The organism is Mycobacterium sp. (assembly GCF_036273375.1).
In the GTDB taxonomy this organism is placed as follows: Bacteria; Actinomycetota; Actinomycetes; order Mycobacteriales; family Mycobacteriaceae; genus Mycobacterium.
The window spans coordinates 1-46,028 of record NZ_DASUHS010000256.1 but is presented as its reverse complement, the minus strand read 5'-3'; the positions used below and the strand labels follow the sequence as shown (position 1 = coordinate 46,028).

Sequence of the window (46,028 nt, the reverse complement as noted above, 5' to 3'; positions counted from 1 at the left end):
GTAGTGGCGGGCTCCTTGTGACATCCTGTGAGCGTGTCCGCGGCACCCACCCCGTCGGGGGTGGTGACATTTCTGTTCACCGATATCGAGGGTTCGACCCGTCGGTGGGAATCGGACGCTGACAACATGCGAAAAGCCCTGGTCGCGCACGACGAGGTGCTGCGCAGTGCCATCGCGTCGCACGACGGCTACGTGTTCAGCCACAGCGGCGACGGGGTGGCCGCCGCGTTTGCGTCGCCGACGTCCGCAGTCGAGGCCGCGATCGCCGCGCAGGGGGCGCTGGAGTTGCCGGTGCGAATGGGTATCGCCACTGGGGAGGCCGAGTTGCGCGCAGGAGACTATTTCGGGACGGTACTCAACCGCGCGGCACGGGTGATGGCCGCCGGGCATGGTGGTCAGATCCTGTTGGCCGAATCGACCGCGGGTCTAATCAATGCAGTTGATCTGCTAAATCTGGGGGCGCGCCGGCTGCGGGACGTGCCGATACCGGTTGGAGTGTTTCAGGTCCGGGCAGCGGGACTGCGTACCGAGTTTCCGCCACTGCGCGCGCTCGATACGAGTCCGGGAAATCTGCGGCCGGTGGCTACCAGCTTGATCGGACGTGAGTCCGAGGTCGCCAAGATCGAAGCGGCGGTGAAGGCGCATCGGTTGGTAACGCTGACCGGAGTAGGTGGTGTCGGCAAGACGCGCCTTGCGTTGGAGGTCGCGACGCGGTTGGCCGACGAATTCCCCGACGGCGTTTGGCTTTTCGAGCTCGCCGCAGTCACCGATCGAGCTGCGGTACCCGATGCGGTGGCAGCAGTGCTGGGCATCACTCAGCAGCCGGGCAAGAGCATGGCCGACAGTGTGGCCGCTGCGCTGGAGGGCCGGGTCCGGCTTTTGCTGTTAGACAACTGCGAGCACGTCGTGAACGCCGCCGCCGATCTAATTGAGGCTATCCTCGACGCCTCCGCGACCGTAAAAGTCTTGGCCACCAGCCGCGAAGGACTGGGCGTCCCTGATGAGCGACTCTGGCCGGTGCCCTCGCTCGAGATTGGAATCGACTCGTCGGCGGTCGCGCTGTTCGTTGAACGGGCCCAGGCCGTCGCGCCGCACTTTTCAATCACCGGTGATGGCGACGCAGTAATGGACATCTGCGCTCGCCTTGACGGGATCCCGCTGGCCATCGAACTTGCCGCTTCACGGATGAGGTCGATGACTGCCAACGAGGTGCGTGATCGCCTCGATCACCGTTTCCAACTGCTGACCGGAACACGCCGAGGACTGGAACGTCATCAAACGCTGCGCCATACAGTCGCTTGGTCTCATGATCTGCTCGATGATTCCGAAAGACATCTGCTGGCGCGATGTTCGGTGTTTGCGGGTGGATTCGACATCCAAAGTGCCTGCGCAGTAAGCGCACTCGATGGCTCCGACGATTACGTCGTATTGGATCTGCTGGATGCCCTGGTGCGCAAGTCGCTAATCATCGCCGACCCTTCAGCCGGTCAGACGCGGTATTCGATGCTGGAAACGATTCGCCAGTTCACAGAGGAACAACTTGTCGCACGCGGCGAGGCGACTGAGGCACGTGACGCCCACGCCCGCCACTTCGCCGGACGGGAAACCGACATCATGGCCCTCTGGGACAGCCCATGTCAGCGAGAGGCCTACAACTGGCTCACCGCTGAACTCGCAAATCTGCGTAGTGCGTTTCGCTGGGCTGCGGACCACGGCGACCTCGACGTCGCGGTCCCCACCGCGACGTACGCTTCGTTACTTGGCCTGATGATCGAGAATTACGAACCCATCACCTGGGCCGAAGAGATGATCGAACCCGCTCGCGCCACCGAGCACCCCCGATTGGCGTCGCTTTACGCGATGGTGTCGTGGTGCTATGTAGCGGGAAGGCTTGAGGAGGCCGTCCGGTACGGCGATGCAGGCCAGATCGTTGTCGGAAGCAGGCCCGACGGGGTGCATTCCGGTTTCGAGGCGTGGCTGGGCAGTGTGCACAACCTGGCCGGCCACCCCGAACGGACGGTCGAGTGGTGCCGCCACCTGCTCGCTCATGGTTCGGACCCGTACGCCGTGGCAAGATCGGGACTGGTCGTCGCACTGATGAGGGCCGGTGCCCACGCCGAGGCTATGGCCGTCGCGAAGGACCTTCTCGACGCCTCTTCTGGCATAACAAATCCCTGGGCGCTCTCGTACGTGTTTCTGACCTACGGCATGGCTTGCTGCGATGCCGATCCCCTTCGCGCACGCGATGCGATGCGCCGGGGTGTAATGATCGCTCAGAACAGCGGTAACCGCTGGACAGAAACTCACCTGGCGAACATCCTCGGCCGACTCGAAGCCCAACACGGCGACAAGCTGGCCGCGTTCGATCACCTCGCCCTGGCCATCCGCAACTACCACGACTCGGGCAACACCATCGTCATGCGCGTCCCACTTGCTGCCCTGGCTGCCCTTCTGGACAGGCTCGGACGCGATGAACCGGCGGCCACCATCGCCGGCTTCGCGTTCAATCCTGTTACCCGAGCGTGGCTTCCCGAGCTCACGACCGCGATCGCCCGCCTCCGCGATGTCCTTGGGGACCAGACGTACGAATCTCTCGCGCGGGAGGGAGAAGGCATGACCACCGCCGAAATGGCAACCTACGCCTACGACCAAATCGACCAGGCGCGAGCAGAACTCAACGCCGTCTCGAAATTAACCGCCAACGAGCCGTCCGGCTAGTCAGCCCTGGGCCAGCTCCGCGACGGGCTGCCATTCCTCCCAATTGCGCAGTCGGCTCTCGTAGTCGGCCTTGGCCGTCTCCAGCGGGGAAGCACCGAAAAAGACTCGCAGCGGGGGCTTTTCGGCGTCGACCACCTTGAGCAGGGCGGCCGCCGACGCCGACGGGTCACCCGGGCTGGCCCACCGGCGGCTGCGCTCCGCTTGGACGGCGGCGCGAACGTCGTCGTAGGCCGGCAGCGGATCGGCATGCCTGGACGAGTCGCCGGCCCAGTCGGTGTCGAAGCCGCCCGGCTCGACCAGTGTCACGTGCACACCGAACGGAGCGACCTCCTGCGCCAGCGCCTGCGAGAAGCCCTCCAGCGCCCACTTCGACGCGTGGTAGATGCCGACCAAGGGAAACGCGGTAATACCCCCGATCGAGGAAACCTGGATGATGTGGCCACTGCTCTGCTCGCGCAGATACGGCAGCGCGGCCTGCGTGATCCACAGTGCCCCAAAGACATTGGTCTCGATCTGATCGCGTGCGTCTTGCTCGGAAAGCTCCTCGAGGAACCCGAATTGACCGTAGCCGGCATTGTTCACCACGATGTCGAGCCGGCCGAAGTGGTCGTGCGCCAGCTTGACCGCCCTGAAATCCGCCGCCCGGTCGGTCACGTCCAGACGAATCGGCAGCAGCGCGTCGCCGTACTTCTGCGCCAGGTCGTCCAGCGAGGCGGTGTTGCGCGCCGTTGCGGCGACCTTATCGCCGCGCTGTAGCGCCGCGATCGCCCACGCCCGTCCAAAACCTCGCGATGTCCCGGTGATAAACCAAACTTTTTCAGTCACGCCCTCATACAACGCCGACGGCGCCACCTCATTCCCCGACAGGTAGCGTTTCTCTGGTGAGTCGCGCGGAATTGGACAAGGATCCCCGGGATGTCGCGTCGATGTTCGACGGTGTCGCCCGCCGGTACGACCTGACCAACACCGTGCTGTCGGTGGGCCAGGACCGGTACTGGCGCAAGGCCACCCGGTCGGCGCTGGCCATCGGGCCGGGTCAGAAGGTGTTGGACCTCGCCGCGGGTACCGCGGTGTCCACCGTGGAGCTGGAGAAGTCCGGGGCGTGGTGTGTGGCCGCCGATTTTTCGGTCGGCATGCTGGCGGCGGGTGCGGCGCGCGACGTTCCGAAGGTCGCCGGTGACGCCACCAGGCTGCCGTTCGGCGACGACGTATTCGATGCCGTGACAATCAGTTTCGGGCTGCGCAACGTCGTCGACACCCAGGCCGGGCTGCGCGAGATGGCCCGCGTCACGCGCCCCGGCGGCCGACTGGTGGTGTGCGAGTTCTCCACGCCCAGCAATGCGCTGTTCGCCACGGTCTACAAGGAGTACTTGATGCGGGCGCTGCCGCGGGTGGCGCGGGCGGTGTCCAGCAATCCCGACGCGTACGTGTACCTCGCGGAATCGATCAGGGCATGGCCCGATCAGGCGGCGCTGGCGCAGCGGATAACCCAGGCCGGATGGTCCGGGGTGCGCTGGCGCAACCTGACCGGCGGCATCGTCGCTCTACACGCCGGGTACAAGCCCCTGCGCTGAGCAGTTTCTAGTGGTTGCCGGCGGCCTGGACCACGCCGGCCTGGTCCGGGCAGTAGTGGTCGACCGCTGCGCCTAAGAACTGCAACGACTGCCCCTCGGTGGTGCCGCGCGGCAGGTTGCGCTGAATGAAAGTCGCGGACTGGTGGGCATCGTGGTCCACGCCGCGGCCCAACCGGTCGCAGGTGATCTTGCCCAGCCACGCCAACTGGTCTTGCGGCTGGTAGATACCGAAGCCGTTGATGGTGTTCTTGAATGGCGCGTCGTAGTCGCTCGGGGGCGACGGCGTCCGCGGGGTCGGGTATGGCGCCGTCGGCGGCGGATCCGCCTGCGCCGGCACGGAAAGCTGCGCCGGCGCGACCAGCGCGGCGAGCACGATAGCAGCGGCGGCGCCGATAGTAGCCAGCCTCGTTCCCTTCATTAGCCGGACTATACACGCCCCGGTCCGGGTGCGCGGGCGAAAGCCAAACGCCGATTTTTTGCCCCGCAGGGGACACCAAGGTCCCCGACCAGCGGCGATGCCGAACCACTTCGGTCAGCTGAAGGGCGTTCGACGGTCCAGCAGCCGCGACAGCCGCCCACCGCCCCGCCAGGCGCGCGCCACCCAGTCCGCGTCGTCGTCGGTGACCAGATTGGCCATTACCCGTACGGCGATGGTCATCAGCGTCGTCGAGCGCATCGCGATCGGTCCGGTCGATGGCAGAAACCGCTGGAACGTCAGCAGCAGCGCCAACCTGCGTGCCACCGAGAAGCCGCGGCCGTAGTGCTGCTGCAGCAGCGACGGCCACACCCGCGACAGGTCGGGGCAATCCAGCAGCGCCGCGGCCTGGCGCCCGGTCTCGAGCCCGTAGTCGATGCCCTCGCCGTTGAGTGGGTTCACGCACGCCGCGGCGTCGCCGATCAGCATCCAGTTGGCACCGGCCACGCCCGACACCGCGCCGCCCATCGGCAGCAGCGCCGAGGCCACCGCCCGGGGCTGGCCGGTAAAGCCCCACTCGTCACGGCGTAGGTCGGTGTAGTAGTCGATCAGTGGGCGCAGGGCCAGATCGGCGGGCCGCTTGGACGTCGACAACGCTCCGACGCCGATGTTCACCTCGCCATTGCCCAGCGGGAAGATCCAGCCGTAGCCGGGCAGCACCGCGCCGTCGGGGGAGCGCAGTTCCAGATGTGACGTCAGCCAGGGGTCGGCGGCCCGCGCGGTGGTCAGATAGCCGCGGGCGGCGACGCCGTACACCGTCTCCTGATGCCAGCGCCGGCCCAGCTTGCGGCCCAGCGACGAACGGGCACCGTCAGCGACGATCAACTGGCGGCAGCTCACCTCGGTGCCGTCGGCCAATGTCACCGATGTTACTCGTCCCGATGAATCATGTTGCGCGGCAACGGCCTTGGTCCCGAGCAGCATCCGCGCCCCGGAATCTTCGGCGACTTTGCGGATCCGGTCATCCAATTCGAAGCGAGCGACCGCGCTGCCGGTCGACGGGAATGACGGCCCGGGCCAATCGACTTCCACCTCGCCGCCGAACCCGCTCATCCGCAGTCCTCGATGCCGGATGCGCGTGTCCAGCCAGTCGCGCAGCCCCAGCCGTTCCAGCTCGGCGACCGCGCGCGGGGTCAGTCCGTCGCCGCAGGCCTTGTCGCGGGGAAAGCTCGCCGAATCGATGACCAGTACGTCGTTGCCCGCGCGGGCGGCCCAGGCCGCCGCCGCCGCACCGGCAGGTCCTGCGCCCACGACCACCACTTGGGCTCGGGTCGCTCCCGTGTTCATGCACACCAGTATGTTTGGTCCCGTGAGTACTCCGGCAACGGTGGTGGCGGGCGTTGACTTCGGCAACCCCGCTTTCGCGGCGACCGTACGGGACGGTGTGGGGCGGATCGAGCAGCTCATGGACACCGAGCTGAGCAGCGCCGACGACATCATGACCGAGTCGCTGACACACCTGTTCAAGGCCGGCGGCAAGCGGTTCCGGCCGCTGTTCACCGTGCTGTCGGCGCAGATCGGGCCCAACCCGGACAGCGCGGACGTGACCATCGCCGGCGCCGTCATCGAACTGGTGCACCTGGCCACGCTGTATCACGACGACGTCATGGACGAGGCGGAGGTTCGTCGCGGCACGCCCACCGCCAACGTGCGCTGGAGCAACAACGTCGCGATCCTGGCGGGGGATTATCTGTTCGCCACGGCCTCCCGGTTGGTCTCTCGGCTGGGGCCCGAGGCGGTGCGGCTGATCGCCGAGACGTTCGCCCAGTTGGTGACGGGGCAGATGCGCGAGACGCGCGGATTCGTCGAGGGGTCCGACCCGATCGAGCACTACCTGAAAGTGGTGTACGAGAAGACCGCGTGCCTGATCGCCGCGGCCGGCCGGTTTGGTGCGATGTTCTCGGGTGCGGACACCGATCAGGTGGAGCGGCTGAGCCGCCTCGGCGGCATCGTGGGCACCGCGTTCCAGATCTCCGACGACATCATCGACATCGACAGTGATTCCCACGAGTCCGGCAAACTGCCCGGCACCGACGTGCGCGAAGGCGTGCACACCTTGCCGATGGTTTACGCGCTGCGCGAACCCGGGCCCGAGGCGGCACGGCTGCGTGAGCTGCTGGTCGGGCCCATCGAGGAGGACGACGCGGTGGCCGAGGCGCTGGCGCTGTTGCGGGCCTCGCCGGGCATGACCAAGGCCAAGCACTCGCTGCACGAGTACGCCGAGCAGGCCCGCCAGGAGCTGGCCCTGTTGCCGGACGTCCCCGGCCGCGACGCGTTGCAGACGCTGGTCGACTACACCATCAGCCGGCACGGCTAGCGTCGCCTTAAGACGGCTCTGCGGAACCAACGAGGCCATCTCGGCGTTCAATGAGCTGTAACCGGCAGTAACGCGCGCTCCCGAGTGTTCCGAGGAGGACACCGATGACCTGGCATCCGCATCACAACACGTTCAAGACGTTCGCGTTGTTGGTTGGCATGTCCGCGTTGATCGTGTTCGTCGGCTCGCTTTTCGGCAAGACCGCGATGTTCCTCGCGGTGCTGTTCGCCATCGGCATGAACGTCTACACGTATTTCAACAGCGACAAGCTGGCGCTGCGTGCGATGCACGCGCAGCCGGTCTCGGAGGTGCAGGCGCCGGCGATGTACCGGATCGTGCGAGAGCTGGCCACCACCGCGCACCAGCCGATGCCCCGGCTGTACATCAGCGACACCAACGCGCCCAATGCGTTCGCAACCGGGCGCAACCCCCGCAACGCGGCGGTCTGCTGTACCAGCGGCATTCTGGACATCCTCACCGAGCGCGAGTTGCGCGCCGTGCTGGGACACGAGCTTTCGCACGTGTACAACCGCGACATCCTGATCTCGTGCATCGCCGGCGCGCTGGCGTCGGTGATCACCGCGCTGGCCAACATGGCCATGTTCGCCGGCATGTTCGGCGGTAACGACCGCGACGGCGAGAATCCCTTTGCGCTGCTGCTGGTTTCGCTGCTGGGCCCGATCGCCGCTATGGTGGTGCGGTTGGCGGTGTCGCGGTCACGCGAATACCAGGCGGACGAATCGGGCGCGGTGTTGACTGGCGACCCGCTGGCGCTGGCGTCGGCCCTGCGCAAGATTTCCGGCGGGGTCCAGGCGGCGCCGCTGCCGCCGGAGCCCCAGCTGGCCAGCCAGGCGCACCTGATGATCGCCAACCCGTTCCGGGCGGGCGAGCGGATCGGGTCGCTGTTTTCGACGCACCCGCCTATCGAGGACCGTATCCGGCGGCTGGAGGAAATGGCGGGGCGGTAGGCCGAGTCCGCACGTACCATTGGACATGGATGGTGATGGCGATGACTGAACCGAATTCGATGGATATTCACGAAGCCGGGCTGGCGCTGGACCTGCCCGACTTGATCTTCGAAACACGTGCCGGCGCCGGTATGAACCAGGCCCAACTGGCCGAGGCGCTGGGCACCACCCACGAAGCCGTCGCGGCGTGGGAGGACGGGACCGAAGTGCCCCGTGTCGACGTGCTGCAACGGCTGGCGCAGGTATGCGGCAAGCGGTTGCATATCCGCATCGACGTCGACTGACCGACCCTTGTAGAGCGCTCCTTGTGGGTAATGAGTGACTTCGGCGCACACGGTATGCTCTCAGAGCCGCCGCCGTAATGTCCTCCGGCTCGGGCAGTGGCGAACCAATTATGCTGCGGCCTCGGATCTTTCGGCCTCGACCAGCGATTGGTCCGTGTCACGCTGACCCGTCTCGATCACGCCCTGGATCTGAACTGTCCCGCCCGTCGCCTCATGCTGTTGCTGCCAGTCGGTAATGGTCTGGTGGGCAGCGTGATCGAGGTAGTGGACCGCGATGGCCACGGTCACGGTCGCGCCCTGCGGAACCGACGCCAGCATTCGCGTCAGCCTCGGCAGCGCCAGGAAGGTGCATGCCGCGCCCTCGATGCTCACCCGCCATTCGTCGTCCACCGGAGTGGCTTCGATCTTGGCCCGGATCACCCGCCATCCGGTCAGCGCGATGGCCAGCGCGAGTCCGATCATGACACCGTGCAGCAGGTTGAGGAAGATGACGCTGACGGCCGTCACGACGTATACCGCGAGATCGCCGTGCTTCATTGCGGTTTCGATGTGAGCCGGCTTCAGCAGCTGAAGCCCGATCACGATGAGGAGCCCGGCAAGGGCGGCAGTGGGGATCTCCTCGACCAAACCGGCGAACGGGATGGTGAACAACAGGATCCAGACTCCGTGCATGATCGCCGACGCGCGAGATTTGGCCCCCGCGTTGACATTTGTCGAGCTGCGGACGATCACCCCGGTCACCGGCAGCCCGCCGACGGTGCCCGACACGATGTTGGCGGCTCCCTGCCCCACCAGTTCGCGGTTGAAATCGGTGCGTGGCCCGTGGTGCATCCGGTCGACCGACACCGCCGACAGCAGGCTCTCGACGCTGGCGATGAGCGCCACCGTGATCACCCCGACCGCGATCGCGCCCCAGTTGCCGTGGGGCAGCTCGGGCAACCGCAGCGCATCCAGCGGTGACCCCTCGAGGTTGATCCGGCGCACGTGGAATCCGAAGACCACCGAAATCACCGTCACCGTCACTATGGCGACCAGGGGTCCCGGGACGCGGCGCACTTTGGCGGGAACCCATCGCCAGCCCACCAGGATGACGATCACCAGCACCCCAAGGATCACCCCGGGCCGGTGCGCGCCGATGATCTGGCCCGGTAGTCCGATGAGGTTGTGCCAGGCGGTGCTCTTGGATTTCCCGCCGAGCAACACGTGCGCCTGTTGCAGTGCGATCGTGATGCCGATGCCGGCCAGCATGGCGTGCACGACAACCGGTGAGATCGCCAGAGCGGCGCGCGCAACACGGCTGAGTCCCAGCAGAACCTGTACGACTCCCGCGGCAACCGTGATCAAGCACGTTATGCCCCAACCGAAATCGGAAACCAGGCCGGCGACAACCACCGTCAGCCCGGCCGCGGGGCCGCTGACCTGCAGCGGGGATCCACCCAACGAACCGACGATGATTCCGCCGACGATCGCGGCGATCAGGCCGGCGAGAACCGGGGCGCCCGAAGCGATTGCGATGCCCAGCGACAGGGGCAGTGCAACCAGGAAAACCACGAGTGATGACGGCAGGTCGTGCCGGATGATGCCGCGCAACCGATTGATACGCGGTTCGGTCCGGCTTTGTGCACGGGTATTGTCACCCGACTGTTCAGCGTTGTGCATCGGTCGCGTCCCTCGGTAGGTGTTAGCGGGGGATGTTCCGATATTCGCCCCATTGTGCGCTCATTACCTCTTCGTAACGCGCTGGCGTACAGACGATTACGACTGGGCCAACCCGCAGGATCGCACCCGGAAACCCCTGGCCGCCTGGATCGACGGTATTTTGCTGGCGAGGGCCGGTCAAGCCGACGGGCGCGGCCCATAGAGAACGCAAAGATTTGAATTACCTGGCGTTAAACCACCAGTTCAGAAGCCGGAGCCGTGCACCTCGTGGCCGGGCACCTCGGCGATCAGGCCCCGGTAGGCCTCCTCGACGGAGGAGCCGTGGTTGATTACCGCGTCGACTTCACGGGCGATCGGCATGGTCAGGCCGAATTCGTTGGCAAACTCCATGATCACGCTCGCAGCCTTGACGCCCTCGGCGACCTGGTTCATCGAGGCGATGATCTCGTCGATCGGCTTGCCCGCCCCCAGTTGTTCACCGACGTGTCGGTTACGGCTGCGCTGGCTGGTACAGGTGACGATCAGGTCGCCCAGGCCGGCCAGGCCCGGGAAGGTTTCGGGATTGCCACCCAGGGCGACGCCCAGCTTGGTCATCTCGCGCAGCGCGCGGGCGATCACCAGCGCGCGGGTGTTCTCCCCAATGCCAAGCGAGTAGCCCATCCCAACCGAGATGGCGTAGACGTTCTTCAGCGCGCCGGCCATCTCCACCCCGATGACGTCGTCGGTGGTGTACACGCGGAAGCGCCGCGTGCGAAACAGGCCCGACAGCCGGGTCGCCAGATGCTGGTCGGGCATCGCCAGCACCGCGGCGGCGGCATAGCCCTCACCCACCTCGCGCGCGATATTCGGCCCGGCCAAGATGCCCGCGGGATGGCCGGGCAGCGTCTCCTCGATGATCTGCGACATCCGCATGTTGGTGCCCTGCTCGAGCCCCTTGACCAGTGACACCACCGGCACCCACGGCCGCAGCTCCTTGGCCAGCTCGCTCAGCACCCCTCGAAAGCCGTGCGAGGGAACGCCCATCACGACGACGTCCGCCGAGTTCGCCGCCTCGGCGAAGTCGGTGGTGGCGTGCAGGGTGTCGCTCAGCACGACGTCGTTGCCGAGGTAACGGCTGTTGCGGTGGTTGTCGTTGATGTCGGCGGCGGTCTCCTCGGAGCGCACCCACTGCAGCGTCGGCCCGCGACGCGCGCAGATTGATGCCACGGTGGTGCCCCAGGAACCGCCACCGAGGACGACGACTTTGGGTTCGCGCTTCTCAGATGCCATGGCGATCAGCGTATTGCGGACACCTGCGATTTTGTAGCAGTTCACGAAGCGGGGGCGCCGACGACTGTGCCTGCACACCGTGCACGGCGCGGCGTGGTATCCACGGCTATCCATGCTGAATTCATATTTATCCGCGAGAACATTTGCGTTCGCTCAGCCGGCGGCGGCGATGAGTGCCGCACCGCGTTTAATGTCCATGGGAAATTCATAAAATTCTCGCGGGAAACTGTTTTCGAGGAGCAAATGGACATGGGCTCATGTCCGGGTCATAAACAATGTCCGCCGCAATCCCCGCCAAAAACCCAAGCGGCTCAAAGCCGCTGTTGAGCCTCGTGCTCAGCGGCTCGGTCCGAAAACCACGGAAAATCGGCGTGCGGGTAAAAACCAGCATGATTGTTGCCGAAAAGGCGAGCTCAGAGTCTATTTGAATAATTCTTTGACACTGCATTCCTCAAACGCTCGTTTAGCGTTTCGCGGCATCCGAACACACTATTTGCTGAAAGGGAAAACGCCATGTCTTTCGTAACTGCTCATCCAGACAAGCTGTCGTCGGCGGCGAGCAATCTCCAGTCGATCACCGCGGCGCTCAACGTCGGCAATGCGGCGGCGGCCGTCCCGACGACGGGGGTCGTACCGGCCGCCGCCGACGAGGTGTCCATATTGACGGCGACACAGTTCGCCGCCCACGCGGCGCGGTTTCAGGCGCTGGCCGCCCGGGCCCTCGCGGTGCATGAGCTGCTGGCGGCCACCCTGGCCCAAAGCGCTGCGACCTACGCGGCCACCGAGGCCGCGAACACCGCCGCGTCGGCGCTGTAGAACGGAGCCGAAAGTGGACTACGCGCTACTGCCGCCGGAGATCAACTCGGGGCGCCTGTATGCGGGCCCGGGAGCGGGTTCGTTGTTGGCCGCCGCCGCAGGCTGGGATGAGCTGGCGGCACAGCTGCACATCAGCGCGGCCTCCTTTCGGTCCGTTGTCTCCGCACTGACCAGCGGACCGTGGTTGGGTCCGTCGGCGCTGGCCCTGGCCGCGGCGACCACCCCATGTGTGACGTGGTTGCGCACCAGCGCCGGGAACGCCGAACTGGCTTCCAGCCACGCGGCGATGGCAGCGGCCGCGTACGAGACTGCGTTCACGCTGACGGTGCCCCCACCGGTGATCGCGGCCAACCGTGCGCTGCTGGCGTCGCTGATCGCGTCAAATGTTCTGGGGCAGAACACCGCCGCCATCGCGACCGTCGAGGCGGCGTACTTCGAGATGTGGGCGCAAGATGCCGCGGCGATGTACGGCTACGCGGGGTCCTCGGCGACCGCGACGCAGTTGGTCGACTTCGACGAGCCAGCGGAAGTGACCAATCCCGCCGCGTCGTCCGAGCAGGCCGCCGCGGTCGCGAAAGCCGTTGGCAATTCGGGTCAGACCGGGGCGCAAGGCGTCGCGGCGAACGCGAACGCTCAGGCTGCGGAGAACTTGCAGACTCTGGCTCAGCCCACCTTAGGCAACCTCAAGCCAATCGATGAATGGATTGCGGAGAACACGCCGTTCGACGACTTGGCCTCGATGTACTCGAAATACATTGTGCCGTACATCTCGTCGGGACAGGTCGGCGTTCAGACCGCACAGTCCTTCGGGCAGATCAGCAACGGGATCACGGCCATGAGCACATTCGGGAAGGCTCTGGCCCCCGCGGCCTCCTCGGCGGCTCAGGCGGTGGGAAACGGCGCCAAGGCGCTGGGCGCGGCCGGAGCCGGTCTGGGCAACGCCGGGTCGGTGGCAGCGGGTGTTGGGCGCGCGGTTCCGCTGGGAGCGCTGTCCGTCCCGCCCAGCTGGGCTCCGGTCACCGCCGTAACCAACCCCGGGGTCGCGGCGCTGACGAACGCGTCGGCCGCGGTGGCGCCCGCCGCGGACGGGTTGCACCCCGTGCCGATGACGCCGTTCGGGCCGATGGTCGGACAAGGGGGCTGGCGCAACGTGCCGACCTACGGATTCAAACCGTCGGTGATGGCCAGACCCCCGGCGGCGGGCTAGCCGGCCAGCGGCGCCCGGTCGTCGACCCGGCCGAACACCATCGCCTCCCCGATGCGGTCGAACCGGTAGTCGAGGGCGTCGGCCAGGTAGTTCTGCCGCACGTTCCACGGCCGCTTGGTGCCCGACTTCGGCAGCGCATGCACCGAGCGCAGCACGTAGCCGGCATTGATGTCCCACGACGGCTTCTCGGTCATCGGCTCGTTGTCCCGATGCGGGGCGGCGCGGGTGTAGCCGTGAGAGGCCATGTGTTCCATCAGCTTTGCCGTTGCCCTGGAGGTGATATCGGCGCGTAGGGTCCACGACGCGTTGGTGTAGCCCACGCACCAGAACAGGTTCGGCACGTCTTCGAGCATGTGCGCTTTGTAGACGAAACGGTCGCTGGCCTTGATCTCGTTGCCGTCCAGGCTGATCGCGGCCCCGCCCAGCGCCTGCAGCTGCAGGCCGGTGGCGGTGACGATGATGTCGGCGGCGAGGTGTCCACCGGATTTCAGCGCGATACCCGCCGCGTCGAAATGGTCGATGTGATCGGTGACCACCTCGGCGCCGCCCGCGGTGATGGCGTTGTACAGGTCGGCGTCGGGGATCAGGCACATCCGCTGGTCCCACGGGTTGTAGCGCGGCTTGAAATGGGTGTCGACGTCGTAGCCGGGGGGCAGGCTGCTGATCGCCTTGCGCCGCAGCAGCCACCGCACCAGCCCCGGCGCCTTGCGGGACAAGGCAAAGAACACCGCCTCGGTCAGAGCGCTGTACATGCGAATGACGAGATGAGCGGGCCTGCGGGGCAGCAGCTTTCGAGACAGCGCGGCGACGGCGCCGTACTTGGACGCCGAAATGAGATAGGTCGGCGAGCGCTGCAGCATGGTCACTTTGGCGGCGCGGTCCGACAATGACGGCAGGAGCGTGACCGCCGTCGCCCCGCTGCCGATCACCACGACCCGCTTTCGGGTGTAGTCCAGGTCTTCGGGCCAGTGCTGCGGGTGCACCACGGTGCCCTTGAACTGTTCGATGCCCGGGAAGTCGGGGGTGTAGCCCTCGTCGTAGTTGTAGTAGCCGCTGCCGAAGAACAGGAAGCGGCCGCGGTACAGCTTGCGTGCGCCGTCCTGCTCGACGGTGACCGTCCAGGTGTCGGTTGCGGAGTCCCAGTCCGCCGAGCGCACATAGCTGTTGAACCGGATGTGCCGGTCGATGCCGTACCTGCGCGCGGTGGCGGCCAGGTACTCGCGGATGTGCACGCCGTCGGCGACGCCCTCTTTGCGGGTCCACGGCTCGAACGGGAAGGACAGCGTGAAGATGCTGCTGTCCGAGCGCACCCCGGGATAGCGGAACAAGTCCCACGTCCCGCCGATCTGCGCGCGCCGCTCGAGGATGGTGTACGTCAGGTACGGATTGCGCTCGGTGATCCGATACGCCGCATCGATGCCGGAGATGCCGGCCCCGACGATGATCACGTCGGAGTAGACGGCCTCGCCGGCACCGCTATCGGCGGCCTCCTGGGGCACGGTCATCGTGAACCTCGCTCATTGTGTGGGACTCGTCACCAGCGTAGAGACCCACCGGTTGGTCGGGCTAGTAACTCGCGAATCCGCGCCCCAGGGCGCGAACCGCGCCGGTCAGCGGTAGTTGACGAACTGCAGCGCCACGTCCAGGTCGGCCTGCTTGAGCATCGCGATCACGCTCTGCAGATCGTCACGCTTTTTGCTGGTGACCCGGATTTCCTCGCCCTGGATCTGGGTTTTCACGTTCTTGGGGCCGTCGTCCCGGATCAGCTTGGTGATCTTTTTGGCGTTCTCGCTGCTGATGCCCTGCTTGAGGGAGCCGCTGATCTTGTAGGTCTTGCCCGAGGCCTGCGGTTCGCCGGCGTCGAAGGCCTTCATCGAGATGTCACGGCGGATCAACTTCTCTTTGAAGACGTCGACCGCCGCCTTGACGCGTTCCTCGGTGGACGACGTCAGCTCGATAGCCTCGTCGCCCTTCCAGGCGATTGTGGTGTCAGTGCCACGGAAGTCGAACCGGGTGGCCAATTCCTTGGCGGCCTGGTTGAGGGCATTGTCGACCTCTTGGCGATCCACTTTGCTGACGATGTCGAACGATGAGTCCGCCATGCATTCCGTCCCTTCATTCGGTGATAGGCGTTTGTGCTTTGTCTACTCGCTCGTTGTAACCTGTCTGGCGGCAGGTTGCCCGAGCGGCCAATGGGAGCGGACTGTAAATCCGTCGCGCAAGCTTCACTGGTTCGAATCCAGTACCTGCCACCAAACGTCAGGGGGCGTTTTCGGCTCGCGCAACCGGCTTGGCTGTGGGGCCGGTACGCGGTAGCCGCGGCGAAGGCATCGGCCAGCGCGTCCAGGTCGTCGGGTACAGATGCCCGTAGCGGTCCAACGCCAGCACAGCCGTCCTGTGTCCCAGCAGTTTTCGCACCACCTTCACGTTTGCCCCAGCGCTGATCGCCAACGACGCACAGGTATGGCGAAGGTCGTGCGGCCGCACACCGCCATCCCTCGACTGCCTTCGCGGCCTTCTGGAATGTGTACCGCGCCTGGCCGAGCGTGACGTATCCACCGCCGCGGGCACCCGGTGCGTTCGGGCGTGCAATAAAACTAGTTGTGCGGGGTCCCTGGTTTCCGTCATTAGAGCACCCCGCTGGGTTGTGCGGCGTAACCTCGGCCGTGGGGCGCAGTCCTCCTGGGCCCAGAAGGGCACAAGATCATGGCCAACAAGCTGACGCCCCATTTCGCGGATGTGCAGGCGCACTACGACTTGTCGGACGAGTTCTTCCGCCTGTTTCTGGACCCGACTCAGACCTACAGTTGCGCATTCTTCGAACGCGACGGCATGACGCTGGAAGAGGCGCAGATCGCCAAGATCGACCTGGCGCTTGGCAAGCTGGGACTGCAGCCGGGCATGACGCTGCTCGATGTTGGCTGCGGCTGGGGCGCAACCATGCGGCGGGCGATCGAGGCGTACGACGTGAACGTCGTCGGCCTGACGTTGTCGAAAAACCAGACCGCCCATGTACAGAGGTTGTTCAACGAGATCGACAGCCCCCGCAGCAAGCGGGTGCTACTGAACGGCTGGGAACAGTTCGACGAGCCCATCGACCGCATCGTGTCGATCGGTGCGTTCGAGCACTTCGGCCCCGACCGGTATGACGACTTCTTCTCGCTGGCCCACAATATCCTGCCCACTGACGGCGGCGTGATGCTGCTGCACACCATCACCAGCTTGACGGAACAGCAAATGATCGATCGCGGCTTGCCGATTACAGCCGAGCTCGTCCGGTTCTTCAAATTCATCTTGACCGAGATCTTCCCGGGCGGCTGGACGCCGACGATCGAGATGGTGGAGGAGCATTCTGTGAAGGCGGGTTTCACGCTGACTCGCCGCCAGTCGCTGCAGCCTCATTACGCCAGGACTCTCGACCTATGGGCAGAGGCCCTCGAGGCGCACAAGGACGAGGCGATCGCGCTTCAGTCCGACGAGATGTACGAGCGCTACATGAAGTACCTGACCGGCTGCGCCGATTTGTTCCGGATCGGCTACATCGACGTCAACCAGTTCACCCTGGAGAAGTAGGGATTGCCCGAGGCCCAAAGGCGTGACCTGGCCGGCTAGATCGCATCAGGGTCGTGGTCATGGGTTTCCCCCTTATTACTTGTCGTCATCCAGCGACGTTTGACGAGTAGCGAGCGAGGTACCCAAGAGCTTTATAGGCCGGCATTGAGCCGACTGGAGAAAACAGGAGTTGACGGTTATGAGCGGTACGGACAAGGCGAAGAACAAGGCACAAGACCTCGGCGGCAAGGCCAAGGAGGCGGTCGGCAAGGTAACTGGTGACAAGGACACTCGGGACGAGGGCAGGGGCGACCAGGCGAAGTCCAACGTCAAAGATGCCGGCGAAAAGATTAAGGACGCCTTCAAGAAATAGCAGCAGAAGCACTCGGTCACGCCACCATCGTCTTCGAGTGTCATTGCGACGAGCAGACTCCGGGCCCTCCACCTAGGTGAAGGGCCCGGAGCTAGCCTGGGGAATGACTAGGCGTCATCGCGATGGCGGCTACCCGACTTCGCCAGGCCGCGGCTCACCATGTAGCCGACGCTAAGGATCACGACGTACAGCCATGCCTTATCGGCCTGGAAATAGTCGCCGTGCCCGTCGGTCGCCTTGACGAAGTAAGACGCAAGCAACACTGCGATGGTGGCGCCGATAAAGACGATGAATTCTGTTGTCTTGTAGAAAGCCTTTGTCTCGCCGCCGCGCCGGGCGGTAACCCGAGCGGGCTGCGCGTCCGCAGCCAGGCCGTGGCTGTTTGGAGCGTCGGCCCGACGGGCTGCAGCGGAATTGGTTGTGGTCATTCAGTTCTCCTTCTGATGCGGTCGAAATATGTGTCGACGGCGTGTTTGGGTGTGCAACATCAACAGAGGTGGCGACAAGTTGCTTTAGACGTAGGCCGCCGCTGTTGATTGGTTGAGTGAAATCCGGCTGGGAGCTGACGCTCACGACTAATAACGAAAGATCTAGGCCGGCCGGAGTGGGGTAGTTGATACCAGCGTCTTGAGAATCAACTGTTCGAACCCTTGGGAGGTGTACCCCGTAGGACAGACTCGAAACAGTGGTGGCCGACGCGACGCACCGTATCGCGCTGTGTAACCAGGTGTGAGCCGCTGTCCCCACGGTTAGGGCGGTGCAAGCCAGCTTTGCCCCAAGGCGTTGGCCGCCTCGCCGCCGTCGGCCCACGGTCTCAACGCGTCACGGGCTGCCCCAGGGGAGAGCAGGGGCCGCCCGAGAACTCATTTAGACGCGGACTGGGGCGCGCCGGTACCACGCAGCCGGTCCGCAGTAGGACTAACGGCAGCTTTAGCTCGGCACGGCTTCGATGACGCAGAGCGGCCCTGCCGTCTGTACCACGCGCTGCAGCCGGAAGCCGCCACGCTGGAGTAGGTCGGTCCACTGCTTAAGGCTGCGTTCCAGTGCGCCGGCCATCACCAGCATCTCCATATCGAGATAGTGGCCAAGGAATTCGCGGTCGTGATCCGGAACCACCATCTCCAGCAGCAGCAGTTTCGCACCCGGTGGGGCCGCGGCTTTGATGGTGCTAAGGATCGCGATGGCTTCGTCCTCGGGCCAGTCGTGGATGACGTTCTTCATCACATAGGCATCAGCGGACGGCACGCTTTCGAAGAACGATCCGCCCGTCACCGTGACTCGGTCGGCGACACCGTGGGCGGCCAACATAGGCGGCGCTCCCTCGACTGCCTCGGGAAGGTCGAACAGCACGCCGCGGGCTTCGGGGGCCGCGGCGAGAATGGACGACAGCAACCGGCCATGGCCGCCACCAATATCGGCGATGACGCCGAAGTTGCTGAAGTCGTATGCCGCGATCACTGCCGCCTCCAACACCGCCGACGTGGACGTCATGGCGCTGTTGAAGATCTCCGCGAACTCGGGGTCGTCGCGGAGATAGTCGAAGAAGTCCTTTCCGAACACTTTTGGGGGATTCGGCTCTCCGGTGCGCACCGCATGGGCTAATTGCGTCCAGTTCGCCCGGTGTTGCGGCGAGCCGTAAAGCAAGGCGACCCCACGCGTCGAGATCGGCGAATCGGTACGCAACGTGTCGGCCAGCGCGTTGAGCGCGAAACGACCGTCGCGGCGCCTGCGGAACACGCCGCGGCTGATCAGCAACCGCATCAGCCGCGCCACGCTGTCCGGGTCGGCCCCGACGCGGCGCGCCAAATCCTCCTTGGTCAACGGACCCGCAGCAAGCACGTCGGCGATGCCTAGCTGCGCGGATGCCGAGATAGCCTGCGACAGAAAGGCTCCGAAGATGATGTCGATGACCGTGATCGGCGGAGGTGCCAGCCGCTGGTATAGACGCCCCACGTGATGACGGACTCGTTCGACCGCGCGAGCCACCCGGGCGGGCGGCAGCTTCGGGGCTGATGTCGGCGACTTATGCGGCATCTTTCTCCTTTCCAAGCGAGTTTTCGCGCTCGGTCGGCTCTCATATTGACGCCGAAAGCCTAGGGCTGATGTCGTTTCAGGTCTAATGCTAACGACCGGTTGCGAGAGACCCGTCGTCGGCGACAATCGGGAACCGCGGCTTCGGCGAGGTCAACTCGTCATCCGTCAGCAACACGCCGGTGGTCTACTCGCAGCTGAGTTGATTGGCGAATCTGCGGCGGTAATCTTTCCCCCGAGCGTGGAAGGGGTGGCGATGCGCGTCGACAGTCGGGCGAGCGGCTGAGGACCCCATGCAGCTCCGGTACCTCAGCATCCTGGCGCTGATCGCCGCGGCCGGTGGTGACCCGTGGGCGATCAACCAGAGCTTGCAAGCCGGCAGCCCGTTGCAGATTTCCAATCTGGCCGGGGCATTTCTTCGCGCGGGGCGCTGCACCACCGAGACCAACAACGCTTTCGAACAGGCCCGCAGCCGTTTCGAGGCCGCCTGGAACCACCAGGACGCCGGCCATCCGATCAATGACTCCGACGAGGTGCAGCGGGTGACGAAATCCCTTGGGGCGCAATCTTTGCAATTGCCGAAGATCGGTGCGGACCTGGAACACATCGCCGCAGCGCTGGCCGAGGCGCAGAAAACCGCGGCCGGACAGATCGCGGCGCTGGAAGCCCGGCTGCAGGAGCTCGATGACCTGATCGGCGAAGCCGACGATATGGAGGACGACGAGGCCCTTGCGGCCGCCGACATCGATGCGCTTGAAGCGCTCATCGCCAAGTGTGAACAGGACGCCATCCGCGACACCAAGGCAGCGCTGGGCCAGCTGCAAGCGATGCGTGACGGCTACTCGAACGCGTTGCAGAACTCGTTGGGAGCGCTAAGCACTGACGGATACGACCCTGCCGGCATCCGGGCGGTGCAGGGTCCTTTGTCGCCGTTGCCCCCGTTGCCCGATGACCCCAGGCAATTCGCGCAGGTGTGGAACTCACTGACGCCGCGGCAGAAAGACGCGGAGTACCAACACAATCCGTACATCGGCAACCACAATGGGATGCCCGCGGTGGACCGGGACCATTACAACCGGCTCACTCTCGCCGCCGAATTGAACAGCGCTCAGACTGCCAATGCGCAAGCCGACGCGCTCAAGGCCCAGCATCCGGATTGGGCGCAGGGCAACAACATTCCGCCACGAAACGAGCCGGGAGCGATCTTCGACGATCGCCTGGCCTACGAGGCATGGCAACGCCGATACGATGCCGCCCGAAACCAGGCCAGATACCTGCCCGACCTCCGAGCCGTCGACCAGGCCGTCAAAATGAGCCCGGACCGAAAACTCATGTTGCTGGACACCAAAACCGGCAAGCAGGCCCGCGCCGCGATCGCGGTCGGCGATCCCGACACCTCCATCCACGTGTCGGTCACCGCGCCCGGGCTCAACACCACGGTGCACGGTGCCATCGGAAGCATGGCCGACGAGGCGACCCGGCTCAGAAGCGAAGCGCTCCGACAGTTGAGTCTCGCTCCCGGCCACGAACACGACACCGTCTCGGCGATCGCCTGGATCGGTTATGACCCGCCGCAGGTGCCCGGCTTCGACGACCTCGGCAACTCGCTTGCCGGCGGGTGGGGCGTCAGCCACGACGACATCGCCCGAGCCGGCGCCCACGACCTGGCCGGTTTCTACGAGGGAATACAGGCCGCCCACCACGGCGGCCCCGCCGACCTCATCGCGATCGGCCACTCCTACGGATCACTCACCACCGGTCTGGCCCTGCAGGAGCCCGGCGAGCACGGCGTATCCCGGGCACTGTTCTACGGCTCGCCTGGCATCGAAGCGTCCACGCCGCAGCAGCTCCACCTGCAGCCCGGCCGCGTGTTCACCATGGAGACCCCCGACGACCCGATCCAGTGGACCTACGACGGCCCCGCCATCGCGCACACGGTGGCCCCGTTCCTGCCGCCGCCGTTCGGCGCTTTGGCCGAAAGCGTCTTGGGCGTGGCCGACGCCACCGGCGCCGGCCACTTCGGACCGAATCCGGCGACGAATCCCAACTTCACGCACCTTGCGACCGGCCCTGCCAGCGTGCCCGACGGCCACGGCGGCACCCTCAACCTCGGCGGCGCGCACGGTCACAGCGACTACCCCCGCTTTCCCGACGGCGGAGGGACCAGGACGACCAACTTCAACATCGCGGCCGTGCTGGCCGGGCTGGGCGATCAGGCGGTTCCGCAGAAGTGACGAACAACCGAATAACCAGCACCCCGAAACCGCGACGCCACGGACTGTTCTTGGCCGTCGTGGCCGCCACCGCACTAACCGCAACAGGATGCCACGTGAATCAGCCCCACCAACCCACCCCGCCCCCCGACGCCGCCAAGGCCCTCGCGACGCGGAGATCCCTGCCCTCGTTCGAGGACACCCAAACCCAGGTGCAAGCCGCGATGACCGAAATCACCGTGGCCACAAGCAAATTGATCCCGTCGATCACCTGGGAGACCCCGCACGAAGGCTCGGGTCTGGGCTGCGAGCGACCGTACGATCAGACCGACGGCCGGGGCTACTTCTTGCCGGATGCGGTGGCCGCCAACGTCGCGGTCTCCGAGCAACAGTGGGCGACCATTCAGGAGGCCGCCAAACAGGCAGCCGCCAAGATCGACGCCACCGACATGCAGGTCATGCACGACACCCCGGGAAACCACGACGTGGGCTTCTACGGCCCAACCGGAATCTTCATCAAGGTCGGCTACCGCGGCAACCTCGTCGTCTCGGGCTACACCGGCTGCCGGTTGCCGCGTGACGAGAAATAACTTCGACCCTCACCGGAAGTTATCGCGCCCGCCCGGAAGCCCCCCCCGACGGCCGCCAGGCTGGCCTCGTCGAGGCCCGACGGCGAAGGTACGGGATTGGTCCGACTCGAGTTGCGCGCGGCCACGGCACAGTTTGGTGACTGGCACGCGTGACGCCGGCCCCAATATGCTTGGCCAGCAAATCGCCGTTCGACGTGGACGACATATCGGGGGCGGTAGTCCGGCGAACTGCGGGGAGGGATTGCATTGTCGCGTGACGCCCATTCGCTGGGCCGGTGCAGCCATTCGGGAATCCGATGCAGCTGAAGTATCTCAGCATCGCCGAGCTCGTCGCGGGCGCCGGCGGTGACCCCTGGGAGATCAACCGGACCCTGCAGGCGGGCCAGCCCGGCCAGATTTCCAATCTGGCCAATGCGTTTCATGCCGCGGGGCGCTCCACCGCGGAAGCCGACGCGACTTTCGAGCAAGCCCGCAAACGTTTCGAGGCGGCCTGGAACCACCAGAACGGTGACAGCCCGATCAACGCCTCCGCCGAAGTGCAGCGCACCGCCCAGTCGCTGGGCGCGCAGTCCCAGCAATTGCCCAAGATCGGGGCCGATCTGGAAAACATCGCCGCCGCTTTGGCCGACGCCCAAAAGGCCGGAGCCCAAGAGATCGCGACGCTGGAACGCGAGTTGCAGCTGCTCGACAAGATCATCGGGGCGGCGACCGAAGATCTGAAGGATCCCAACCTCGCCCCGAAGGACCGCCACGCGCTGGAGTCGTTAATCAACGCGGCCAAAGCCGATGCCGTCGATGACACCCGCGACGCTCTTGACCAGTTGCGTGCCACCCGCGACAACTACACGAAATCGCTGCATGGAGCGCAGAAGAATCTGGCCGACGACGGGTATGACCCGGCGCGCGTTCTGGGTGTCGACGGGCACGCGGCCGAGACGCCCGAATCTGCCGAGCAGGATGTGAAGGCCGCCCTCGGCGGCGACAAAGGCGCGGCCGCCCGCGTCAACGGAGTGCTGAGCTCGATCACCCCCGACCAAGTCGTCGGAAAGGTGCCGTTGACCGCCGAGCAGGCTTCGGTCTTGAGCCAGCTGCAGGCCCAGGAGCACGGCATGACGATCGATGCGCTCAAAACCGCCGAGCAGCGCCTCGGAGACGAGAAGGGGATGATCGGCGACTCGTGGCAGCTGATGAGCAACCCGAGCATCACCTTCCCGAAAACGCCGACAACCGTCGGCGCCAAGCAGGGCACCGACACCGTGAAAGGTGGGGTGTCGCAACTGCCGGACAGTGTGCAGGAGGTGCTCAAGGCGCCGGGCTGGCTGTATGCCGACCAGACCAGGACGATCGCCGACATCGTCAAGGACGGTAACCCGTTGCTGCAGCGCAACACTGAGGTCGATCAGGGGTTGCTGCACAAGGGAGCGCAGATCATGACGCAGGACTGGGCGCGCAACACCTACGACCAAACGGTCGAGTCGGTGTTCTGGGCGGCCGGCCGGGACCACGGGGCCGTGAATTGGATGGTCAACCAGCAGGGCGTCTGCGACCAGTCGACCCAGGATTTCTTGAAGAACATCACCCACCACACCTGGTCTGACGGTGGCGACGCGGCCGGATCATTGTTCAGCTGGACGAAGGACGCGGCCGGCCCCGAAGCCCAGATCGCCGGGCAGACCGCGCAGACGTATGCGGCCTACCTTGGCCAGCATTCCCACGAACTGCTCGATCTGCCGGGCCACCACACGCTGGGTCAGGTCGATCCGAAGCTGACGCAAGCCTTCGCCACCGGGCTGTCGCCCTACGTCACCAATATCGCCGGCGGCACCAACGACCTGTCACCGTTCTTCCACGCACCGGACTCCAATCAGGACGTGGAATCGAGACTGCCCGTCGCCAAAGGTATTTTCTCCGTGCTCAGCACCGACAAAGACGCGTCGAACATCTTCAATGGTGCCGCGATGCAGCAGATCATGCAGGACCAGAACCGGTACGCCGAAGCGGTCGCGCATCATGTGCCGGGCGCCGTTGCCAACGACGCCGATCTGCAGCAGGCCGCCACCTTGAAGGGGTTGGTCGACGTCGGGGTGAACAACGCCGTGCACGCCGAAGGGCTCAACGGCGCCCAACAGGCGACCGAAGCCTACAACCGCAAGACTTCGGCGTACGACAGACTGGTGAAGGACGGCGCCGCCACGGCGGGTTTGGCGGGCAAGGCGCTGCCGCCGCCGTACAACCTGATCGGCACTCTTGGTGGCCCGGCGCTGACCGTGGGCGGGGATGCGTTGAAACAAGACATCATTGGTGCCGCGCCGTCGGCCGCGCCGCCTGAGGTTCAGATACCGCACATGCAGGACAGCGCCGCCTATTCACAGGTGCTCGACGGCTTGATCGCCAACCGGGTGCCGATCGGATTGACGCAACAATTCTTTGCCCCAGACGTTCCCGGTGACCCGCGCAGCCCGATGCACATCGCCACGTACGACGAATACAAGGCGAACGGCGGCACGTGGGACAATTACAAATACAATCAAGCGCTAAAGGGTGCGGTGCAAGGGATATTAGGTGACGAGAGCGTCATCCCGCACATGCAACACCAGTATGACGAAGTGACCCAAATACCCAACCCCTAGGGAAGTTTCATGAGTCTCGGGCGGCGGCGCGGATTTCCTTGTCGGATCATCCTTTTGGCGCTGTGTACCATTGTCGCCGGCTGCGGTGCCAAGGACGCTGCGCATCCAGCCGCACCCGCGCCGAAGATTCCCTGGACGGGAACCCTGTCGGACCTACGGGCAGTGTGGAGTGCCGAGCCGGGAATCGATCTACTCACGACACCGGCCGTCGTGGTGCGCGCCTACCTCGAATCGATTTTCTTGGCGGCCAACGCCGGTGATATCGGCTACGTATACCCCGGATTCACCCACGCGGTCGCGCCGAATGCGCCACAGGGCCAACCGGACAGCGCCCGCGACCGCTGGCCCGACACCGAGCATCCATTGCGCGATCGACTCGTGGGCACCGACCGCTACCACCTCTTGCGGGTCGACACGAGCGGCCGTCAGGTCGCGGCGGTGGTGTGCGATTGGGCGTACACCAGCGCGCTGGATCTCGGTGGTGGAAACTACGGCTGGAAAAGCACGTTGCCCGCCACCGATCCCGCCGCCCGGATCGCCGTGCATCGCGTCGCCATGACCGTCCCGGAGGACGGCCCGGTAGCACCCCTGCCGGCGCAGAAGGGGACCGCTGCGGCACCTGTCGATGATGTCTTCGGCGGTTGGCACATCGTCGGCCACAACATGACTGCCGACAGAGTTCCCGAATCGAAAACCGATCCAGTGGAGTGGCCGTCCGAAGTGGCCGATGCTCAATCGTGCGTGGACAAAGCGCCCGACCCAGTAGACCGCAGGCTATATCTGCTCAATGGTGTGCACCCTCGCTCGGAATTTCCCACCTTGGCGCCATACCCTGGTTGGCCGGCTGGAAGTTCGTCGTGATTTCCTGAATCGAAAGGGAACCTGGTGCGTAATAGCAAGGCAATCACCGTAGTGGCCGTCGTGGCGGCCATCGCGTCAGCCGCACTGACACTGCTGCCGTGGATTGACGTAAGCCATCTGGGATTACCCATTCGGTGGAATGGTCTCGGCATCTACATCGGCGAGCACGGCGAATACTACGGCTCCTTGCTCACCGGCATGGTGGACAGCACTCCGGGGTGGATCGTGGTGATCGCCTCGATCGCGGCCGCAGGCGCGCTGCTCGGCGCGACGCGACTGCGCTGGCTCGGGCTCGTCGCGTGTGGATGCGGGGTCGTCGCGTTTGTGACCGCTGTCTTGTGTTTGGTGTATCCGGCGATACTGGCAGGCGGCGCCAAGAATGAGTTGGGAATATCATTGGTCGCCGACCGGGAAGTGCTGAACACCGGTGCGTTGATCGCCGAAGCCGCGGCCACCGGCGTGCTGGTGGTCTGCACCGCACTCATCGTTGCCAGAGCGAGAAGCGGTGTGAGACAAGCCGATTGGGGGCCACGTTAGGAGGGGTGCAGGCCGACGGGAGAAGGCCTATCGCATTTTCGAGAATGGTCACGCATTTTTGCCAATGGCGCTCTCACGCAGGATGCCCGCAGGCCGCCGGCCGGTCTGACGGCGAGCGAAGCTCAGAACCAGGGCCCGGGGTAGTGGCCGTCCTGGTCTTGCACCATGACGATCTCCTTGCACTCGCCATTGGAAGCCGACGCGGTCTCACCGCGGCACACCAGCGTCCACCCGGAGATCCGCTCGAAAGGCCGTAGCGCCCAGTTCGATGCCACCGGATCGGTTGCGGGCAAGGCGATTACAGAAAACGTCCCACCGGTCCCGGTGATGTAGAGGTGGTCTTCGAAAAACGCCAGCTTGGAGATCGACAGCTTCTTGGCGTCGTCTCGGCTTTTCTGGAAGTCCCACTGCTGGCTGCGCAGGTTCCATACGCCGAAGCCGAATTGGGAGTTGTCCGAGCCGTGGCCATCGACGAACAGTTTGCCGTCGGACAGCGCCGCGGTCAGCCCACCGCCGGAGATTCGGTCGGAATCGCCGACCTTGATGACGGACTTGGCGTTGAGGTCGTAAAACATCGTCGACAGCACCGGGGGGTTGTACGAATCCCAGTGCGTGAGCTTCACCAGTTTGTTTGGGCCGTCGGTTAATTCGGCATCGACGGATTGCACGTCGTTGTCCTGATAGATCGCTTCACCGTTCGGCCGGCGCAGCTCCGCGCCGGAAGTCTTGCCGGGCTCGGTGTTGCGCTGAAACGCGAGCACGTCCTGCCAGACGCGCCCCGGCTGCGGATCGTTCCACATCATCGACAGGTCGCCGCCGGACAGGACCACGGTCCGAGGTGGCGATGCGGCACCGTGGCCATCGGTGAAGGCGTTCAGCCACGCCACCCCCGAGGCGGTCGAGGTCAGCCCCCAATCCTTCGGCGCGGTCAGCTTCAGGTCGGGGGCCGGCGGCTGCAGCTCCTTGCTGGCCACCTGCCTGCCCGTCTTGATGTCGTAGACATAGGCGGCGGTTTTGGCGACTTCCGGGGCAGGGGCCTGTGCCGGCTTGACGGTGGTGACGACATACACGACCTTCATGTCGTCCGCCGTGCCGGTCGGCGCGCAGATACCGCCCGTGAGGTTCTCGCCGGCGGGAACCGAGGGGATGCCGGGCGCGACGTACTGCCCGGATTTCGGGTCGAAGATTTTCGGCCGAATGTCCTCGAGCGCCGATTTGCCGGCCGAAAACTTCTCCGGGCAACCGAAATACGCCGTTCCGCCGTAACTCTTCCAATCCTTTTCCAGCGGGCCGCTTATCGGGGCGGGCGGAGCGGTCGCGCGGGTGCTGGTTCTCGAGACGGACGTCGAGGTGGTGGCGGTAAGCGGGGGCGGCGCCGCAGTTTCCGAACAGGACGCGATGGTCAGGCAGGCGACCGACGCGACCGCGGTACGCCCGTAGAGGCGCAGGCGGTGCCGCGCCGCATGCACCCTGGCTGCACGCATTGAAAACCCCCGTTGAGTTCGTGTAACCAAGCAGCGTAAAGCCGCCCCGATGCGACCGCGACTTGGGCGTATAGCGGCTTTGTCACAGCAGGACCCGGCGATACCTATCGGTCGAACTCGATGGGCAAGCTCTTCGGCCCGCTCAGGCTCACCATCGGCTTCCATGGCGCCGGTCCGGCCGTACGCGGGTTTCGCAGCCGGTTCGCGACGACGTTCAGCGCTTCGGCGATCTCGCGCCTGGCCAGGTTGGCGCCCAGGCAGTAGTGCACGCCGCCGCCGAAGGTCAGGATGGGCGGCGCCCCCTCGCGGGTGATGTCGACACGGTCGGGGTCGTCGTACACCACCGGATCACGGTTGGCCGCAAAGGTATTCACCAACACCGCGGTGCCGGCGGGGAATGAGTAGCCGTCGAGCTCGGTATCCTCGACCACCAGGCGCAGGGTTCCGCAGGCGATCGGGGAGTGCCGCATCGTCTCCTCGACGGCACGCATCGCCAGCTCGGGCCGCTGCCGCAGCAGCTCCCACTGCTCCGGGTGTTCGCACAGCACGTGCACCGAGGCGGCCACCTGGTTGCGGGTGGTGTCCGTCCCCGCCAACAGCAGGCCGCCCGCCAGCATGCGCAGCTCGGCGGCGTCGAGGCGGTCGCCCTCGTCCTCGGCGCGGATCAGGTCGGAAAGCAGGTCATCGGTCAAGCTGTGTCGTCGGCGGGCGACCATCTCGTCGACGTAGTCGTCGAGCTCGCGCCACGCGCACATCACGACCGGCTCGAGTTCGCCGAGATCGACGGTGAAGCTGAAGGCCTTGAACACATCATCGGCCCACAACGAAAACTGTTGCCAATCCTCGCGGGGTGCGCCGAGTAGCGCACAGATGATCGGCACGGGGTAGGGGCGCGCGATATCGGTGACGACGTCACAGTGGCCCGTGTCCGCCACGTGATCGACCAACTCGTTCAGCACGCCGACCATGGTGTCGTGCAGGCGCGCGACCGTTCGGGGGGTAAACGCTTTAGAGCACAGACTGCGCAGTCGATGGTGCGCGTCTCCCTCGAGGCACAGCAGGCTATCGGCCACTTTGTCCCACAGCGGCCCCGACGAGATGCCCTGGGCCAGCAGGTTGATGCCGGGTGGTATCTGGAATCGGGGATCCCGAAGGAGGGAACGGACCAGGTGGTAGGAGAGCACTTCGGGCCCGTGGGGACCAAGCGCGACGGGCGCCTGCCGCTGCGCCTCCCGCAGCCGCGGGTAGACCTGCGCGGGCGTTTCTTCGGGGTCGTAATCCAGCGTCGGCAGATCAGCCTCGAAAACGCTTGGGGGAGCGGCGCCGACGGTCATGACGGTCTCCTTGGTTCCGCGGAAAGGCCGCGGACGACTCTGGAAACAATGTATGGCCGGCGCAGGGGAGTGTCAACGATATCGGCACGGCAGGGTGCGCGGCTCATCGTTCACCGGTCCTGCATTCGGCGCGAACGCCATACACCGAAGGAAAAATGCATTGCCGCGACTTCCGGCCCGGCCGCTCAATCGTGCGCGCGCAGCCGCACCGTCCGCGTCGTCGACGTCTCATCCAACTCGACGACATCCGAGCGGGAGCGCAGGAAATCGCTGAACGAGCGGAATCCCAAGGATCTTTCGCTGAATGACGGGTCCATCCGCTTCATCTGTGCCTTCACGGCAGAGTTGTGCAGCCAGTCGACATCGTCTTTGTCCAAGCCGATCCGCAGGGCCCGCATCAGCAGCGCGGTGGCGGCGGCCTGCGGGTCGGGCTGCTCGTCGGGCTCGTCGCGCTTGGCCGACTTGCTGCCGGCGGACCGTTTCTTCGGCTTGTCCGCCTCCGCGTCGCCCGGCGCCGGTTCGGGCACCGGAACCCCCGGCAGCGCGTCGTAGATGACGAACTCGTCGCAGGCGGCGGCGAGCGCCCGGCTCGACGCACCTGCCACCCCGATGCCGACCACGTACCGGCCGAGCCGCTTGCAGCGCTGGGCCAACGGAATGTAGTCGGAGTCACCGGCCACGATCACCACATGGGTCAGGTCGGGGAGCCGGAACATGTCCTCGACCGCGTCGACGGCCAACCGGATGTCGGCGCCGTTCTTGCCGTACGCCGCCGCCGGGAACAACTGCACCAGGTCGACCGCGCGGGCCACCAGCTGTCCGCGATACCCGGCGTTGATATCCGCCGACCAGTCCGCGTAGGCGCGGGTGAGCACCAGGGTCCCGAACGACGACGAGAAGTCCAGGATCGCGGCGACGTCGACCGTCGCCCGGTCCAGTCGCTCCGCGTGCTGCTCGAGCCCCTTGGCCTTGTCCCGTTGGAACGAATTCCGCCCGTGAATCTGGTCGTACCGGGAGATCACGATGTTGTCGAAGTCGAGGTAGACGGCCACTCGGGTGGCAACCGGTTCGGTCATGCATTAGATCATTGCTGAGCAGGACCAAAGCGGGTACACAGGCCACATGAATGCGGGTACACAGGCCACATGAATGAGGTGAAGGTTCTCGAACTGCACGGCGATCGCGTCGCCTACCGCGACGAGGGTGAAGGCGAGGTGTTGCTGCTCATCCACGGCATGGCGGGCAGTTCAGAGACCTGGCGGTCCGTGATACCGCCGCTGTCGAAGAAGTTTCGGGTCATCGCCCCGGACCTGCTCGGCCACGGCGAGTCGGCGAAGCCCCGCACGGACTACTCGCTGGGTGCATTCGCGGTCTGGCTTCGGGATTTCCTCGACGAGCTCGGCGTCAGCCGGGCCACCGTCGTCGGTCACTCGCTCGGTGGCGGGGTCGCATTGCAGTTCGTCTACCAGCACCCCGACTACGCCCAACGGTTGATCCTGATCAGCAGCGGCGGTCTGGGGCCCGATGTGGGATGGGTGCTGCGGCTGCTCTCGGCGCCCGGGGCGGAGCTGGTCTTGCCCATCGTCGCGCCGCCACCCGTCCTGTCGGTCGGCAACAAGCTGCGGTCCTGGTTGAGAAGCGCCGGTATCCAGTCGCCGCGCGGTGCCGAGCTCTGGAGCGCCTACTCGTCACTCTCGGATGGCGAGACGCGGGATTCGTTTTTGAAGACGCTGCGATCGGTCGTCGATTACCGCGGACAGGCGGTCAGCGCGCTCAACCGGTTGCGGCTGCGCCAGGAGTTACCGGTCATGGCGATCTGGGGGGAGCGCGACGGCATCATTCCCGTCGCTCACGCCTACGCCGCGCACGAAGCGCGCACGGACGCGAGACTCGAGGTGCTGCCCGATGTGGGTCACTTCGCACAGGTGGAGGCGCCCGGCCGGGTGGTTGAGCTGATCGAGGACTTCATCGCCATGGGCGAGCGCCACGACACGGAAAGTCCGCAGCCATCCGAGCCGGGCTAGCGAGCCGCCGGACACGCCCCCCGGTAGTCGACCTGCCAGTGCTTGATGCCGTTGATGAAGGGTGACCGCAGCCGCTCGGGGTCCCCGGCCGAGCGCAGGTCGGGTATGTGGTCGGCGATCGCGTTGAACATCAGGCCGATCGTCATGCGGGCCAGGTTGGCGCCGATGCAGTAATGCGCCCCGGTACCGCCGAATCCGACATGCGGGTTGGGGCTGCGCAGGATGTTGAACGTGAACGGGTCGTCGAAGACCTCTTCGTCGAAGTTCGCCGACCGGTAGAACAGCACCACCCGCTGGCCCTTTTTGATGGGCACGTCGCCGAGTTCGGTGTCCTGCAACGCGGTGCGCTGAAACGCCGTGATCGGGCTGGCCCAGCGGATGATCTCATCGGCCGCCGTCTTCGGCCGTTGCGCCTTGAACAACTCCCACTGGTCCGGGTGGTCGGTGAAGGCCATCATCCCCTGAGTGATCGAGTTTCGGGTCGTCTCGTTGCCGGCCACTGCCAACGTGACCACGAACATGCCGAACTCGGCTTCGGAGAGTCGTTGCTCCTCGGAATCGGCCTCGATCAACGTGGTGACGATGTCCCGATCTTTGGGGCCGGGTTCCTCGGCCTTTCGTGCCGCCAATTGCATGGCATACCACATCAATTCGCCCGCCGACGTCAACGCGTCATGGTCGGCGAACTCCGGGTCGTCGCTGCCGATCATGTTGTTGGTCCAGTCGAACAGTTTGTCGTAGTCCTCCGCCGGTACGCCGAGCAGGCCCGAAATGGCCTGCAGTGGAAGCTCGCACGCCACCTGACGGACGAAGTCGCCCGACGCGTGCGCGGCGGCATCGGCGGTGATGCCTCGCGCGCGTGCGGTGAGTTCGGCGCGCAACCGCTCGACCGCGCGAGGCGTGAAGCCACGCGAAACGATCTTGCGCAGCCGGCTGTGCTCGGGGTCGTCCATCATGATCATCGACGCCCGCCCGGCCTCGATCTGCCCCTGCGCCAAGTCTTCTCGGTAACGTGGCACAATCGACTTGGTGGCCGATGAGAAGACATCGCTGCGCAATGACACCTCACGGATGTCGCGATGCTTGCTCACCACCCAGTAACCGCCGTCGCCGAAGCCCCCTTGATCGAGCGGCTGCTCGTTCCACCAGATGGGTTCCGTGGCGCGCAGTTCGGCGAACTCTTGCACCGGAAGCCGGTGGGCGTAGATGTCGGGGTCGGTGAAGTCGAAGCCAGGCGGGAGGTTCGGTGTCGCCATGGGATTTCTCCTCGACTCCTGCTTACTTGACCGCGGCGGTTAGCAAGATGGTAGCCGCGCGCGTTGGGATCGCCTAGCAAATCGACGTGCACCGCATCAGCGCGACGCGGGGGTGACCGTCCTGACGCTTTCGCGCCCACCGAGATTGGTGGCCGCGGTGATGACGGCGCGCTCGATCTGGCGCAGGGCGTGCACGGCGGTGAGGAAGCGCCGGGTGTCACGGCTCGTCTCGCCGGGCACGTTGCCGTCCTGTTGCCGGGCCACCGTTTCGGCTGCGTCGAGCTCATCGGTCGCCGAGACCAGGGTCGGGGCGTGGCCGCCCTCGATGGCTTCCTGCAGCGCGTCGATGTTGCGCCTCGTCTGGGTCGCGGCCGCAGAAAACGGCTCGGCCAGCGCTGGTGGCCCGACCGGATCCTGATACCGCTCGGCGCTGCGCGCCAGGCTCCGGCCGTAGCGGTCGCAGGCGGTGAAGATCCGCAGGGCGCGCCGGATGCTGCGCCGGCCGGCAAGTCCGGCGACGCCGGCCAGCAACGGCTTGGCGGTGACCCGGAACTGCTGCAGGTCCCGGTCGAGCTGGCGCGCCTGCTCCGACGGGCTGGCGCTGTCCTGGACACCGGACATGGTCGCGGCCGAGATCTCGATCAGGACGGACAGGCTCGTCAAGAAAGCGCGAGCGTCGCTGCGGATCGCCGTTCTGGTGTTGGTCGGCAGCACCACGACCGCGACCGTCGCCCCGATGACGGCACCGATCGCGGTCTCTTCGATCCGCAGCATCAGCACGCCGAACGAGAACTGGCCGAGCAGGCCATAAAGCAGCGCCAGCATCGTGGTGATCCAGAAGGTCATCAGGCTGTAGGTGACCGTCATGAAGTAGAAGGCGCAGAACAAGCACACGAAGATGCCGGCCAGCGCGGCGGTCTGGTGGCCGGTGAGCAGCGTGGCCACCAGCACGCCGCACGGCACGCCGAGCAGCGTCCCGAGCACGCGTTGCCAGCCCTTGGTCAAGGTTTCGCCCCACGAGTTGGTGCCGGCGAAGATGACGAATGCGGCGATCACCGCCCAATACCAGCGCGCCGGCGAAACCAGCTCGCCGACGACGATGGCCAAGGATGCGGCGATAGAGACCTGGATGGCCTGCCGGGTGGTCGGCCGTAGCCCGGTGGTCTGCTCTTCCTCGGCGGCCTCGTCGGACGCGGCATCCTCGGGCACCGGGGGCGACGTGTCGGTGTCATCGAGGGGGCGGCCGGTTGCCATCCGGTCGACGATTGCCCGCACGTCGGATGTTGCCGACGCGGCGTTGATTATCGCCAGCGCGAGACGGCGTACGGCCGCGCCGCCCTCGTCGTCGCCCGCCGGGTCCGAACCGGGGCCGCGCCGCTCGTCGAGCAGCCGCTGCGCTCGGTCCGCGGCCCGGCGCAGCCCGTTGGGCTCAGGAAGCCGGATGGCTCGCGACAGTTGGCTGAGCGCGTCGACGAGTGCGGCCCGGGTGGGCGAGGGCATGGAATCGGGGTCCTCGCAAGCGAGGACGGCAGCCCGTCGGCCGGCGGTGGCGACCCATTCGATGGCCAGCTCGGCATCCAGCAGCCACGGGGCCAGTTGTTCGGCGGTGACGCCGGGCCACAGGGTGCCCGGGTCGACCTTGTCTTCGATCTGGCTCTGCACCATCAGGGCCGTCTCGTTGAGCCGGATGGTGCGGGCCCGCATGCGGCGGCGCCGCCGTTCATCGAGGCGGCCCGTCCGCACCGCTTCGGCGGTCGTGTCGAGGACGATCGCCATCCGCGCCCGCAGCGCCCGAATGGTGGCACGCAGCACCCGCTCGGGTCGGTCGGGCATCACGTAGGCATTCATCACGTACGTGCACACTGTGCCCACCGCGACCGCCCCGATCATCCAGGGCAGCTCCGCGAGGCGGGCGTGCAGATACAACGTGAAGAAATAGGACATGAACGCGACCATGCCCAGCGCCCTGCCCCGCGCCCCGAAGCGCCGGACGTACGCCGCGGTGAACACGACGATCACGAAGACGACATCGCTGGCCACCGTGTGCGGTGCCAGCACCGCCGCCGCGGTGATGGACACCGCGGCGGGCAGCGGCAGCAGCGCCATGGTGATCCGCTGCTGGCGCGGGTCGGGTTCGTTCACGGAGCGTGACGCGACCATGGTGATGACGACACCCAGCAGGGCGACGGTCAGCGGTTGTCCCGTCGCCCTGGTCAGGATGAAAAGCGCCAGCAGTGAAAGGCCAAGCGCGGCCGTGGTCCGAGACGCCATTCGCAGCCGAAGCAAGCCAGGATCGGAGCCGATCACCCAGTTGCGGGCGCGTTCGTACAGAACAGTTATCGACAGACCGCCTCTCTTGCGCTTATCCGACATGGTTACCCGAACCGCGCCGCGGCGACCAAGCTAGTCTTCGACATCGTGACTCCGCCGACGCGCGCGAAGCTGGCTGACGGTCGTGACCTGCTGTTCTTCGCGCTGCCCGGGCACCGTCCGGCGCCGGTCGAAGATCGCCGGCCGCTGCCGGCGCGTGTCACTGAGCCCCACGCGCAGTCGCAGTTGCGGTTCGACCGATCGACCGGGCAGTGGGTGATCATCGCGGCGCTGCGCCAGGACCGCACCTACAAGCCGCCACCGGAGGCGTGCCCGCTGTGTCCGGGCCCGACCGGGCTGACCAGTGAGGTGCCCGCCCCCGACTACGACGTCGTCGTGTTCGAGAACCGGTTCCCCAGCCTGTCCGGCGCGCTGCCGTCGTTGCCCGCCTCGGCGCCCGTGCCCGCCGAGGACGGCTTCGTCACCGCGCCCGGGCAGGGCCGCTGCGAAGTGATCTGTTTCTCCGCCGACCACACCGGGTCCGTCGCCCAGCTGGAGCCGGCGCACGCGCGGCTGGTCGTCGAGGCGTGGCGGCATCGCACCGCCGACCTGATGGCCAGGTCGGGCATCGAGCAGGTGTTCTGCTTCGAGAACCGGGGTGAGGAGATCGGGGTGACGTTGACCCACCCGCACGGTCAGATCTACGGCTATCCCCACCTGACGCCGCGCACCGCCACCATGCTGGAGCAGGCGCGGCGATATCGAAAACAGCACGGCGCCAACCTCTTCGGTGATCTGTTGGCCCGCGAGGTCGCCGACGGCACCCGCATCATCGCGCGCAACGAGCTGTTCACCGCGTTTGTGCCGTTCGCGGCGCGCTGGCCGGTCGAGGTTCACATCTACCCGAACAGGTTCGTGCGCAACCTGACCGAACTCAGCGAGCGTGAACTCGACGCATTCGTGCCCGTATACCTCGACGTGCTCGGACGCTTCGACCGGATGTATTCCGCACCGCTGCCCTACATTTCGGCGCTGCACCAATACGCCGACACCGCGGCTCAGGCCGAGGGTTACTTCCACGTCGAATTGATGTCCATCCGGCGCAGCGCCACCAAGCTCAAGTACCTGGCGGCCTCCGAATCGGCGATGGACGCCTTCATCGGCGACGTCACTCCGGAGAGCGTGGCCCAGCGGCTGGCCGAACTGCGATGACGGTCCGTTACGCCGCGCCGGGGCGGATCAATCTGATCGGCGAACACACCGACTACAACCTGGGTTTCGCGCTGCCCATCGCGTTACCGCAGCGCACCGTCGCGACATTCACGCCCGCCGACGACGATGCGATCACCGTGGTCAGCGACCGCGCCGATGCCCCGGTGCGCGTCCGGATCGGCACCGCTCCCAAAGAGGTGGCCGGCTGGGCTGCTTACGTGGCCGGGGTGGTGTGGGCGCTGCGCCAGGGCGGCCATCCGGTGCCCGGCGGCACGATGTCGATCAGCAGCGACGTGGAAATGGGATCGGGCCTGTCATCCTCCGCCGCACTGGAATGCGCGGCGCTGGGCGCGATCACGTCGGCCGCCGGTGTCCGCATCGACGCCACGGAGCAGGCCCGGCTTGCCCAGCGCGCCGAGAACGAATATGTAGGCGCGCCAACGGGTTTGCTCGATCAGTTCGCCGCGCTGTTTGGCCAGGACGCGACGGCAGTGCTGATTGACTTCGCCGACCTCACCGTCACGCCGGTGGTTTTCGACCCGGATTCCGCGGGTGTGGCGTTGTTGCTGATCGACTCCCGGGAGCGCCACACCCACGCCGGCGGCGACTACGCGGCACGGCGCGCGTCGTGCGAGCGGGCGGCCGCCGATCTGTCGGCATCGTCGCTGCGTGAGGTGCAGGACGTCGCGGGCCGGCAAGGCCCCGCCGTCTTGGCCGGCGTGCGTGACCCCGTCGACGCGCGCCGCGCCCGCCACGTGCTCACCGAAAACCAGCGAGTCATCGATTGCGTTGCCGCGCTGCGTGGTTCGGACTATCCCGAAGCCGGGCGAATTTTCACCGCCTCGCACGCCTCCATGCGCGACGACTTCGACATCACCACCGACCGCATCGACCTGATCGCCGACACCGCGGTGCACGCGGGCGCGTTAGGCGCGCGGATGACCGGCGGCGGCTTCGGCGGCTGTGTGATCGCCCTGGTGCCGCTGGACCGTGCTGATACGGTCCGCGAGGCGGTGCAGCGCGCCGTTGTCGGCGCCGGCTTCGAGCAACCGCTCGTCACCCGAACTCGCGCGGCCGCGGGCGCGGCGCCTGCGTGAGCGGATCCGGCCTATTCGGCCGGAGTCAGCCGGACCGCACCGAGATGCAGGCGGTCGACCGCCTCGGCAAACTCATCGCGTGTCGGTATGCGCTGGTCGCGAAACTTCAGTCCGATCATGCTTTGTGCGCGCTGGACTCCATAGGACGAAGCGCAACGCAACAATAGATCGGAGACGATTGCCCGGTCGCGGATGAGCTCACCGCGCATCGCCGTCGTCTTGCCGTCGTAAACGACTTGGACCGGTCCGCCGTCGCGGAAGTTCTGCTTCCACGGACTGCCGGTCAGCGCGTAAAGCTGATCGTCGATCAGGTGGGCGCTCAACGGAATCGAATACGGACGACCCGTTTTGCGCCCGGTGAAACTCAACACCATGAATCGGTTGCGGGCGAGACCGGCCAGCGGACTGCGCAGCACGAATCTCATCACCGGATTGACCAGACGCATCAGCGCCGACGGTGGATGCCCGGCGTCTACCGCATATGACTGCTCCGTCATGCGTTCACCGTAGGGCCAACGGGCTCGGCCGCCTAGGGGTGCGGCGAAGCCGCGGAGCCCACCGGTCTCCGCGGCCGCACGCATCCGGTTCAGCCAGTGGTAATGGTGGTCTGGTCGTCGATGATGTTGGTGGCGTCCATCAACGGGCCTTGATCGGCCTCCAGACCATCGGCGTTGAGCTGCAGCACGTAGACCGCGCCCTGGCTGGGGATTATCACCGTTTTCTGTGCGATGGCGCGGGTCTGACCGCCTCGCTGGTACGTGCCGCCGATCTGCCAGGCCTGGTAACCGCCGAGCGTGGACGCGGAGCCGTCACCCTGGCCCTGGTACCCAGGCAGATTCTGCACCTCGCCCGGCGCGTATTGGATGAGCTTCGCTGGATCGACATTGCCGCTCAGCCTGGAAAACAGCGCCGAGACCGTGGGCGGATCCGAGGGATTGGCGGGCTGAAGCTGCACGATGCCGCCGTAGGAGGTGCCGGAGTTCTGGTTGAGTTGCCAGCCCGCGGGCACCGGCAGGTCGACGTTCGGGCCGGGATCGCCATGGTGCACCGGCGTCTCGGCGATGTTGTTGTCCTTCACGTAGTCGGCGATGGTGTATTTGGCTTTCGCCGCCGGTGCCCCGCTCGTCTGCGACGACGTCGAAGTGGACGTCGACGTCGTCGTCGAAGTGGACGTCGACGTCTTATCACCGGATTTATTGTCGTTGCCGCAACCGACCAGCGCCAAACTCAGCGCCACGGAAATGGTTGCTAGCGTCAAATGTTTCTTCAATCCAATCTCCCGAAAATTGGGCCGGTACCAGCGCCAGCCGTGCCGGGAATGACAGTAACCGAATATCACCCCGCTTTGCCGATATCTTTTCGACCTTCCGAGGGCATTTCGCCGCATCGCCGATCGTTATCCAATTCGTCGGCCGAAACGCCTCGCGAATACGGCGTCATCCAGCCGGTTTCGGAGTATTAGACCGGTATGCGGTCGCGACGGGCCCTCATTGCGGTCATCGCGGCGTCGGCTGTCTTCATGGTCTTCATTGCGGCTGCACCACCGAAGGGATACGACGGTCCGCCCCTGTTCGTGGCGAATCCGGTGTCTTTGACCACCACGGTCGGCCAAAGCGTGCGCACCTCAACGGTTCTCGTGGTCGCTGCGGCCGAATCCGAGAACTAGATCCTCAGACCATGTCGTTGGTGGTCAGCCACCGCATCACCGGCCAGCCGACGAACACCGGCAGCCAGCAGGTCAGCACCCGGTACAGCAGGACCGACGGCACGCCGACGGCCGCCGGCACACCGAACGCGGCCAGGCCACCGATCAGCGCCGCTTCGACCGCCCCGACGCCGCCGGGCGTGGGCGCGGCGGATGCCAGTGTCCCGCCTACCATGGTGACCACGGTGACGGCAACGAAAGTCGTTCCACCGCCGAAGGCTTCGATGCTGGCCCATAAGGCCAGCGCCGCACCGAGGGTGGTGCCCGCACAACCCAGCAGGATCAGGGCCAGCCGCCGCGGTTCGCGCGCGAGCTTGACCAGATCGGTCACCACCTCGTTCAATTTGGGGCGCACCTCGGTCGCCAGCCATTTGCGCAGCGTGGGCACGAACAGGAACGTGCCGACGATACCCAGCGCGATCCCCGCGATCAGGTACAGCAGGGTCGCCTTCGGGACGAAATGCCGCAGGTTCATCGAGGCGCCGGCGGCCGCGGTGAACAAGACCAGCAGCGCAAGGTGCGCGATCACCTGTACCGACTGTTGCAGTGCCACGGCCGCGGTCGCTCGCATCGCCGACAAGCCGCTCTTCTGCAAGAACCGCGTGCTCAGCGCCAGCCCGCCGACGCCAGCCGGCGTGGTGGTTGCGGCAAAAGTATTGGCCACCTGGGCAATTGACAGCGTCCAAAAGTTCACCATGCCGTCGGCGCAGGCCCACAATGCGGCCGCCGCTCCGACGTAGGTCAGCGCCGATACCAGCAGGCCCAGCAGTGCCCACCACCAGTTCGCGGCCCTCAGCTGAGAGAAGAACGTCGGCGCCGTGCTGATGAAGGGGTACGCCACATAGACCAGCGCGCCGAAGAGCACCAGCTGGACCATCTGGCTGCGGGTGAACCTGGTGATGGTCTGGGGCTTGATCTGATCGGCGCCGGTTTGGCGCTTGACCTCGGACCGCGCGCCGGAGATGACGGCACCCGCATCCGGCACCGACCGCCGAATATATCGCGGCACAGCGACTTTCGTGAGCCGACGCGAGGCGCTCAGGATGCTGTCCTTGCCGAAGACCTCGATTGCCGCGCGCACCGCGGACTTCGGCTCGTAGAGGGCGGAGGCGGTCACCAGTAGCTGCGCGATGTCGGATTGAAGTTGGGCGTCGGTCGCTCCGTATTCGGCGTTGCCGAACCCACCGAACATCACGGTGTCGTCCTCCACGGTGATGTGGTAGCTGCGCAGGTCACCGTGGGCGATCTGGCGGTCGTTGAGGGCTCGCAGCGATTCCCACAGCCGGGCAACGGGAGTCGTCTTCGCGCATTCGTCGATGGGCGTCCCGCCGGGGGGTCGGTGCGAGTAGAGCATCCAGCCCCGGTCCAGCGGCGCGACGGCGACCGTCGCCGTGTTTGCCAGGCCCGCTTCACCGATGGCGATCGCCATCAACGCGCGATGCTCCACGGCCCGGCGCATGGAGGTCACCAGGGGTGCGGTTTCGGCGTCGCGCAGCTTCAGCTTTTCCCAGAGCTGACGCAGCGCTCCGCCGCTGCGTTGATGCGGGCCGTACAGCTCGATCAGCGCTGTCTCCCCGAGATGTTCGCCGTCGGCCGAAAGAATCAGCGGGCCGCGGCCCGCCGGCCGGACCACGGTGAGCCGCGAGACGGCGAAGCCGCCCTTGGCCAGCGCCCGCACCGCGGCATCCAGCGGTACCTCGAGCGCGGGAGTGCCGACGACGAGCACCACCAGCGCGCCGACGACCCACCCCGCCGCCAGGCCCACCAACGAGCGCGCCGGGACGATCGCACTGACCACCAGGTGGATGGGGACGAAGGCCAGCAGCAGCGCCCACCACCAGTGCCGCCAGCGCGCCGGCAGCCACGGGCCCGAGACCGTCAGCACCGCCGCCAGCATCCCGATCCACCGAGGGTCATCGAGCAGCTGCGCCGGCAGCGTGGTCAGCCGGTCGAGGGCCTCGAAGTGCCACCGCGGCGCGGCGAGGCCGGTGCCGCTGATCGACAACAAGACGATCGCGCTCAGCCCCGCGGTGGCGTACGCGCCCAGCAGTTTCCACTGCCCGGCGACGATCAGACCGATGAGGATCATGAACGGCAAGGCCACGATCGCCAATCCGTAGATCAGGTACACCAAGTCGGATTGCGTCGGCGACAACACGCCGACGATCTGCGAAACGGATTTCTCCAGCGCGATCCATTGCGGGCGGGTGATCACCGAACCCGTGATCACCAGCGCCAGGAAGAGCGAGGCCAGTATCAGCCGCAGGATGTCGTTGGTCCGCCGGGTCAAAGGCTGCAGCAAGTTGCCGGAAACGATGATGTCGCGCCCGTCGACTCGCATGTATTGAAGATCCTTCGGCTTCGCTCGCCACCGCTGACACATTGCTTTCAGCCTGCTAAGTGGCCCGCCGACAAATTAACTCAATACCCGGTTCGTTGACAGCTCCCACTCATCCGGCGCGCGTAGGGTCAGGTAGGTAGGCGTGCTAGCGAATTGGGGAGGGCACCGGCGTGGCCAGAACGGACAACGACAGCTGGGAGATCACCGAGAGCGTGGGGGCGACGGCGCTCGGCGTGGCCGCGGCTCGGGCCGCGGAGACCGAAAGTGAGAACCCGCTGATCAGCGACCCGTTTGCGCGGGCGTTCCTGCAGGCCGCCGGAAAAGGGATGTGGGACTGGTTCGCCCCTGGAAATCTGCCCGCCCAGATCGCCGAGATCGAACCGGACCTCAAGCCGCGGATGCAGGGGATGGTCGACTACATGGCCGCGCGGACGGCGTTCTTCGACCAGTTCTTCCTCGACGCCACCGCCGCGGGCGTGCGGCAGGTGGTGATCCTGGCGGCGGGGCTGGACTCGCGGGCCTGGCGACTGCCCTGGCCGGACGGCACCACGGTGTACGAGCTGGACCAGCCGCGGGTGCTGGACTTCAAGGCGTCGACGCTGGGCGACAAGGGCGCCCAGCCAACCTGTGATCTGGTCAACGTTCCAGTCGACCTGCGCCACGATTGGCCGTCCGCATTGCAGCGGGCCGGATTTGATGCGTCTGCGCCCAGCGTGTGGTCGGCCGAGGGGCTGTTGCCGTTTCTGCCGGCGGCCGCCCAGGAGCTGTTGTTCGAGCGGATACAGGCGCTGGGCGCGCAAGGCAGCCGGATCGCCGTGGAGGCGCCCGGTCCCGACTTCCTCGACGAGGACGCCCGCGACCGGCAACGCCAGACGATGCAACGGGTGCGAGACCTGATGGCCGAACTGGATCCCGACCGCGACATTCCCGACGTGCAAGACCTGTGGTACTTCGAGGAACGTGAAGACGTGGGTGACTGGCTGGGCCGGCACGGCTGGGCTGTGTCGGTCACCCCGGCGCCGGAGTTGATGGCCGGCTACGACCGCAGACCCCCACAAGACATCGACGACGCCACGCCGCAGACGCTGTTCGTCTCGGCGCAACGGACCAGGAAGGGCGAGTGACCCAGAAGTGAGCGGAGCCAGAACCGACAACGACAGCTGGGAGATCACCGAAAGCGTGGGGGCGACCGCGCTGGGTGTGGCCTCGGCCCGCGCGGCGGAGACTCGCAACGAAAACCCTTTGATCACAGATCCATTCGCTCAGATGTTCCTCGATGCTGCGGGGGACGGCGTGTGGAACTGGCACTCTGCCGCGCAGCTACCGGACGAGGTCATCGAAGCCGAACCGACGTTGCCGTTGCAGATGCAGTCGATGGTCGGTTACATGGCTTCGCGCACCGCCTTTTTCGACAAGTTCTTTCTCGATGCCACCGGCGCGGGCATCCGCCAGGCGGTGATCCTGGCGGCCGGCCTGGACGCGCGGTCCTGGCGGTTGCCCTGGCCGGCGGGCACGACGGTCTACGAGCTCGACCAGACCCGGGTGCTGGACTTCAAGGCGTCCACGTTGGCCGAGCATGGGGCGCAGCCCGCCTGCAACCGTGTCGCGGTGCCGGTGGACCTTCGCCAGGATTGGCCGGCTGCGTTGCGACAGGCGGGTTTTGATGTCTCCGCCCACAGTGTCTGGTCGGCCGAGGGCTTGATGCCGTATCTGCCAGCGGCGGCCCAGGAGCTACTGTTCGACCGCATTCAGGGGCTGACCGTTCCCGGCAGCCGGGTCGCCGTGGAGGCGTTGGGTCCGAAATTCCTCGACCCGCAGGCGCGCGCCAAGCGCCGTGAACGGATGGATCGGATCCGCGGGCTGATGACCGACGTCGATCCGGACCGCGAGCTGCCCCGGACCGACGAGCTCTGGTACTTCGAGGAGCGCGAGGACGTCGGCGAGTGGTTCGGCCGCCACGGCTGGGACGTGACGGTGACACCGGCCGACGAGTTGATGGCCGGCTACGGGCGCGCGGCGCCCGAGGAAGTCCGGGACTACGTGCCCGGGAATCTGTTCGTGGCAGCGCAACGGGCGACGAGCTAGCGGCGTTCGCAAGCTCGGCGACGCCGGACGCAGCGGGCCGCCGCCATCAAGCTAGCGACGTTAAATCCCTTGTGCTACTTCAGCTTATAGCCGTCGGCCGCCAGCCGAAGGGGGAACCGTCATGGATGACGAGCGAGAACCCGTACAACCGCGTGACCCGGCCGATGGCTTATCTGTAACGGGTGTCGAGAGAAAGCGATAACTGACTGCTCAGCGCGTTAGTTACATCGATATGTCATAGGCTCGTGTGAGGCTTGCATGTTGAACATGTCACTCACGAGCAGGCGGTAAGTTGACCCGTTTAGAAACGAGGTGGTGATCAGGGGCCGGCCGGCCGGTTTCGACGGCGGCTAACGGCAACGGGGCTCAGTCGGTATGCCCTGGCCGTGGACGGTATGCCGGTGGCGGGTCCGAAACGGCCCAGCGGCGGTACGCATCCATGTCGACGTTGCTGCCGCACACGATGGTGACCACATGTCGGCCCGCGAAGCGGTCGCGGTCTTCGAGGATGGCCGCAATACCAAGTGCGGCCGCCGGTTCGACGACGAGGCCAGCGTCGTCCAGAAGCACCCGCATACCGGCGATGATCGATGCTTCCTGGACCAGGACGGCGTCGTCGCCGACCAGGAGGAGGTCGTTGAGGACTTCAGGAATTGGAAACCGGCCGGCTACAGCGTCGGCGATGGTGTCGGCCGAGTCGGTGGTGACAACGCGGCGCTGTCGCCACGACTGTGTCATCGCCGGTGCGCCGGCCGGCTGAATGCAGATCACCTCGACGTCGGGTGCGAAAGCCTTCATCACATGCCCGACCCCGGTAGCCAGCGCTCCGCCCCCGAGAGCGATCAGTACTGCGTCGAACGACGACCCGGCCTCCACCAGTTCCACGCCAATGGTCGCCGCGCCCTCACAGGTTTCGATGTCCAAGCTGTCGTCAAGCAGCCCGATGCCGTCATGCCGCGCGATGGCTGCCGCCCGGGCACGGGCCATCTCGTTATCGCCGTCCACTAACTCCAATCTCGCGCCCAGTGCACGGATGCGATCGAGCTTGACCGCAGGGGCAAACCGGGATGCCACGACCGTGACCTCGAGCCCCCTGGCGCGACCAGACCAAGCCAGGGCTTGCCCGAGGTTGCCCGCGCTGCCACACACCACGGCGGGTGAGCCATTGTCGACGAGCAGGCTCGCGACGACCTCGGTGCCGCGCGCCTTGAAGCTGCGGACCGGATTGGCTGTTTCGAGCTTGATGCTCACCGCGCACCCGAGTCTTCGTTCCAAAGCTTCGCAGCAGTACAGCGGAGTATCGAGAAAAATCGGATCGATGATTCGGCGAGTCGCTCGGATCCGAGCAGTGTCCAAGCGAGTTCCCTGCACAGCACAGCAGCATATTCCAACGCCGCTTTTCCACGTGGCTTGGAACACCCACGACTGCCCAACGCAAGCAGCCAACGTCGGTGACACCGTTACAGATAACACTGTCCCCCACGAAGAAAATCCGCCCCAAAACACGCGTGGGTGACAGTCCTATACACCCCTCAATCCGTTACAGATGAGACATGCGGAGCGACTGGTACGGCGGCGCGGCCGCCGAAAGGCGTTATCGGCTTCGACCTCTACTTCGATGCCGGCGAGTCGCCGGATGCCGCCTTTCTTCACGCCATAGATCAACGGCTCACGTCGACCAGCCGGTGCGTGATTGGCTGTCGGCCCCGATGTCCACGACGCGGTGGGCAGCCGAGCCGCTTGAACGAACTTCTTTATGCCCCAACGTGTTTAAGCTTCGATATGTTGCGGGTAGTGAGGGGTCCGGGTAACCAAGCTAGTTTTTTGTCGGTGGTGGTTGGGGTTGGAAGGGTGTATACCACCACCAGTGGGCGCGCTCGCCGGTGGGTCCCGGGCAGGGCGCCACGGCGGGCGGGGGTCGAGTTGGTGGGCGCGCCAACGATCCCGGGCTCAGTGATCGGCCCGCGTTGTCGGTGACGATGACAGCGTCTGCGGGTCCGGTGATGGTGATGACGCCACGATGGTGCAACCGGTGATGATAAGGGCATAGCAGCACCAGGTTGGCCAACTCCGTGGGGCCGCCGTCTTCCCAATGCCGGATGTGATGGGCGTGCAGGCCACGGGTGGCACCACAGCCCGGAACCGCGCACATGCGGTCCCGATGCTCCAGCGCGCGGCGAAGCCGCCGGTTGATCAAGCGGGTGGCCCGGCCGGCACCAATGACCTCGCCGCGACGTTCGAACCAGGCTTCACACGTCGCATCACACGTCAGGTATCGGCGTTCGGCGTCGGTGAGCAGCGGACCCAAATGCAGTGCCGCGGCGCGCTGCTCAACGTCGACATGCACCACCACAGTGGTGTGCTGCCCGTGTGGGCGGCGGGCCGCCTCGGCGTCCCACCCGGCCTCGACCAGGCGCATAAACGCCTCGACGGTGCCCGGCAACGGCGGCAGCTGATCGCAGGCGCGGTCGCCATTGTCGCGATCGCGCTTCCACTCGGCGATCAGCGCATCACGATGAGACGCCAACGCGGCGTCGAACTTCGCGGCATCGGTGTGCGGAAGTTTGATCCGCCAATAGCTGCCCTCGTCGTCGGAGGTCTTGGTGATCGAGGCCTGCGGTTCAGGCCCATCTGGCCGAGGTTCGGGTTCGGGTCGCGGTTCTAGCTTGACCGCGGTGCGCAGCTGATTGACCGTGGTACTGCGCGCCAGCTGCGCGTAGTGCTCATCGGACCCCTCGCCGGCCCGCGCCGCGATGACCCCGACCTGATCGGCCGACAGCCGGCCCTCTCGCATGCCTTGGGCGCAGCGTGGGAACTCCTCGAGCCGGCGCGCGACGGTGGTGATCGTGTGGGCGTTCGTTGACGAGCAGCCGATCTTCCAGGCCACCAGCGCCGGCAGCGACCGCGCGCCGGTGACGCCGCAGAGCTCGTCGCGATCGATCTCGGCCACGATCTCGACGATGCGCCCATCAATCGCATTGCGCTGACCGGCCAACTCCGCCAACTCCTCGAACAACACCTCAAGACGCTCGCCAGGACTCACCACCACAGCGCCAGCCGATGCGCTCAAAGCGCATGACAACATCATCGCAGCCACCTACGACAA

40 protein-coding genes and 1 tRNA gene are annotated in these 46,028 nt (G+C 65.9%); 21 read left to right on the top strand and 20 right to left on the bottom strand.

Annotation, left to right across the window (positions count from 1 at the left end; translation table 11 throughout):
* Nucleotides 1-27 precede the first annotated feature (27 nt).
* Entirely contained in the window at nucleotides 28-2,718 is a 2,691-nt protein-coding gene (locus tag VFW69_RS22990; protein ID WP_526504953.1) for an ATP-binding protein, read from the top strand.
* Here VFW69_RS22990 and VFW69_RS22985 read toward each other — a convergent pair whose 3' ends face one another.
* The gene (locus VFW69_RS22985; RefSeq protein WP_526504951.1) at nucleotides 2,719-3,543 is read right to left on the bottom strand and encodes an SDR family oxidoreductase; all 825 of its coding nucleotides are present in this window, start codon (nucleotides 3,541-3,543) and stop codon (nucleotides 2,719-2,721) included. It lies immediately after the preceding gene.
* Nucleotides 3,544-3,599: 56 nt separating this feature from the next.
* Here VFW69_RS22985 and VFW69_RS22980 point away from each other — a divergent pair, with 56 nt between their 5' ends.
* Nucleotides 3,600-4,292, top strand: coding sequence for a demethylmenaquinone methyltransferase (locus VFW69_RS22980; protein ID WP_526504949.1), 693 nt, complete (start codon nucleotides 3,600-3,602; stop codon nucleotides 4,290-4,292).
* A gap of 7 nt (nucleotides 4,293-4,299) precedes the next feature.
* On the opposite strand, the gene VFW69_RS22975 is transcribed toward VFW69_RS22980, so the two are convergent.
* Nucleotides 4,300-4,710: a DUF732 domain-containing protein gene (locus VFW69_RS22975; RefSeq protein WP_526504947.1), complete on the bottom strand. Its 411-nt coding sequence runs from the start codon at nucleotides 4,708-4,710 to the stop codon at nucleotides 4,300-4,302.
* 114 nt (nucleotides 4,711-4,824) lie between these two features.
* Nucleotides 4,825-6,054 (bottom strand): menaquinone reductase MenJ, encoded by a 1,230-nt coding sequence (gene menJ, locus VFW69_RS22970; protein ID WP_526504945.1) that lies wholly within the window; start codon nucleotides 6,052-6,054, stop codon nucleotides 4,825-4,827.
* Nucleotides 6,055-6,076: 22 nt separating this feature from the next.
* Here menJ and grcC1 point away from each other — a divergent pair, with 22 nt between their 5' ends.
* From grcC1 to relB, 3 genes are all read left to right on the top strand, one after another.
* Nucleotides 6,077-7,084: a nonaprenyl/(2E,6E)-farnesyl/geranylgeranyl diphosphat synthase gene (gene grcC1 / locus VFW69_RS22965; protein WP_526504943.1), complete on the top strand. Its 1,008-nt coding sequence runs from the start codon at nucleotides 6,077-6,079 to the stop codon at nucleotides 7,082-7,084.
* Nucleotides 7,085-7,188: 104 nt separating this feature from the next.
* A complete protein-coding gene (htpX, locus tag VFW69_RS22960) occupies nucleotides 7,189-8,052 on the top strand; it encodes a zinc metalloprotease HtpX (RefSeq protein WP_526504940.1) in 864 nt (287 codons plus the stop codon).
* A 29-nt stretch (nucleotides 8,053-8,081) separates the two neighbouring features.
* Nucleotides 8,082-8,336 carry a type II toxin-antitoxin system RelB family anti-toxin gene (gene relB / locus VFW69_RS22955; protein WP_067933588.1) on the top strand — a complete coding sequence of 85 codons (255 nt, stop codon included), beginning with the start codon at nucleotides 8,082-8,084 and terminating at the stop codon, nucleotides 8,334-8,336.
* A gap of 108 nt (nucleotides 8,337-8,444) precedes the next feature.
* Here the strand turns inward: relB and VFW69_RS22950 are convergent, their stop codons facing one another.
* Together VFW69_RS22950 and VFW69_RS22945 are read right to left on the bottom strand one after the other, a co-directional pair.
* A complete protein-coding gene (locus VFW69_RS22950; protein WP_526504937.1) occupies nucleotides 8,445-9,995 on the bottom strand; it encodes a SulP family inorganic anion transporter in 1,551 nt (516 codons plus the stop codon).
* A gap of 243 nt (nucleotides 9,996-10,238) precedes the next feature.
* The gene (locus VFW69_RS22945; RefSeq protein ID WP_526504935.1) at nucleotides 10,239-11,264 is read right to left on the bottom strand and encodes an NAD(P)H-dependent glycerol-3-phosphate dehydrogenase; all 1,026 of its coding nucleotides are present in this window, start codon (nucleotides 11,262-11,264) and stop codon (nucleotides 10,239-10,241) included.
* A gap of 513 nt (nucleotides 11,265-11,777) precedes the next feature.
* On the opposite strand from VFW69_RS22945, the gene VFW69_RS22940 reads away from it, so the two are divergent.
* Both VFW69_RS22940 and VFW69_RS22935 read left to right on the top strand, forming a co-directional pair.
* Nucleotides 11,778-12,080, top strand: a complete 303-nt coding sequence (locus tag VFW69_RS22940; RefSeq protein WP_526504933.1) for a PE domain-containing protein — start codon at nucleotides 11,778-11,780, stop codon at nucleotides 12,078-12,080.
* Between the two features lie 13 nt (nucleotides 12,081-12,093).
* A complete protein-coding gene (locus VFW69_RS22935; RefSeq protein ID WP_526504931.1) occupies nucleotides 12,094-13,287 on the top strand; it encodes a PPE family protein in 1,194 nt (397 codons plus the stop codon).
* Here the strand turns inward: VFW69_RS22935 and VFW69_RS22930 are convergent.
* Both VFW69_RS22930 and VFW69_RS22925 read right to left on the bottom strand, forming a co-directional pair.
* Nucleotides 13,284-14,792 carry a flavin-containing monooxygenase gene (locus VFW69_RS22930; protein WP_526504929.1) on the bottom strand — a complete coding sequence of 503 codons (1,509 nt, stop codon included), beginning with the start codon at nucleotides 14,790-14,792 and terminating at the stop codon, nucleotides 13,284-13,286. The two genes, VFW69_RS22935 and VFW69_RS22930, sit on opposite strands and share 4 nt — an antisense overlap.
* Nucleotides 14,793-14,897: 105 nt before the next feature.
* Nucleotides 14,898-15,389, bottom strand: a complete 492-nt coding sequence (locus VFW69_RS22925) for a YajQ family cyclic di-GMP-binding protein (protein ID WP_526504927.1) — start codon at nucleotides 15,387-15,389, stop codon at nucleotides 14,898-14,900.
* A gap of 69 nt (nucleotides 15,390-15,458) precedes the next feature.
* On the opposite strand from VFW69_RS22925, the gene VFW69_RS22920 reads away from it, so the two are divergent.
* Nucleotides 15,459-15,542: transfer RNA gene (locus VFW69_RS22920), tRNA-Tyr, on the top strand.
* Nucleotides 15,543-15,546: 4 nt separating this feature from the next.
* Here the strand turns inward: VFW69_RS22920 and VFW69_RS22915 are convergent.
* Nucleotides 15,547-15,915, bottom strand: coding sequence for a tyrosine-type recombinase/integrase (locus VFW69_RS22915; RefSeq protein WP_526504925.1), 369 nt, complete (start codon nucleotides 15,913-15,915; stop codon nucleotides 15,547-15,549).
* A 78-nt stretch (nucleotides 15,916-15,993) separates the two neighbouring features.
* Here VFW69_RS22915 and mmaA2 point away from each other — a divergent pair, with 78 nt between their 5' ends.
* Both mmaA2 and VFW69_RS22905 read left to right on the top strand, forming a co-directional pair.
* Nucleotides 15,994-16,860, top strand: a complete 867-nt coding sequence (gene mmaA2, locus VFW69_RS22910; RefSeq protein ID WP_526504923.1) for a cyclopropane mycolic acid synthase MmaA2 — start codon at nucleotides 15,994-15,996, stop codon at nucleotides 16,858-16,860.
* A gap of 178 nt (nucleotides 16,861-17,038) precedes the next feature.
* A complete protein-coding gene (locus VFW69_RS22905) occupies nucleotides 17,039-17,212 on the top strand; it encodes a CsbD family protein (protein ID WP_526504921.1) in 174 nt (57 codons plus the stop codon).
* A gap of 107 nt (nucleotides 17,213-17,319) precedes the next feature.
* Here the strand turns inward: VFW69_RS22905 and VFW69_RS22900 are convergent, their stop codons facing one another.
* Both VFW69_RS22900 and VFW69_RS22895 read right to left on the bottom strand, forming a co-directional pair.
* Nucleotides 17,320-17,640, bottom strand: coding sequence for a hypothetical protein (locus VFW69_RS22900; RefSeq protein ID WP_526504919.1), 321 nt, complete (start codon nucleotides 17,638-17,640; stop codon nucleotides 17,320-17,322).
* 502 nt (nucleotides 17,641-18,142) lie between these two features.
* A complete protein-coding gene (locus VFW69_RS22895; protein ID WP_526504917.1) occupies nucleotides 18,143-19,246 on the bottom strand; it encodes a methyltransferase in 1,104 nt (367 codons plus the stop codon).
* A 290-nt stretch (nucleotides 19,247-19,536) separates the two neighbouring features.
* Between VFW69_RS22895 and VFW69_RS22890 the strand changes: the two genes are divergently transcribed.
* The 5 genes from VFW69_RS22890 to VFW69_RS22870 all read left to right on the top strand — a co-directional run bounded on the left by VFW69_RS22890 (nucleotide 19,537) and on the right by VFW69_RS22870 (nucleotide 26,074).
* Nucleotides 19,537-21,477, top strand: a complete 1,941-nt coding sequence (locus tag VFW69_RS22890) for a putative alpha/beta hydrolase (protein WP_526504915.1) — start codon at nucleotides 19,537-19,539, stop codon at nucleotides 21,475-21,477.
* Between the two features lie 95 nt (nucleotides 21,478-21,572).
* On the top strand, nucleotides 21,573-22,046 hold the full coding sequence (locus VFW69_RS22885) for an LppA family lipoprotein (protein WP_526504913.1): 474 nt from the start codon (nucleotides 21,573-21,575) through the stop codon (nucleotides 22,044-22,046).
* A 296-nt stretch (nucleotides 22,047-22,342) separates the two neighbouring features.
* Complete coding sequence (locus tag VFW69_RS22880) at nucleotides 22,343-24,676, top strand: putative alpha/beta hydrolase (RefSeq protein WP_526504959.1); 2,334 nt, start codon at nucleotides 22,343-22,345, stop codon at nucleotides 24,674-24,676.
* Nucleotides 24,677-24,685: 9 nt separating this feature from the next.
* Entirely contained in the window at nucleotides 24,686-25,537 is an 852-nt protein-coding gene (locus VFW69_RS22875) for a hypothetical protein (protein ID WP_526504911.1), read from the top strand.
* Nucleotides 25,538-25,561: 24 nt separating this feature from the next.
* Nucleotides 25,562-26,074: a hypothetical protein gene (locus VFW69_RS22870; protein ID WP_526504909.1), complete on the top strand. Its 513-nt coding sequence runs from the start codon at nucleotides 25,562-25,564 to the stop codon at nucleotides 26,072-26,074.
* A gap of 122 nt (nucleotides 26,075-26,196) precedes the next feature.
* Here VFW69_RS22870 and VFW69_RS22865 read toward each other — a convergent pair whose 3' ends face one another.
* The 3 genes from VFW69_RS22865 to VFW69_RS22855 all read right to left on the bottom strand — a co-directional run bounded on the left by VFW69_RS22865 (nucleotide 26,197) and on the right by VFW69_RS22855 (nucleotide 29,968).
* A complete protein-coding gene (locus tag VFW69_RS22865) occupies nucleotides 26,197-27,558 on the bottom strand; it encodes a hypothetical protein (protein ID WP_526504907.1) in 1,362 nt (453 codons plus the stop codon).
* 104 nt (nucleotides 27,559-27,662) lie between these two features.
* A complete protein-coding gene (locus tag VFW69_RS22860) occupies nucleotides 27,663-28,892 on the bottom strand; it encodes a cytochrome P450 (protein ID WP_526504905.1) in 1,230 nt (409 codons plus the stop codon).
* A gap of 185 nt (nucleotides 28,893-29,077) precedes the next feature.
* A complete protein-coding gene (locus VFW69_RS22855; protein ID WP_526504903.1) occupies nucleotides 29,078-29,968 on the bottom strand; it encodes an NYN domain-containing protein in 891 nt (296 codons plus the stop codon).
* Nucleotides 29,969-30,037: 69 nt separating this feature from the next.
* Between VFW69_RS22855 and VFW69_RS22850 the strand changes: the two genes are divergently transcribed.
* Complete coding sequence (locus VFW69_RS22850; protein ID WP_526504901.1) at nucleotides 30,038-30,916, top strand: alpha/beta fold hydrolase; 879 nt, start codon at nucleotides 30,038-30,040, stop codon at nucleotides 30,914-30,916.
* On the opposite strand, the gene VFW69_RS22845 is transcribed toward VFW69_RS22850, so the two are convergent.
* Entirely contained in the window at nucleotides 30,913-32,172 is a 1,260-nt protein-coding gene (locus VFW69_RS22845) for a cytochrome P450 (protein WP_526504898.1), read from the bottom strand. The genes VFW69_RS22850 and VFW69_RS22845 overlap by 4 nt on opposite strands.
* 96 nt (nucleotides 32,173-32,268) lie before the next feature.
* Entirely contained in the window at nucleotides 32,269-34,479 is a 2,211-nt protein-coding gene (locus VFW69_RS22840) for an FUSC family protein (RefSeq protein WP_526504957.1), read from the bottom strand.
* Nucleotides 34,480-34,590: 111 nt separating this feature from the next.
* Between VFW69_RS22840 and galT the strand changes: the two genes are divergently transcribed.
* Entirely contained in the window at nucleotides 34,591-35,694 is a 1,104-nt protein-coding gene (gene galT / locus VFW69_RS22835) for a galactose-1-phosphate uridylyltransferase (protein WP_526504896.1), read from the top strand.
* Nucleotides 35,691-36,791, top strand: coding sequence for a galactokinase (locus tag VFW69_RS22830; protein ID WP_526504894.1), 1,101 nt, complete (start codon nucleotides 35,691-35,693; stop codon nucleotides 36,789-36,791). The genes galT and VFW69_RS22830 overlap by 4 nt, the downstream gene beginning before the upstream one ends.
* An 11-nt stretch (nucleotides 36,792-36,802) precedes the next feature.
* On the opposite strand, the gene VFW69_RS22825 is transcribed toward VFW69_RS22830, so the two are convergent.
* Complete coding sequence (locus tag VFW69_RS22825) at nucleotides 36,803-37,288, bottom strand: hypothetical protein (RefSeq protein ID WP_526504892.1); 486 nt, start codon at nucleotides 37,286-37,288, stop codon at nucleotides 36,803-36,805.
* Between the two features lie 89 nt (nucleotides 37,289-37,377).
* Nucleotides 37,378-38,061 carry an envelope biogenesis lipoprotein LpqN gene (gene lpqN / locus VFW69_RS22820; RefSeq protein WP_526504890.1) on the bottom strand — a complete coding sequence of 228 codons (684 nt, stop codon included), beginning with the start codon at nucleotides 38,059-38,061 and terminating at the stop codon, nucleotides 37,378-37,380.
* Between the two features lie 198 nt (nucleotides 38,062-38,259).
* On the opposite strand from lpqN, the gene VFW69_RS22815 reads away from it, so the two are divergent.
* Nucleotides 38,260-38,457 carry a hypothetical protein gene (locus VFW69_RS22815; RefSeq protein WP_526504888.1) on the top strand — a complete coding sequence of 66 codons (198 nt, stop codon included), beginning with the start codon at nucleotides 38,260-38,262 and terminating at the stop codon, nucleotides 38,455-38,457.
* A gap of 4 nt (nucleotides 38,458-38,461) precedes the next feature.
* Here the strand turns inward: VFW69_RS22815 and VFW69_RS22810 are convergent, their stop codons facing one another.
* Nucleotides 38,462-40,837 (bottom strand): lysylphosphatidylglycerol synthase transmembrane domain-containing protein, encoded by a 2,376-nt coding sequence (locus VFW69_RS22810; protein ID WP_526504886.1) that lies wholly within the window; start codon nucleotides 40,835-40,837, stop codon nucleotides 38,462-38,464.
* Nucleotides 40,838-41,007: 170 nt separating this feature from the next.
* Between VFW69_RS22810 and VFW69_RS22805 the strand changes: the two genes are divergently transcribed.
* Together VFW69_RS22805 and VFW69_RS22800 are read left to right on the top strand one after the other, a co-directional pair.
* On the top strand, nucleotides 41,008-41,961 hold the full coding sequence (locus VFW69_RS22805; protein ID WP_526504884.1) for a class I SAM-dependent methyltransferase: 954 nt from the start codon (nucleotides 41,008-41,010) through the stop codon (nucleotides 41,959-41,961).
* A 7-nt stretch (nucleotides 41,962-41,968) separates the two neighbouring features.
* Complete coding sequence (locus tag VFW69_RS22800; protein ID WP_526504882.1) at nucleotides 41,969-42,922, top strand: class I SAM-dependent methyltransferase; 954 nt, start codon at nucleotides 41,969-41,971, stop codon at nucleotides 42,920-42,922.
* A gap of 366 nt (nucleotides 42,923-43,288) precedes the next feature.
* On the opposite strand, the gene VFW69_RS22795 is transcribed toward VFW69_RS22800, so the two are convergent.
* Nucleotides 43,289-44,293 (bottom strand): threonine ammonia-lyase, encoded by a 1,005-nt coding sequence (locus VFW69_RS22795; protein ID WP_526504880.1) that lies wholly within the window; start codon nucleotides 44,291-44,293, stop codon nucleotides 43,289-43,291.
* Between the two features lie 445 nt (nucleotides 44,294-44,738).
* The gene (locus VFW69_RS22790) at nucleotides 44,739-46,007 is read right to left on the bottom strand and encodes an HNH endonuclease signature motif containing protein (RefSeq protein WP_526504955.1); all 1,269 of its coding nucleotides are present in this window, start codon (nucleotides 46,005-46,007) and stop codon (nucleotides 44,739-44,741) included.
* Nucleotides 46,008-46,028: the final 21 nt, after the last annotated feature.

Coding starts and splice junctions, on each gene's coding strand:
- VFW69_RS22975 (WP_526504947.1), bottom strand. CDS start 4,710: ATGAAGGGAACGAGGCTGGCTACTATCGGCGCCGCCGCTGCTATCGTG.
- menJ (WP_526504945.1), bottom strand. CDS start 6,054: ATGAACACGGGAGCGACCCGAGCCCAAGTGGTGGTCGTGGGCGCAGGA.
- htpX (WP_526504940.1), top strand. CDS start 7,189: ATGACCTGGCATCCGCATCACAACACGTTCAAGACGTTCGCGTTGTTG.
- relB (WP_067933588.1), top strand. CDS start 8,082: ATGGTGATGGCGATGACTGAACCGAATTCGATGGATATTCACGAAGCC.
- VFW69_RS22950 (WP_526504937.1), bottom strand. CDS start 9,995: ATGCACAACGCTGAACAGTCGGGTGACAATACCCGTGCACAAAGCCGG.
- VFW69_RS22945 (WP_526504935.1), bottom strand. CDS start 11,264: ATGGCATCTGAGAAGCGCGAACCCAAAGTCGTCGTCCTCGGTGGCGGT.
- VFW69_RS22940 (WP_526504933.1), top strand. CDS start 11,778: ATGTCTTTCGTAACTGCTCATCCAGACAAGCTGTCGTCGGCGGCGAGC.
- VFW69_RS22930 (WP_526504929.1), bottom strand. CDS start 14,792: ATGACCGTGCCCCAGGAGGCCGCCGATAGCGGTGCCGGCGAGGCCGTC.
- VFW69_RS22925 (WP_526504927.1), bottom strand. CDS start 15,389: ATGGCGGACTCATCGTTCGACATCGTCAGCAAAGTGGATCGCCAAGAG.
- VFW69_RS22915 (WP_526504925.1), bottom strand. CDS start 15,915: ATGACGGAAACCAGGGACCCCGCACAACTAGTTTTATTGCACGCCCGA.
- mmaA2 (WP_526504923.1), top strand. CDS start 15,994: ATGGCCAACAAGCTGACGCCCCATTTCGCGGATGTGCAGGCGCACTAC.
- VFW69_RS22905 (WP_526504921.1), top strand. CDS start 17,039: ATGAGCGGTACGGACAAGGCGAAGAACAAGGCACAAGACCTCGGCGGC.
- VFW69_RS22900 (WP_526504919.1), bottom strand. CDS start 17,640: ATGACCACAACCAATTCCGCTGCAGCCCGTCGGGCCGACGCTCCAAAC.
- VFW69_RS22895 (WP_526504917.1), bottom strand. CDS start 19,246: ATGCCGCATAAGTCGCCGACATCAGCCCCGAAGCTGCCGCCCGCCCGG.
- VFW69_RS22890 (WP_526504915.1), top strand. CDS start 19,537: ATGCAGCTCCGGTACCTCAGCATCCTGGCGCTGATCGCCGCGGCCGGT.
- VFW69_RS22880 (WP_526504959.1), top strand. CDS start 22,343: ATGCAGCTGAAGTATCTCAGCATCGCCGAGCTCGTCGCGGGCGCCGGC.
- VFW69_RS22875 (WP_526504911.1), top strand. CDS start 24,686: ATGAGTCTCGGGCGGCGGCGCGGATTTCCTTGTCGGATCATCCTTTTG.
- VFW69_RS22865 (WP_526504907.1), bottom strand. CDS start 27,558: ATGCGTGCAGCCAGGGTGCATGCGGCGCGGCACCGCCTGCGCCTCTAC.
- VFW69_RS22860 (WP_526504905.1), bottom strand. CDS start 28,892: ATGACCGTCGGCGCCGCTCCCCCAAGCGTTTTCGAGGCTGATCTGCCG.
- VFW69_RS22855 (WP_526504903.1), bottom strand. CDS start 29,968: ATGACCGAACCGGTTGCCACCCGAGTGGCCGTCTACCTCGACTTCGAC.
- VFW69_RS22850 (WP_526504901.1), top strand. CDS start 30,038: ATGAATGAGGTGAAGGTTCTCGAACTGCACGGCGATCGCGTCGCCTAC.
- VFW69_RS22845 (WP_526504898.1), bottom strand. CDS start 32,172: ATGGCGACACCGAACCTCCCGCCTGGCTTCGACTTCACCGACCCCGAC.
- VFW69_RS22830 (WP_526504894.1), top strand. CDS start 35,691: ATGACGGTCCGTTACGCCGCGCCGGGGCGGATCAATCTGATCGGCGAA.
- VFW69_RS22825 (WP_526504892.1), bottom strand. CDS start 37,288: ATGACGGAGCAGTCATATGCGGTAGACGCCGGGCATCCACCGTCGGCG.
- VFW69_RS22815 (WP_526504888.1), top strand. CDS start 38,260: ATGCGGTCGCGACGGGCCCTCATTGCGGTCATCGCGGCGTCGGCTGTC.
- VFW69_RS22810 (WP_526504886.1), bottom strand. CDS start 40,837: ATGCGAGTCGACGGGCGCGACATCATCGTTTCCGGCAACTTGCTGCAG.
- VFW69_RS22790 (WP_526504955.1), bottom strand. CDS start 46,007: ATGTTGTCATGCGCTTTGAGCGCATCGGCTGGCGCTGTGGTGGTGAGT.